The organism is Rhizobium sp. P28RR-XV (genome assembly GCF_012641385.1).
GTDB lineage: Bacteria > Pseudomonadota > Alphaproteobacteria > Rhizobiales > Rhizobiaceae > Rhizobium.
In genome coordinates this window covers 54679-111005 of the sequence record NZ_JABAIG010000017.1, presented here as the reverse complement: position 1 = coordinate 111005, position 56327 = coordinate 54679, and the positions used below count along the sequence as shown (strand labels likewise).

General features: G+C 59.6%; 56 protein-coding genes and 1 tRNA gene (1 of these 57 running past the window's edge). 23 read left to right on the top strand and 34 right to left on the bottom strand.

Going from position 1 to position 56327, the window contains the following annotated elements; genetic code table 11:
- Positions 1–40, bottom strand: the start of a protein-coding gene (locus tag HGP12_RS29095; RefSeq protein ID WP_168842692.1) for a DUF3572 domain-containing protein. Its footprint begins 269 nt before the window's first position; only the first 40 of its 309 coding nucleotides appear in the window; it begins with the start codon at positions 38–40; its stop codon lies off the left edge, out of view.
- A gap of 131 nt (positions 41–171) precedes the next feature.
- Between HGP12_RS29095 and HGP12_RS29090 the strand changes: the two genes are divergently transcribed.
- Together HGP12_RS29090 and HGP12_RS29085 are read left to right on the top strand one after the other, a co-directional pair.
- Positions 172–543, top strand: coding sequence for a response regulator (locus HGP12_RS29090; protein WP_028754034.1), 372 nt, complete (start codon positions 172–174; stop codon positions 541–543).
- A 16-nt stretch (positions 544–559) separates the two neighbouring features.
- Positions 560–1933 carry a PleD family two-component system response regulator gene (locus HGP12_RS29085; protein WP_168842693.1) on the top strand — a complete coding sequence of 458 codons (1374 nt, stop codon included), beginning with the start codon at positions 560–562 and terminating at the stop codon, positions 1931–1933.
- An 813-nt stretch (positions 1934–2746) separates the two neighbouring features.
- Here HGP12_RS29085 and rpmG read toward each other — a convergent pair.
- The 9 genes from rpmG to HGP12_RS29040 all read right to left on the bottom strand — a co-directional run bounded on the left by rpmG (position 2747) and on the right by HGP12_RS29040 (position 14245).
- Positions 2747–2914: a 50S ribosomal protein L33 gene (gene rpmG, locus HGP12_RS29080; protein ID WP_003547442.1), complete on the bottom strand. Its 168-nt coding sequence runs from the start codon at positions 2912–2914 to the stop codon at positions 2747–2749.
- Positions 2915–3010: 96 nt separating this feature from the next.
- Positions 3011–4195 carry an MFS transporter gene (locus tag HGP12_RS29075; RefSeq protein WP_168842694.1) on the bottom strand — a complete coding sequence of 395 codons (1185 nt, stop codon included), beginning with the start codon at positions 4193–4195 and terminating at the stop codon, positions 3011–3013.
- Between the two features lie 306 nt (positions 4196–4501).
- Positions 4502–4957: a DUF983 domain-containing protein gene (locus HGP12_RS29070; protein WP_168842695.1), complete on the bottom strand. Its 456-nt coding sequence runs from the start codon at positions 4955–4957 to the stop codon at positions 4502–4504.
- A 32-nt stretch (positions 4958–4989) separates the two neighbouring features.
- Complete coding sequence (gene rnr / locus HGP12_RS29065) at positions 4990–7365, bottom strand: ribonuclease R (protein WP_168842696.1); 2376 nt, start codon at positions 7363–7365, stop codon at positions 4990–4992.
- Positions 7362–10028: a type I DNA topoisomerase gene (gene topA, locus HGP12_RS29060; protein WP_168842833.1), complete on the bottom strand. Its 2667-nt coding sequence runs from the start codon at positions 10026–10028 to the stop codon at positions 7362–7364. Before topA ends, rnr begins: the two co-directional genes overlap by 4 nt.
- 175 nt (positions 10029–10203) lie before the next feature.
- The gene (gene dprA, locus HGP12_RS29055) at positions 10204–11352 is read right to left on the bottom strand and encodes a DNA-processing protein DprA (protein WP_168842697.1); all 1149 of its coding nucleotides are present in this window, start codon (positions 11350–11352) and stop codon (positions 10204–10206) included.
- On the bottom strand, positions 11352–11969 hold the full coding sequence (gene plsY / locus HGP12_RS29050; protein ID WP_205926697.1) for a glycerol-3-phosphate 1-O-acyltransferase PlsY: 618 nt from the start codon (positions 11967–11969) through the stop codon (positions 11352–11354). The genes dprA and plsY overlap by 1 nt, the downstream gene beginning before the upstream one ends.
- Before the next feature lie 33 nt (positions 11970–12002).
- Positions 12003–13292 (bottom strand): dihydroorotase, encoded by a 1290-nt coding sequence (locus tag HGP12_RS29045; RefSeq protein WP_168842699.1) that lies wholly within the window; start codon positions 13290–13292, stop codon positions 12003–12005.
- Positions 13289–14245 (bottom strand): aspartate carbamoyltransferase catalytic subunit, encoded by a 957-nt coding sequence (locus HGP12_RS29040; RefSeq protein WP_168842700.1) that lies wholly within the window; start codon positions 14243–14245, stop codon positions 13289–13291. The genes HGP12_RS29045 and HGP12_RS29040 overlap by 4 nt, the downstream gene beginning before the upstream one ends.
- A gap of 184 nt (positions 14246–14429) precedes the next feature.
- Here HGP12_RS29040 and HGP12_RS29035 point away from each other — a divergent pair, with 184 nt between their 5' ends.
- Positions 14430–16088 carry an acyl-CoA dehydrogenase family protein gene (locus tag HGP12_RS29035; protein WP_168842701.1) on the top strand — a complete coding sequence of 553 codons (1659 nt, stop codon included), beginning with the start codon at positions 14430–14432 and terminating at the stop codon, positions 16086–16088.
- A 160-nt stretch (positions 16089–16248) separates the two neighbouring features.
- Positions 16249–16905: a TetR/AcrR family transcriptional regulator gene (locus tag HGP12_RS29030; RefSeq protein ID WP_168842702.1), complete on the top strand. Its 657-nt coding sequence runs from the start codon at positions 16249–16251 to the stop codon at positions 16903–16905.
- A gap of 9 nt (positions 16906–16914) precedes the next feature.
- On the opposite strand, the gene HGP12_RS29025 is transcribed toward HGP12_RS29030, so the two are convergent.
- Positions 16915–17139, bottom strand: coding sequence for a hypothetical protein (locus HGP12_RS29025; RefSeq protein WP_168879984.1), 225 nt, complete (start codon positions 17137–17139; stop codon positions 16915–16917).
- A 66-nt stretch (positions 17140–17205) separates the two neighbouring features.
- Here HGP12_RS29025 and HGP12_RS29020 point away from each other — a divergent pair, with 66 nt between their 5' ends.
- Positions 17206–17538: a DUF6105 family protein gene (locus tag HGP12_RS29020; protein WP_168842703.1), complete on the top strand. Its 333-nt coding sequence runs from the start codon at positions 17206–17208 to the stop codon at positions 17536–17538.
- Here HGP12_RS29020 and ruvX read toward each other — a convergent pair.
- On the bottom strand, positions 17475–17969 hold the full coding sequence (ruvX, locus tag HGP12_RS29015; RefSeq protein ID WP_168842704.1) for a Holliday junction resolvase RuvX: 495 nt from the start codon (positions 17967–17969) through the stop codon (positions 17475–17477). The genes HGP12_RS29020 and ruvX overlap by 64 nt on opposite strands.
- Before the next feature lie 203 nt (positions 17970–18172).
- On the opposite strand from ruvX, the gene HGP12_RS29010 reads away from it, so the two are divergent.
- From HGP12_RS29010 to HGP12_RS28995, 4 genes are all read left to right on the top strand, one after another.
- Positions 18173–18883: a metal-dependent hydrolase gene (locus HGP12_RS29010; protein WP_168842705.1), complete on the top strand. Its 711-nt coding sequence runs from the start codon at positions 18173–18175 to the stop codon at positions 18881–18883.
- Positions 18884–18950: 67 nt separating this feature from the next.
- A complete protein-coding gene (gene gatC, locus HGP12_RS29005) occupies positions 18951–19238 on the top strand; it encodes an Asp-tRNA(Asn)/Glu-tRNA(Gln) amidotransferase subunit GatC (protein WP_168842706.1) in 288 nt (95 codons plus the stop codon).
- 60 nt (positions 19239–19298) lie between these two features.
- Positions 19299–20780, top strand: coding sequence for an Asp-tRNA(Asn)/Glu-tRNA(Gln) amidotransferase subunit GatA (gene gatA / locus HGP12_RS29000; RefSeq protein WP_168842707.1), 1482 nt, complete (start codon positions 19299–19301; stop codon positions 20778–20780).
- Positions 20781–20991: 211 nt separating this feature from the next.
- Entirely contained in the window at positions 20992–22989 is a 1998-nt protein-coding gene (locus HGP12_RS28995) for a DUF4139 domain-containing protein (RefSeq protein ID WP_168842708.1), read from the top strand.
- A 73-nt stretch (positions 22990–23062) separates the two neighbouring features.
- On the opposite strand, the gene HGP12_RS28990 is transcribed toward HGP12_RS28995, so the two are convergent.
- The gene (locus tag HGP12_RS28990) at positions 23063–23320 is read right to left on the bottom strand and encodes a YjhX family toxin (protein WP_168842709.1); all 258 of its coding nucleotides are present in this window, start codon (positions 23318–23320) and stop codon (positions 23063–23065) included.
- Positions 23321–23617: 297 nt separating this feature from the next.
- Between HGP12_RS28990 and HGP12_RS28985 the strand changes: the two genes are divergently transcribed.
- The 6 genes from HGP12_RS28985 (at position 23618) to HGP12_RS28960 (ending at position 27777) form a co-directional block, all read left to right on the top strand.
- The gene (locus HGP12_RS28985) at positions 23618–24127 is read left to right on the top strand and encodes a GNAT family N-acetyltransferase (protein WP_168842710.1); all 510 of its coding nucleotides are present in this window, start codon (positions 23618–23620) and stop codon (positions 24125–24127) included.
- An 88-nt stretch (positions 24128–24215) separates the two neighbouring features.
- On the top strand, positions 24216–25721 hold the full coding sequence (gene gatB / locus HGP12_RS28980; RefSeq protein WP_168842711.1) for an Asp-tRNA(Asn)/Glu-tRNA(Gln) amidotransferase subunit GatB: 1506 nt from the start codon (positions 24216–24218) through the stop codon (positions 25719–25721).
- A gap of 3 nt (positions 25722–25724) precedes the next feature.
- The gene (locus HGP12_RS28975) at positions 25725–26228 is read left to right on the top strand and encodes a GNAT family N-acetyltransferase (protein WP_168842712.1); all 504 of its coding nucleotides are present in this window, start codon (positions 25725–25727) and stop codon (positions 26226–26228) included.
- Between the two features lie 20 nt (positions 26229–26248).
- A complete protein-coding gene (locus HGP12_RS28970) occupies positions 26249–26716 on the top strand; it encodes a GNAT family N-acetyltransferase (RefSeq protein WP_168842713.1) in 468 nt (155 codons plus the stop codon).
- A gap of 106 nt (positions 26717–26822) precedes the next feature.
- The gene (locus HGP12_RS28965) at positions 26823–27221 is read left to right on the top strand and encodes an NADH:ubiquinone oxidoreductase subunit NDUFA12 (RefSeq protein WP_168842714.1); all 399 of its coding nucleotides are present in this window, start codon (positions 26823–26825) and stop codon (positions 27219–27221) included.
- Positions 27222–27336: 115 nt separating this feature from the next.
- Entirely contained in the window at positions 27337–27777 is a 441-nt protein-coding gene (locus tag HGP12_RS28960; protein ID WP_168842715.1) for a DUF2155 domain-containing protein, read from the top strand.
- 66 nt (positions 27778–27843) lie between these two features.
- Here HGP12_RS28960 and HGP12_RS28955 read toward each other — a convergent pair whose 3' ends face one another.
- From HGP12_RS28955 to HGP12_RS28925, 7 genes are all read right to left on the bottom strand, one after another.
- Entirely contained in the window at positions 27844–28479 is a 636-nt protein-coding gene (locus HGP12_RS28955; RefSeq protein WP_168842716.1) for a DUF1062 domain-containing protein, read from the bottom strand.
- A 334-nt stretch (positions 28480–28813) separates the two neighbouring features.
- Entirely contained in the window at positions 28814–29773 is a 960-nt protein-coding gene (locus HGP12_RS28950) for a DUF2167 domain-containing protein (protein ID WP_246703576.1), read from the bottom strand.
- Positions 29774–29956: 183 nt separating this feature from the next.
- The gene (gene aat / locus HGP12_RS28945; protein ID WP_168842717.1) at positions 29957–30580 is read right to left on the bottom strand and encodes a leucyl/phenylalanyl-tRNA--protein transferase; all 624 of its coding nucleotides are present in this window, start codon (positions 30578–30580) and stop codon (positions 29957–29959) included.
- 3 nt (positions 30581–30583) lie between these two features.
- Positions 30584–31936 (bottom strand): acetyl-CoA carboxylase biotin carboxylase subunit, encoded by a 1353-nt coding sequence (gene accC / locus HGP12_RS28940; RefSeq protein ID WP_205926694.1) that lies wholly within the window; start codon positions 31934–31936, stop codon positions 30584–30586.
- Positions 31937–31941: 5 nt separating this feature from the next.
- Positions 31942–32415, bottom strand: a complete 474-nt coding sequence (gene accB / locus HGP12_RS28935) for an acetyl-CoA carboxylase biotin carboxyl carrier protein (RefSeq protein ID WP_168842718.1) — start codon at positions 32413–32415, stop codon at positions 31942–31944.
- 24 nt (positions 32416–32439) lie between these two features.
- Positions 32440–32877, bottom strand: a complete 438-nt coding sequence (gene aroQ, locus HGP12_RS28930) for a type II 3-dehydroquinate dehydratase (protein WP_168842719.1) — start codon at positions 32875–32877, stop codon at positions 32440–32442.
- 205 nt (positions 32878–33082) lie between these two features.
- Entirely contained in the window at positions 33083–33850 is a 768-nt protein-coding gene (locus tag HGP12_RS28925; protein ID WP_168842720.1) for a DsbA family protein, read from the bottom strand.
- 212 nt (positions 33851–34062) lie between these two features.
- Between HGP12_RS28925 and HGP12_RS28920 the strand changes: the two genes are divergently transcribed.
- The gene (locus HGP12_RS28920; RefSeq protein WP_168842721.1) at positions 34063–35220 is read left to right on the top strand and encodes a pyridoxal phosphate-dependent aminotransferase; all 1158 of its coding nucleotides are present in this window, start codon (positions 34063–34065) and stop codon (positions 35218–35220) included.
- Between the two features lie 161 nt (positions 35221–35381).
- On the opposite strand, the gene HGP12_RS28915 is transcribed toward HGP12_RS28920, so the two are convergent.
- Positions 35382–38279 (bottom strand): ribonuclease E/G, encoded by a 2898-nt coding sequence (locus HGP12_RS28915; protein ID WP_168842722.1) that lies wholly within the window; start codon positions 38277–38279, stop codon positions 35382–35384.
- A gap of 640 nt (positions 38280–38919) precedes the next feature.
- Between HGP12_RS28915 and HGP12_RS28910 the strand changes: the two genes are divergently transcribed.
- From HGP12_RS28910 to prfB, 3 genes are all read left to right on the top strand, one after another.
- Entirely contained in the window at positions 38920–40170 is a 1251-nt protein-coding gene (locus HGP12_RS28910; protein ID WP_409526864.1) for an N-acetylmuramoyl-L-alanine amidase, read from the top strand.
- Positions 40171–40428: 258 nt separating this feature from the next.
- Positions 40429–42891, top strand: a complete 2463-nt coding sequence (locus HGP12_RS28905) for a penicillin-binding protein 1A (protein ID WP_168842724.1) — start codon at positions 40429–40431, stop codon at positions 42889–42891.
- 127 nt (positions 42892–43018) lie between these two features.
- A protein-coding gene (prfB, locus tag HGP12_RS28900) for a peptide chain release factor 2 (protein WP_168842725.1) occupies positions 43019–44150 on the top strand; the annotation gives its coding sequence in 2 pieces (ribosomal slippage) (positions 43019–43087 and positions 43089–44150; 1131 coding nt in all).
- Positions 44151–44228: 78 nt separating this feature from the next.
- On the opposite strand, the gene HGP12_RS28895 is transcribed toward prfB, so the two are convergent.
- Entirely contained in the window at positions 44229–45002 is a 774-nt protein-coding gene (locus tag HGP12_RS28895) for an NAD kinase (RefSeq protein ID WP_168842726.1), read from the bottom strand.
- Between the two features lie 170 nt (positions 45003–45172).
- Between HGP12_RS28895 and HGP12_RS28890 the strand changes: the two genes are divergently transcribed.
- Positions 45173–45248 (top strand) — tRNA-Thr (locus HGP12_RS28890).
- 215 nt (positions 45249–45463) lie between these two features.
- Here the strand turns inward: HGP12_RS28890 and HGP12_RS28885 are convergent.
- Positions 45464–45997 carry a hypothetical protein gene (locus tag HGP12_RS28885; protein ID WP_168879998.1) on the bottom strand — a complete coding sequence of 178 codons (534 nt, stop codon included), beginning with the start codon at positions 45995–45997 and terminating at the stop codon, positions 45464–45466.
- Between the two features lie 411 nt (positions 45998–46408).
- On the opposite strand from HGP12_RS28885, the gene HGP12_RS28880 reads away from it, so the two are divergent.
- The gene (locus HGP12_RS28880; protein ID WP_168879997.1) at positions 46409–46714 is read left to right on the top strand and encodes a hypothetical protein; all 306 of its coding nucleotides are present in this window, start codon (positions 46409–46411) and stop codon (positions 46712–46714) included.
- A complete protein-coding gene (locus tag HGP12_RS28875; RefSeq protein WP_168879996.1) occupies positions 46701–46967 on the top strand; it encodes a hypothetical protein in 267 nt (88 codons plus the stop codon). The genes HGP12_RS28880 and HGP12_RS28875 overlap by 14 nt, the downstream gene beginning before the upstream one ends.
- Here the strand turns inward: HGP12_RS28875 and HGP12_RS28870 are convergent.
- From HGP12_RS28870 to HGP12_RS28825, 10 genes are all read right to left on the bottom strand, one after another.
- Positions 46964–47302 carry a hypothetical protein gene (locus tag HGP12_RS28870; protein ID WP_168879995.1) on the bottom strand — a complete coding sequence of 113 codons (339 nt, stop codon included), beginning with the start codon at positions 47300–47302 and terminating at the stop codon, positions 46964–46966. The two genes, HGP12_RS28875 and HGP12_RS28870, sit on opposite strands and share 4 nt — an antisense overlap.
- On the bottom strand, positions 47295–47813 hold the full coding sequence (locus tag HGP12_RS28865) for a hypothetical protein (protein ID WP_168879994.1): 519 nt from the start codon (positions 47811–47813) through the stop codon (positions 47295–47297). The genes HGP12_RS28870 and HGP12_RS28865 overlap by 8 nt, the downstream gene beginning before the upstream one ends.
- Positions 47813–50293 carry a tail fiber domain-containing protein gene (locus HGP12_RS34715; RefSeq protein WP_168879993.1) on the bottom strand — a complete coding sequence of 827 codons (2481 nt, stop codon included), beginning with the start codon at positions 50291–50293 and terminating at the stop codon, positions 47813–47815. The genes HGP12_RS28865 and HGP12_RS34715 overlap by 1 nt, the downstream gene beginning before the upstream one ends.
- A 133-nt stretch (positions 50294–50426) precedes the next feature.
- Positions 50427–51023, bottom strand: a complete 597-nt coding sequence (locus tag HGP12_RS28855) for a hypothetical protein (protein ID WP_168879992.1) — start codon at positions 51021–51023, stop codon at positions 50427–50429.
- A 61-nt stretch (positions 51024–51084) separates the two neighbouring features.
- On the bottom strand, positions 51085–51555 hold the full coding sequence (locus HGP12_RS28850) for a hypothetical protein (RefSeq protein WP_168879991.1): 471 nt from the start codon (positions 51553–51555) through the stop codon (positions 51085–51087).
- Entirely contained in the window at positions 51552–52175 is a 624-nt protein-coding gene (locus HGP12_RS28845) for a hypothetical protein (RefSeq protein ID WP_168879990.1), read from the bottom strand. Before HGP12_RS28845 ends, HGP12_RS28850 begins: the two co-directional genes overlap by 4 nt.
- A gap of 457 nt (positions 52176–52632) precedes the next feature.
- Positions 52633–52908, bottom strand: a complete 276-nt coding sequence (locus HGP12_RS28840) for a DUF6074 family protein (RefSeq protein ID WP_168879989.1) — start codon at positions 52906–52908, stop codon at positions 52633–52635.
- Positions 52905–53081: a hypothetical protein gene (locus HGP12_RS28835; protein WP_168879988.1), complete on the bottom strand. Its 177-nt coding sequence runs from the start codon at positions 53079–53081 to the stop codon at positions 52905–52907. The genes HGP12_RS28840 and HGP12_RS28835 overlap by 4 nt, the downstream gene beginning before the upstream one ends.
- Positions 53078–53845 carry a hypothetical protein gene (locus HGP12_RS28830; RefSeq protein WP_168879987.1) on the bottom strand — a complete coding sequence of 256 codons (768 nt, stop codon included), beginning with the start codon at positions 53843–53845 and terminating at the stop codon, positions 53078–53080. The genes HGP12_RS28835 and HGP12_RS28830 overlap by 4 nt, the downstream gene beginning before the upstream one ends.
- A gap of 181 nt (positions 53846–54026) precedes the next feature.
- Positions 54027–54233 (bottom strand): helix-turn-helix transcriptional regulator, encoded by a 207-nt coding sequence (locus tag HGP12_RS28825; RefSeq protein WP_246703575.1) that lies wholly within the window; start codon positions 54231–54233, stop codon positions 54027–54029.
- A 50-nt stretch (positions 54234–54283) separates the two neighbouring features.
- Here HGP12_RS28825 and HGP12_RS28820 point away from each other — a divergent pair, with 50 nt between their 5' ends.
- Positions 54284–54787 (top strand): hypothetical protein, encoded by a 504-nt coding sequence (locus HGP12_RS28820; protein ID WP_168879986.1) that lies wholly within the window; start codon positions 54284–54286, stop codon positions 54785–54787.
- Here HGP12_RS28820 and HGP12_RS28815 read toward each other — a convergent pair.
- Positions 54765–56066 (bottom strand): tyrosine-type recombinase/integrase, encoded by a 1302-nt coding sequence (locus HGP12_RS28815; RefSeq protein WP_168879985.1) that lies wholly within the window; start codon positions 56064–56066, stop codon positions 54765–54767. The two genes, HGP12_RS28820 and HGP12_RS28815, sit on opposite strands and share 23 nt — an antisense overlap.
- Positions 56067–56327 lie beyond the last annotated feature (261 nt).

Sequence of the window (56327 nt, the reverse complement as noted above, 5' to 3'; positions counted from 1 at the left end):
CGGCCGCATTCTTCTTTGGGTTCTTGAAGTTACTTTGCATTTCGAAGGGTAAGTTACCTATTTTTCAACCAAATGCCGGTAGTTTGCGATTCAAGTATTTCTGGAATCGGTTCCTCGCGACCCTATATTTCGAGAGAATGGATGCAATACCGGATGCAGGGACAGCTTTCCATGCCTAAACAGGTAATGATTGTAGAAGACAATGAGCTCAATATGAAGCTCTTTCGCGATCTGATCGAGGCTTCCGGCTATACGACGATCCAGACCCGTAACGGTATGGAAGCGCTCGATCTCGCTCGCAAGCATCGTCCGGACCTGATTCTCATGGATATCCAGCTTCCGGAGGTTTCCGGCCTGGAAGTCACCAAATGGCTGAAGGAAGACGATGATCTCCACGTCATCCCCGTAATTGCGGTTACGGCCTTCGCCATGAAGGGCGACGAGGAGCGCATTCGCCAGGGCGGATGCGAGGCCTATGTCTCGAAGCCGATTTCGGTGCCGAAATTCATTGAGACCATTAAGACCTATCTGGGCGATGCCTGATGATGGGGAAGAGCTGATGACCGCGCGCATCCTGGTAGTCGACGATATCCCCGCCAACGTAAAGCTTTTGGAAGCGCGGCTGCTTGCCGAATATTTCGAAGTGCTGACGGCGGAAGACGGTTTGAAGGCGCTCGCGGTTTGTGCGAACGCTCAGGTCGATCTCATCCTTCTCGACATCATGATGCCCGGCATGGACGGATTTGAAGTATGCGAGCGCCTGAAGTCGGATCCGCGTACGGCGCATATTCCCGTCGTCATGGTCACCGCGCTCGACCAGCCGGCCGACCGTGTGCGCGGCTTGAAGGCCGGTGCCGACGACTTCCTGACGAAGCCGGTCAACGACCTGCAGCTTATTTCCCGCGTCAAGAGCCTTCTTCGCTTGAAGACGCTGAGTGACGAATTGAATATGCGCAGCGAGACCGCGCGCAATTTCGGCATCGACGATCTGCTTCGGGCCGGCGATGGTCGCGCCGACGAAGCCGGACAGGTGCTTCTGGTCGATGGCCGCGCCAATTCGCAGGAGCGTATCATCCGTACGCTCAAGCCGATCGCCCAGGTCGTCGCAATGTCCGATCCGCAGGCCGCCTTGTTCGAAGCGGCCGAGCGGCCTTTCGAACTCGTCATCGTGAATTCGAATTTCGAAGACTACGATCCGCTGCGGCTTTGCTCGCAGCTTCGCTCGCTGGAGCGCACGCGCTTCCTGCCGGTGCTGCTGGTGACGGAGCAGGGGGCCGACGAGATGATCGTCCGTGCGCTCGACCTCGGCGTCAACGACTATATTGTCCGTCCGATCGATCCGAACGAGCTCGTCGCCCGCTGTCTCACCCAGATACGGCGCAAGCGCTATAATGACCGGTTACGCGCCAGCGTGCAGCAGACCATCGAGCTTGCCGTCACCGACGCGCTCACCGGCCTGCACAACAGGCGATACCTGGACAATCACCTCAAGGTGCTTTTCGATCGTTCCCTGGCGCGGGGACGGCCGCTTTCCGTCCTGATCACCGACATAGATCGTTTCAAGACCGTCAACGACACCTACGGTCACGATGCCGGCGACGAGGTGTTGAAGGAATTCGCGGCGCGCATCCGCTCAACGGTGCGCGGCGCCGATCTGGCCTGCCGCTACGGCGGCGAGGAATTTGTTGTCGTCATGCCGGATACAACAGCCGATATTGCGGCTGCGATCGCCGAACGTCTGCGCGCAGCGGTAGAAAATATGCCGGTGAAGCTGCGGGACGGCGGTGTCGCGCTTAACATTACCGCATCCTTCGGCATTTCGTCTCGTTTGGACACAATCGAGGCGCCGGAGCAATTGATGAAACAGGCTGATCTTGCGCTTTATGAAGCAAAAAGAGCAGGCCGCAACAGGGTCGTCGCCTCGGCCGCTTGACGGTAGCGGATCATTAAAGCGGGCACCACCTCCCAATATTGAGGGTGTTTTTCAAGTTTTGAACAATGGTCAAAAAAAATTGTTCTGTGCTCCTCCATGATGTACCGCTTCTGCATTGCTGAAAGAAAAGGCTCGTACTTTTATCTCGTCTCGAGATGAATACATGCGTATTTGGAGAAAGATTGGAATTTCGTCACAATTTTATTATATATATGAGAATTGTTTGAAATTTTGCTGCTATATAAAAGTCGAGAGGTGCGACTTTAACTGAAAATAATTTATATATTCAGATATTCATTGAATATATGTATTCGGTTTTTTCCTTCTCCGCAGGAATTAGATCTTTATTCTTTAGTCCTTCTTGACCTCGATTTGTTAAAACTATCGGACATTCTTTTTCTCAAAGTCATGAATTTTAACCATCCGAGCAGGCAGGTATTTTTTATCATTAAGAATTTGTTGATTTCCTTTCGATTTCGCGCGAATTTAGTCTCGTACACAGACAGCCCGCAAGGGTTTCCAAGATACCCCATGATGCTCAGGTCCGCCGCATCTCCTGGGTCGTGGGGTCGGTCGGCTGGCAGGCAGAAAGATAACGGTTCCTCGTGCCGTTTTGCAGGCTAGCCGGCCCCCAATTCAAAAACGCCGCTCTTCGTTCGTCGAAGGCGGCGTTTTTTCTTTTCCGTGAGGGCGGTCAGCTCTCAGCCCTGATGATGCGGAAAAATTGGACTTTGTCCCGGAAATCCTCAGCAAAAACAAAAAAAGGCGCGAACCCGTAGGTTGCGCCTTTTTGTAACCTGAGGTTTAGGAAGCTTACTTGATCTTCGTTTCCTTGAACTCGACGTGCTTCTTCGCAACCGGGTCGTACTTCGTCTTCGTCATCTTGTCCGTCATCGTACGGCTGTTCTTCGTCGTGACGTAAAAGAAACCAGTGTCGGCCGTCGACAGCAGCTTGATCTTGATGGTGGTAGCCTTGGCCATAGTCGTCCTGCCTTTAATAAAAATGAACGCCGTGGACGGCCAGTGCGGAGGTCCACGGCGAATTCTGGCGCGAAACTACAAATCGCGCCCGAAAAGTCAACCCCTGTTGCCCATGAAAAGCAGCCGTATCCCCGAAAGCAGGACATAAAGGCCGAAGAAAAAGGCCACGGCCCAGGCAAAGCCGCTGGGATTGGCGAAATCCATTGCCGTGCCGATCGTCGGCGGCCCGAGAACCATGCCGATGGCATAGCAGAAGACGAAGGCGGCATTGGCTGCCACAAGGTCCGCGCCGGTCAGCCGCGTGCCGAGATGGCTGAGTCCGACCGTATACATGCCCGAAACGCAGCCGCCCCAGAAGAGCAGGATGGTGGCCAGAATAATCCAGTTTGACGACAGCGACGGCAGCAGAAGCGCGCCGACAAAGCCGATCGTAGCCATGATCGACAACAGCGGCCGCTTGTCGCGCATGCGGTCGGCAAGCAGCCCGAGCGGAATTTGGAAGACGAAATTGCCCACGCCCATGACGGTCAGCAGCAATGCGGCCTGCGATTCGTTGAAGCCGAGGCGCGTCGCATAGCTGGTGAACAGCGAACCGCCGCCGACGGTTACCGCGCCGAACACGAAGACAGCCGCCGTCGCCGTCGGCACCAGGAAGATGTAACGGACGAAATGCAGTTCGGGCTTCTCGTCGACGATCGGGCTCTCATTGCGCGCAATGAAGATCGGAATGGCGGCGGCCAGGATGATGCAGGCGCCGACAACGAAGGGCATCAAGCCCTCGCTGCCGACCACGGAGAAGAGCAGGGGGCCGGCCGCAAAGCCGAGGGAGAACACCGTGGAGTAAAGGCCGAGCACGAAGCCGCGCTTGGAAGGCGGTGAGGCCGCGTTGATCCAGAATTCCGACAGGATGAAAAGGGTCGTTGTCGCTCCGTGGAACACGATGCGCAACGGAAACCACAACAGCAGGTTTTCTGCGTAATAGAAGCCGAGCGAGCTCAGCGCCGAGAGAAAGACCGCCCAGATCATCGTCTGCACGACGCCGAAGCGATGCGCGAGCTTGGTCGTGATGACCGCGGCCAGCATCGAGGCTACACCCATCATCGCCGTGTTGAGCCCGATCAGGCTCGAAGGAATGCCGCGCTTTTCGAGGATGATGCTGAGAAGCGGCAGGCCCAGCCCGATGGCGATGCCGACGGCGGACACGGAGGCAATGGCTGCAACGAGCGAAGGCCAGTGAATTTCTTCGACATGGCCGGCCTTGTCGTTCGTCGGTTCAAGCATAAACTAATTCCTGGAGCATGAGGCAGGCGAATCGATCCGGATGCGCAACATAGAAAGCCACGGCTCGGCCAAATTCAGGTGACGGGTCGGCTTTCATGAGATCGGTCAAACCCTCCGGAATAGTCCCCTTGACGCGCGGCATGTTCAGACAAGAAATGTTGCTGATGTCAAGCCGTTGCTGATGAACCATCTCGCGCAAATCGCGAATATGCGGCGAATCGATAGTGATTCCCGATAGAAGAGTGCAACGTTGCGAGACAACCTCGGCCCTTTGTCCGGGCCGGCTGCATAGGCGGGCGGGCATTGTCACGACCGGCCGTTCCCCTCATCCCATTCTTCCGGACTGTCGTCATGTCCGCCGAATCCATGCATCCGGAGCGCCCATTGCAGGCCGATGACACCGCCTTTGATCGGTTGAATGACGGCAAGCGCCGTGATGACGGTAATGGGTGCCCATATGGCGAGATGTGCCCAGAGCGGCAATTTGAAAGTCATGTCTGTCAGCATGTAGCCGCCAACGATGACGTGGCCGAGAACCAGGATCACCAGATAGGGCGGCAGATCGTCGGCGCGCTGATGAAAGATTTCCTCGCCGCATGCGGCACAATGATCCACCGGTTTCAGGAAGGCGCGGAAGAGCCTGCCGGTGCCGCAGCGCGGGCAGCGGTTCTGCATGCCGCGGGAAATCGATCGTCCAAGCGGACGCTCGCTTTCATCGGAGCCACCGAAGCGGGTGGGAGAGTCGGATGGGCTGCCCGTCATGAATGCGTTTCCTTCCTGCCGGTAGCCGCCTTTTACCTGCGTCCGCGCGGCGGTCTTGTGCCCGGCGCCTTGCGGGCCTGGCTCTTGTTGCGGCGGGCCGCCTTGTGGAAGGAACGCACCGCGGTCGGCATCGGCCTGCCTTCGCTCAGCATTTCGAAGCGCAGAGCTCCGGCAAGCGGCACGGCTTCGGCGAGCCTCACGCTGACGTCATCGCCGAGACGATAGCCGAGCCCCGTTCTCTCGCCTGTCAGTGCCTGATGCGCCTCATCGTAGATGAAATAATCGGAGCCCAGCGTGGATATAGGGATGAAACCGTCGGCGCCATAGTCCGGTAGGGTGACAAAAAGTCCCGACTTGGTGACACCGCCGACGCGCGCCTCGAATTCCGTACCGACCTTGCCAGCCAGATGATGGGCGATGAGCCGGTCCACGGTCTCGCGCTCGGCAGCCATGGCGCGGCGTTCGAAGGTCGAGATTTCGGCGGCGATATCGTCAAGCGATGCCTCTTCGTCCGGCGTAATTGCGCCTTCGCCGAGGCCGAGCGAGCCGACGAGCGCGCGATGCACGATCAGATCGGCGTAACGGCGGATCGGCGAGGTGAAGTGGGCGTATTTCATCAGGTTCAGGCCGAAGTGCCCGATGTTGTCGGGGCTGTAGATCGCCTGGCTCTGCGAGCGCAGCACCATCTCGTTGACCATCGTCTGATGCGGGGTGCCATCGGCTTTGGCGAGGATGCCGTTGAAACTGTTGGCCCGAACATTGCCGCCCTTGGGCAGTGATATGCCGAGGGTGGCCAGAAATTCGCGCAGGACCTCCTGCTTGGCGAGCGTCGGCCCGTCATGGATACGATAGACGAGCGCCTGCTTCCGTTTCTCCAGCGTCTCGGCGGCGGCGACGTTTGCCTGGATCATCATCTCTTCGATGAGCTTGTGCGCATCGAGGCGAGGCGGCACGACGACCCGGTCGACCGTACCATCGGGTGTCAGCAGGATCTTGCGTTCGGGCATGTCGAGCTCGAGCGGCTGGCGACGGTCACGGCCCTTTTTCAGGATGTCGTAGGCATGCCAGAGCGGTTTGAGGATCGGCTCCAGCATCGGTCCGGTCTTGTCGTCGGGCTTGCCGTCGATCGCCGCCTGGGCCTGCTGGTAGGAAAGCTTGGCCGCGCTCTTCATCATGACGCGATGAAAGGTGTGGCCGGCCTTCCGGCCCTCCCTGGAGAAGATCATTCGCACGGCGAGGGCAGGACGGTCGACGCCTTCCTTCAACGAGCAGAGATCGTTGGAGATGCGCTCAGGCAACATCGGCACGACACGATCGGGGAAATAGACCGAATTGCCGCGCTTCAGCGCTTCGCGGTCGAGCGGCGAGTTCGGCCGCACGTACCAGGAGACGTCCGCGATGGCGACGGTGACGATCACGCCATCCGGATTGTCCGGCGATGGGTCCATTTCGGCATAGACGGCGTCGTCATGATCCTTGGCGTCGGCCGGATCGATTGTTATCAGCGGCAGGCTGCGCCAATCCTCGCGATGCGACATGGTCGCGGGCTTGGCGGCATCGGCCTCCGCTATCGCGGCGGCGGGAAAGACATGCGGGATTCCATGCGCATGGATGGCGATCATGGAGATCGCCTTTTCCGAAGCGACCGAGCCGATGACCGACAGCACCTTGGCGCGCGGCAGGCCGAAGCGGCCGAGGCGGGCAATTTCCACCTCGACGAGATCGCCGTCCTTGGCGTCGCCGGTATAGCCCGGATCGACGACCATCTCCTCGCCGCGACGCTCGATCGGCATCAGCCGGCCGCCGCCGCCCGGTGTTTCGCGGAAGACGCCCATGGAGGCACCCTTCCGCTTGTCGAGGACCTTGATGATGCGAGCCGTATAGGCTGGGCCGCCGCGATCCACGGCCGGAAAGATCTTCGCGAGAATGCGGTCGCCCATGCCGGCGACCGGCGCCTTGCCCTTGCCATTGCGGCCGGCGGGCGAGGAGGACTGCTTGATCATCACGGCAGGTGCGACGCCGTTTTCGTCAGCCCATTCTGCGGGCCGGCCGATCAGTTCGCCATCCTTATCGCGCGTGGTGATGTCGAGAACGGCGATCGGCGGCAGTGCGCCAGGGCGGATGAGCGACTTGCGGCTCTTCTGCACCATGCCTTCTTCTTCGAGTTCGCGCAGCAGTTCCTTCAGCGCGACGCGGCTCTCGCCCTTCAGGCCGAAGGCTTTGGCCAGTTCGCGTTTGGAGGCCTGCTGCGGATGTTCGGCGATGAAGCGCAGGATGATCTCGCGCGGCGGCAGAATGCCGTGGACGATTGCCATCATCGGCTCGTCATCGCCTGCCTTGCCGGCGCGGCCGGGTTTGCCGGAACGTCGTTCCGACGATGGGTTCCTGCCGCGCGGTTCTCTGCTCACTCTGCACTCTTCTTTTTCGCTGCCGTCTTGGCCGCGGGCTTCTTTGCAGCAGCCTTCGGCTTGGCGGTGGTTTTCGTCGCTTTTGCGCCGGCTGCCGCAGCCTTTGCCCTGGCAGGCGCCTTCTTGGTGGTACCGCCGCTCTTGCCGGCCTTGGCTGCGATCAGAGCCAGGGCTTCCTCGACGGTGATCGCCTGCGGATCCGTGCCTTTCGGCAGCGTCGCATTGACCTTGCCCCAATTGACGTAGGGACCATACTTGCCATCGCGAACGGTGATTGCGCCGCCGCCATCCGGATGCGCGCCGAGATCCTTCAACGCCGCGGGCGTACCGCGCGCTCCGCCGCCGGCCTTGCTCTGCTTTTCTGCAAGAACGGTGACCGCGCGGTTCAGGCCGACGGTGAAGACATCCTCGACGCTTTCGAGATTGGCGTAGCTGCCGTCATGCAGAAGGAACGGACCATAGCGGCCGATGCCGGACGAGATCATCTTGCCGCTTTCCGGATGCTTGCCGATGTCACGCGGCAGCGAGATCAGTGCCATCGCCTTCTCGTAATCGATATCCTCCGGCTTCCAGCCTTTCGGCAACGAAGCACGTTTGGCATCTTTGCCATCACCGCGCTGAATATAGGGTCCGAAACGGCCGGAACGCAGCGTCAGCTCCTCGCCGGTGACCGGATCCGCGCCGAGTGCCTTCGGCTCGTTCAATCCGTTGGATTCGGCCTCCGCGCCGCCTTCCGACGAAAGCTGGCGCGTATAGTTGCATTCCGGATAGTTCGAGCAGCCGACGAAGGCGCCGTATTTGCCGAGCTTCAGCGAGAGATTGCCCGTGCCGCATACCTGGCAGATGCGCGGGTCGCTGCCGTCTTCACGCTTCGGGAAGACGAGCGGGGCGAGCGCCTCGTTCAAGGCGTCGAGAACGTTGGTGACGCGCAATTCCTTGGTGTCTTCGATCTGGGCAAAGAAATCGCGCCAGAAGTCGCGCAGCACGTCCTTCCAATTCAGCTCGCCGGCCGAAATGCGGTCGAGCTTCTCTTCCAGATCGGCCGTGAAATCATATTCCACATATTTGGTGAAGAAGCTTTCGAGGAAGGCCGTCACCAGCCGGCCCTTGGCCTGCGGCAGCAGCTTGCGCTTGTCGATGGTCACGTAATCGCGGTCGCGCAGCGTCGCGAGCGTCGCCGCATAGGTGGAGGGGCGGCCGATGCCGAGTTCTTCCATCTTCTTGATCAGCGACGCCTCAGAATAGCGCGGCGGCGGTTCGGTGAAATGCTGGGTCGAATTGATCTTCTGCTTGGCGAGGTTTTCGCGCGCATTGATCTCCGGCAGACGACCGCCTTCTTCGCTGTCGTCGCTCTGTTCACCGTCTTCCTTCTGGTCGGTATAGGCGGCGATGAAGCCGTCGAACCGGATAACGGAGCCGACGGCGCGCAGGCCTGCCTTCTTGCCGGCGTTGTCGGCCAGGATCTCGACCGTCGTGCGCTCGATTTCGGCCGATGCCATCTGGCTGGCAATGCCGCGTTTCCAGATCAGGTCGTAGAGCTTCAGCTGGTCGTCGTCGAGGAACTTGCGGATGCGGTCCGGCACGCGCTCGAAGTCGGTCGGGCGGATCGCTTCGTGTGCTTCCTGGGCATTCTTTGCCTTGGTGGAATAGAAGCGCGCCTTTTCCGGCAGGTAACGGTCGCCGAACTGATTGGCGATGGCGCTACGCGCGGCATCGATCGCTTCCGGGGCCATCTGAACGCCGTCGGTACGCATATAGGTGATGAGACCGACGGTCTCGCCGCCGATGTCGACGCCTTCATAAAGCTTTTGCGCCACCTGCATAGTGCGCGAAGCCGAGAAGCCGAGCTTGGAGGAAGCGGCCTGCTGCAGTGTCGAAGTGGTGAATGGCGGGCTCGGATTGCGCTTGACCGGCTTCGCCTCGACAGTGTCGACGACATAGGAGGCACCCTCCAGCAAAGCCTTCAGCCTGCCGGCGTCCTCGCCGTTGCCGATGGCGCGCGGCTGCAGGCGCTTGCCGTCCGCTGACACCAGCCGCGCTTCGAATTCGTCGCCGCGCGGAGTCTTCAGGATGGCCGACAGGTTCCAGTATTCTTCCGAGATGAAGCGCTCGATCTCGGACTCGCGATCACAGACGAGACGTAGCGCGACCGACTGCACGCGGCCAGCCGAGCGGGCGCCCGGAAGCTTGCGCCACAGGACCGGCGACAGGTTGAAGCCGACGAGATAGTCGAGGGCGCGGCGGGCGAGATAGGCATCCACCAGCGGCACATCGATGTCGCGCGGCTCGGCCATGGCGTCGAGCACGGCCTTCTTGGTGATGGCGTTGAAGACGACGCGCTTCACCGGCTTGCCGTTGATGACGCGCTTTTTGTTGAGCAGGTCTAGCACGTGCCAGGAAATGGCTTCACCCTCGCGATCCGGGTCGGTCGCGAGAAACAGGCCGTCGGAGGATTTCATCGCGTCGGCGATGTCCTTCATGCGCTTTTGCGACGCGGCATCGACTTCCCAGAGCATTTCGAAATCTTGATCCGGCAGTACCGAACCGTCTTTGGCGGGCAGGTCACGCACATGGCCGAAGGAAGCAAGAACCTTATATCCGGGTCCCAGATATTTGTTGATTGTCTTGGCCTTGGCAGGCGATTCCACCACTACAACGTTCATCATCAAGTCTCTGAATAAGAGGTCGCGCCGGTATAAGGCGCGGGAGATACCGGGTTTTTCCGGCTTCCCGGCCTTCCGACATGGACAGGGAATTCGTCGCGGTCAAGAGGCGAAGGCGATTTTTGCGCTTGGTGCGGCGATGCGATGCTTAGAATTGGTACGCGTGTCACACTTTTCAATCCAGCATGGAGATCGACACCAGTCCGCCGGGATGGCGATGCAGCCGGCCGGCCATGTCCAACTCGAGAAGGACGGAATGAATCGCCGCTATCGGCAGACCGGTGTGGCGGACGATGTCGTCGATCTCGACCGGTGTCGGCCCGAGCGCTTCGACGATATGGTCGCGCTCGGCATCATCGGGCGGGGCAGAAAGCGGCTTGCTCCTTTCGACGGGAGCCTCGGCCGGCCGGGGACGAAAGAGATCCGGCTCGGCGAGCGGCCGCAGCGCTTCGACAATATCGGCCGGCGTCGTCACGATCATCGCGCCGTCTTTCAGCAGACCGTTGGTGCCTTCGCAGCGCGGATCAAGCGGCGAGCCGGGAACGGCGAAGACAAGCCTGCCGAATTCCCCCGCAAGACGGGCGGTTATCAACGAGCCGGAGCGGGTTGCCGCTTCGATGACCACGACGCCGAGCGAGATGCCCGCGATGAGACGGTTGCGGCGCGGGAAATCGCGGGCGCGCGGCTCCCAGCCGAACGGCATTTCGCTGACGGCAAGCCCGTTGCCATCCCATATCTCGTTCAGCAGGCCGATATTCTCGGGCGGGTAGGGCTGGTCGAGCCCACCCGCTAAAGCGGTGATCGTACCCGTTTCGAGGCTGGCGCGATGGGCCGCCGTATCGATACCGCGCGCCAGACCGGAGACCACTGCATAACCTGCTTCGCCGCAGGTGCGCGCGATCATGGCCGTGAATTTGGCGCCGCTGATCGAGGCGTTTCGGGAGCCGACCACGCCGATTGCCGGATGTGTCGCTGTGGGCATGCTGCCTTTGACGGCAAGAAGCGGCGGCGCGCCGTCGATCTCCCGAAGGGCAGGGGGATAGTCCGGCTCGCCGATGCCGACGAAGCGCGCGCCGAAGCGATGTGCCGCCTCCAACTCCCGCAATGCGTCCCGTTCGGCGGCGATGCGGATGGCGCGCGTCGAGCCGCCGCGCTGCGAAAGCTCCGGCAGCATGGCAAGTGCTGCTTCGGCGGAACCGTAATGATGGATGAGATCGCGAAAGGTGGATGGCCCGACATTGTCGGAGCGGATGAGCCTGAGCCAGGCGATCCTTTGTTTTTCGGTCAGCGCAACTCCGGTCCGTCTTGCGCTGCCTGTGTCCATTACCCCTTCGCTCCGATCTTGCTTTCCGTTCCGGCGGTCAGCCGGGCAATGTTGGCCCTGTGCTTGTACCAGGAGATGATGGTCATCAGCGCCATGGCCGCGGCGATCTTGTCGGCGCCCAATATCCACAATACAACCGGTATGACAAGGGTTGCAACCAGCGCGGAAAGCGAGGAATAGCGGGTGGTGAAGGCAATGACCAGCCAGACGATGGCGAAAATCAGCGCCATCAGCGGCGCGAGGCCCAGCAGGATGCCGAGATAGGTCGCAACGCCCTTGCCGCCCTTGAAGCCGATCCAGACCGGAAAGATGTGGCCGATGAAGGCAGCGAAACCAGCAAGCACGCCGGCGTCGCCGCCGAAGAAATGCCCGACGACCAGGACGGCGGCCGTGCCCTTGAAGGCGTCGAGCAGCAGCGTGGCCGCAGCCAGCCCCTTATTGCCGGTGCGCAGCACGTTGGTCGCGCCGATATTGCCAGAGCCGATGCTGCGCACGTCGCCGAGGCCGGCCATGCGCGTCAGCAGCAGGCCGAAGGGGATCGAGCCGAGCAGGTAGCCGATGACGAGGCCGGCCAGCGCGGTCTGCGGGGTGAGCTGCCAAGTCCAGAAATCCGCCATCACGTCTTATTCTCCGTAAACCCTTGGCCCGTCCTAGAGACTATGAACCAGCTTGCCGGCGACATAAGTTGCAACCGCCCGGCCGCTCATTCTCGCATCTTCGAAGGGTGTATTCTTCGAGCGCGACAGAAGCATGTCTTTGGCGACAAGCCAAGGCTCGTCGAGATCGACAAGGGCGATATCGGCCTTGGCACCGGGCTTCAGCGTGCCGGCGGGGAGACCGAAGATTTGCGCCGGCCGCGTCGAGAGCGCATCGACGAGCCGCATCAGGCTCACTTGGCCGCTGTGATGGAGCCGGAGCGCAGCGGGAAGCAGCGTTTCGAGCCCGACGGCACCGTCTTCCGCCTCGCCGAACGGCAGGCGTTTCGTATCGACGTCCTGCGGATCATGCGAGGAAACGATAATGTCGATCGTGCCGTCGGCCAGCGCCTCGATCATGCCCGTGCGGTCGTCCTCGGAGCGCAGCGGCGGGTAGAGCTTGAAGAACGTGCGGTATTCGCCGATGTCGTTTTCGTTGAGCGCGAGATTGTTGATCGAGATGCCGCAGGTGACCTTGGCGCCGCGCGAGCGGGCGAGGCGGATCGCCTCTGCCGATTCCGGTACGGAGATCATCGCCGCATGATAGTGACTGCGCGTCAGCGTCGCGATGCGAAGGTCGCGCTCCAGCGGGATCAGCTCGGCTTCCTTCGGAATGCCTGATAGCCCGAGCCAGCTTGCAAACAGGCCTTCGTGCATGACGCCGTTCGCGCCGAGATATTTGTCGCGCGTCTCGCAGGAAATCACCGCGCCGAATTCGCGCGCATAGGTCATGATGCGACGCAGGACCTGGCTATCGTGGACACCGGAATGCGCGTCTGTGAAAACAACGGCCCCGGCTTCCCGCAGCAGGCCGATTTCCGTCATCTCCTCGCCGGCAAGACCCTTGGTGAGGGCTGCAGCCGGATAGACATTGACGACCGCCGTGTCGCGCGCCGTCTTCCTGACGAATTCGACCAAGGCGATATCATCGATAACCGGATCGGTGTCCGGCATCATGATGAAGGAAGTCACGCCGCCAGCCGCAGCCGCACGGCTTGCGGAGGCGATCGTTTCGCGATGCTCACCGCCAGGCTCGCCGACATGCACGCGCGCATCGACCAAGCCGGGAATAGCGACAAGTCCATTGCAATCGCGAACGGTCGCGCCTTTGGGAATGCCATGGTTCTTCGCATCCTTGCCCGACGCGACGATCACGCCGTCTTCGACGACAATCGTGCCGACCTCGTCGAGATCGCGGGAGGGGTCGATGATGCGGACGTTCTGGAGGACGATCGAATTGCTCATGCGTCCGCTCCCTCGCTGCGAGGTCCCTGGTTCTGCGAAACGAGCAGCGTCTCCATCACGGCCATGCGCACGGCGACGCCCATTTCCACCTGTTCGGCGATGACGCTTTGCGGACCGTCGGCCACTTCGGAAGCGATTTCGACCCCACGGTTCATCGGCCCGGGATGCATGACGAGCGCATCTTCCTTGGCAACCTTGAGGGTTTCGGCGTCGAGACCGTAGAAATGATAGTATTCGCGTACCGAAGGCACGAAAGCGCCGGACATGCGCTCGCGCTGCAGACGCAGCATCATGACAACGTCGGCATCCTTCAGCCCTTCCTTCATCGAATGGAAGACCTCGACGCCCATGTCAGCAATGCCGGCGGGCAGCAGCGTGGCGGGCGCGACGACCCGGACGCGGGCGCCCATGGCGTTCAGAAGCAGGATGTTGGAGCGCGCGACGCGCGAGTGCAGCACGTCGCCGCAGATCGCGACGATGATGCGCGAGAGCTTGCCCTTGGCGCGGCGGATCGTCAGCGCGTCGAGTAGGGCCTGGGTCGGATGCTCGTGCTGGCCGTCGCCGGCATTGACCACGGAGCAGGACACTTTCTGCGCCAGCAGCGCGGCGGCACCCGCGCTAGAATGGCGGATGACGAGCACATCGGGCCGCATGGCATTCAGCGTCATCGCCGTATCGATCAGCGTCTCGCCCTTTTTGACGGAGGAATTGCCGACCGACATGTTCATCACATCGGCGCCGAGCCGTTTGCCGGCCAGTTCGAAGGAGGATTGCGTGCGCGTCGACGCTTCGAAGAAGAGATTGATCTGCGTCAGCCCGCGAAGCGTAGACGTCTTTTTCTCGCGCTGGCGGCTGATCTTGACCGCCTCGTCGGCCTTGTCGAGAAGATAGGTGATATCCTGCTCGGTGAGACCCTTGATGCCGATGAGGTGGCGGTGGGGAAAGAAGACCATGAACCTGCCCTCTGGATTTCGTCAGGCGGTCTATAAAGAGGGAGCGCCCATGGGGCAAGCGGCGGTGTGCGCCGCGCCCGCTTGTTCCCCATGCAATTTCGCCCGAATCCCGCTACAGGACCTATGCCGGTGGGAGACGTAACTTCCGGTTTCCCTTGCAACCTTCTTGCTCTACAAGCGATTCATGACCCAACCGACCCGGACTGACGACCCCTTTGCCGACCTGAACCAGCCGAGCCTCTGGACCGGCATCAATGCCTATCGTTCCGATCCGCTGATCGTCGATCTCACGTCCGGCCTGCCGCGTTCGACGCGTGAAGAGCTGGAGCAGCACGGCCGGTTCGTCACGTCTCACGAGGCACAGGAACTGGCACGCATGGCGAACCAGGGCGCGCCGCAGCTGCGCACCCATGGTCCGCGCGGCGAGCGTCTGGATGTCGTCGAATTCCACCCGGCCTGGCATGCGCTGATGCGCCGCTCCATGGCGATGGGCCTGCATTCCTCCATCTGGGATGCGCAGGCCGATCCCGAGGCCAAGGGCCAGTCGCACAAGGTGCGTGCCGCCCGCTTCTATCTGACGGCTCAGCTCGAATGCGGTCATCTGTGCCCGCTGACGATGACCAGCGCCTCGGTGGCTGCCATGATGGCCTCGCCGGCGGTGCAGAAGGATTGGGCGCCGAAGATTCTCTCGCGCAAATACGATTCGTCCAACAAGCCCGCCATGCAGAAGAGCGCCGTCACCATCGGCATGGGCATGACGGAAAAGCAGGGCGGCACGGATGTGCGCGCCAACCGGACGAGCGCCGACAAGGTGAGCGAAGGCATCTACCGGCTTTCAGGCCATAAATGGTTCATGTCGGCGCCCATGAGCGATGCCTTCATCATGCTGGCCCAGACCAAGGACGGCATGGGCTGCTTCCTCGTGCCGCGGCTTTTGGAGGATGGCTCGGCCAACGGCCTGCACTTCCAGAGGTTGAAGGACAAGCTCGGCAACCGGTCGAATGCTTCCTCCGAAGTCGAATTTACCGATACGTTCGGCTTCCTGCTCGGAGGGCCGGATGCCGGCATTCGCACGATCCTCGACATGGTGACCCTGACGCGGCTCGATTGCGCGCTGGCCTCTGCCGGCATCATGCGCGCGTCGCTGGCCGAAGCCGTGCATCATGCGCGCGGACGCAGCGTTTTCGGCAAGATGCTGGTCAATCAGCCGATCATGACGCGCGTGCTCGCCGATATGGCGCTCGATGTCGCCGCCGCGACCGCGCTTGCCTTCCGCTTGGCCGAGGCCTTCGACAAGGCGAGCGGCAGCAGCGAAGAGGCGGCCTATGCCCGCGTCATGACTCCGGTCGCCAAATACTGGTGCTGCAAGATCGCCCCGGCGCTGATCTACGAGGCGATGGAGTGCATCGGCGGCAGCGGCTATATCGAGGAACGCCCGATCGCCCGCCATTACCGCGAAGCCCCCGTCAATGCGATTTGGGAAGGCTCCGGCAATGTCATGGCGCTTGATGTCCTGCGCGTATTGAACCGGGGCAGGGACCTGTTCGAGACCGTCTTTGCCGGCCTTGCCCGCGATCTCGGGCCAGCAGGCAAGAAGACCATCGAAGTCCTGCGCGCCGCCATGGCGCTTTGCGAGCAGGATGAGGGCGCTGCCCGCCTGCTGGTCGAGCAGATGGCGCTGGCAGCCGGTGCCGCCGAGCTTTATCGCCTCGGAGCCGGCAAGATCGCCGATGCCTTCATCGAAACCCGTCTCGCGGGCGGCTGGCGGGCGACCTACGGCATGCTCGATTCGCGTTTCGACGCCAGCTACATTGTCGACCTGCTTTATCCGCCGGCCACTTAGAATTCCCACTAGGTCTGGCGTCCGGGACCACGATATGTGGCTTGGTCAGTTTCTCTAATCTGTGGATTCGTGCGGTTTGACTGACCGCGGCCTGAAGGCTTTGTTGTTCAAGACGATCCGGCTTGTTATTCACCGCTCGGTGACAATTGGAGTCGAATCGATGGCCGTCGCAAACACTGCCGTTAAAATCCCCCTGGAAACGCCTGTCGTGGAAAAGCGCGTGCGCAATCGCGCCGCAACCGAGCAGGCGATCCTCGATGCCGCCAAGCGGCTTCTGGCGGAGGAGGGGTTCCAGAATTTCGGCATTAATGCGGTTGCCCGCGGCGCCGGCTGCGACAAGCAGCTGATCTACCGCTATTACGGCGGCCTCGATGGCCTCGTGGAAGCCATAGGCACCGATCTCGGCAGCTGGGTGAAGGATCGCATTCCCGATGATACCGGCGGCATGTTTCTTCTCACCTACGGCGACCTGATGGAGCGGCTCTCGCTCCTGTTTCTCGATGCGTTGCGCGCCGATCCGCTGATGCGCCGCATCGTCGCCTGGGAAGTCTCCGAAAGCAGCGAGCAGGTCCGCCGCCTGTCGGAGGCGCGCTCCAAGGCGCTCGCCGGCTGGATCGAGCGCATGCGCGGCTCGCTGGTGCCGCCCAAGGGCGTCGATGCCCAGGCCGTCAACGCCATGATCTTTGCCGCCATCCAGCACATCGTGCTGGCTTCAGCCGTCAGCGATCAATGCGCCGGTCTTGCCTTGAAAAACGGCAAGGATTGGGAGAAGGCGGCAACGGCTTTGAAGCGGATCGTGCGCGGCGTCTACGGCTGATGCAGGGGCTCAAGCGGGGGATATCCACAAGCCCGCTCCGTCGTTAACCTTAACAAATGGTTTACATTGCGCCACTGCGGTTAACTCGTCACTGTGAAAGGACGAATAGTTAACCATCAAGCGTGCAGCCATGGGGTTGAGATCCGCAAAATTAGTGTTTCTCGTCGCGGCGATGATGTTCTTCGCCGTGCTCGCACTAGATATAACGCTGCCCGCGATGGTGTTGAGCGCCATGGCGCTGTCGAACTGGCTCGTCCTTTCGGCTGGAACGACGCAATTTCAGCGTCGAAGGGGTACCGCATGAAGTGGTTGTTGATTTGCTGGGCAGGGCCGGTCTCGTTTCTAGGGGCATGGTATTATCTGTCGTACTACGACATGAGCTTTGGCATCTTCATGCTGACGCGGCAGATGCATGACCTGGTGTTCGATATCTACGGCAAGATCCTCGGCATCCCGCCGGAAACCATTCCGCCGCTGGTGGCGCGCGCCATCGCCTTCGACAGCGTGCTGGTCTTCGCGATCTTCGGCTTTCGCCGCCGCGCCGCGATCATGGAATGGTGGCGCGGCCGTCAGGCATCGAGATCGGGCAAGGTCACTCTTCCGAGCGCCGATAGCCTGTCCAAGGCTCCCTGAAGAATGAAGCTCGCCGCTGCCGAGTCGATACGCTCGGCGCGCTTGGCTCGCGAGACGTCCATTTCCAGAAGTGCCCGCTCGGCCGCCACGGTCGAAAGCCGCTCGTCCCAGAAAACGAAGGGCAGGGCGGTCTTTTCCGCCATGCCGCGCACGAAGGCGCGCGTCGCCTGTACACGCGGCCCCGAAGAGCCGTCCATGTTGACCGGTAGCCCTATGACGAAGGCCGCGACCTTTTCCTTGTCGGCGAAGGCGAGCAGCATCTCGGCATCCTGGGTGAACTTCACGCGTTTGATGACGGGGCGAGGCGTTGCAAAGCGCCGCCCGAGATCCGACATCGCAAGCCCGATCGTCTTCGTGCCCAGGTCGAGGCCGGCAATCGGCTGGCCGGGCAGGAGCGTCGCGGCTAGGTCTTCGATGGTCAGCGTCGTCATCAGGTCTCGCTCTCGTCAAAACAAATTGAAGCCAAAGCCGCTTTTCTTTGCTGCGGTTTGGGATATCTCCTAGAGCATTTCCAGCAAAAGCGCACAGCGGTTTTGCCTCCGGAGATGCGGAAGAACAAATGACAGGGCATTTCGATCGGAAATGCTCTGGACACCAGCCTTCCATTTCAAATCAAGTAATAAGGAGAAATCCAATGAAGATCACCTGGCTCGGCCATTCCGCTTTTCGCATCGAGACGGCCACGACAAAAATATTGATCGATCCTTTCCTGACCTACAATTCCTCCTTCGCCGCCGCCGGCCTCAACATCAAGGACGTTGCCGAAGGCGTGACCCATATCCTACTGACGCATGGACATGCAGACCACGTCGGCGACACGGTTCAGATCGCCAAGGATACCGGCGCCGTCGTTCTCGCCAATGCTGACCTCGCTTCCTGGCTCGGCACCAAGGGCGTCGAGAAGCTGGAAATGGGCAATACCGGCGGCACAGTCGGCCTCGGCGGTTTCTCGGCCACCTTCACCAATGCACTGCATTCCTCCGCCCAGATCACCGAGGACGGCGTTTCCCACGCGCTCGGCAATCCGAACGGCCTGATGCTGCATTTCGACGACGAGCCGACGCTGTTCCACATGGGCGATACGGATATCTTCTCGGATATGGCTCTCATCAACGAGCTGCATCAGCCCGATATCGGCATCCTGCCGATCGGCGACCGCTTCACCATGGGCGGTGCTGTTGCCGCGCTCGCCTGCCAGCGCTTCTTCAACTTCAAGACCGCCATTCCCTGCCACTACGGCACTTTCCCGATCATCGACCAGACCCCGGAAAAGTTCATCGCCGGCATGGAAGGTTCGAAGACCGCGGTTGCCGCGCCGAAGGTGGGCGAGAGCGTTTCCGCCTGACGATACCCGTTGCGTATGGCGGGCATGGCCTTTATAGCGATAGGAAAAATCCTATCCGGAGAATGCCATGTCCGTCGATCTCGCCACCGTCAAACGCGTCGCCCATCTTGCCCGCATCGCCGTCAATGAAGACGAAGCGCAGCGGATGATGGGCGAGCTGAACGGCATTCTGGGCTTCGTCGAGCAGCTCTCCGAAGTGAATGTCGACGGCGTCGAAGCCATGACCTCGGTGACGCCGATGGCAATGAAGAAGCGCACCGACGCGGTGACCGACGGCAACAAGGCCGCCGACATCGTCGCCAATGCACCGAATACCGATCAGAATTTCTTCCTGGTGCCCAAAGTCGTCGAATAGCGGCTCCCTTCAAGCCTTTTTCCGACCCGTTGCCCAATTCCAGATCTGAAGCGAAACAAAATGAGCGAACTGACCAGCCTGACCATTGCCGAAGCCCGCGACAAGCTGCGCGCCAAGCAGATTACAGCAACCGAATTGACCGAGGCCTATCTTTCGGCGATCGAGGCGGCCAATGCTCAGTTGAATGCCTATGTGAAGGTGACGCCGCAAAAGGCGCTTGCAATGGCCAAGGTGTCGGACACGCGCCTCGCGGAAGGCAAAGCCGGTGCGCTGGAAGGCATTCCGCTCGGCATCAAGGACCTGTTCGGCACGGAAGGCATCCACACCCAGGCCTGCAGCCACATTCTCGACGGCTTCAAGCCGCACTATGAATCGACAGTCACGCAGAACCTCTGGAACGACGGCGCCGTCATGTTGGGCAAGCTCAACATGGACGAGTTCGCCATGGGCTCCTCCAACGAGAGCTCCTATTACGGTCCGGTGATCAACCCCTGGCGTGCCGAGGGCTCGAACCAGCAGCTCGTTCCGGGCGGCTCATCCGGCGGTTCGGCTGCTGCCGTTGCCGCGCATCTCTGCGCCGGCGCAACCGCTACCGACACCGGTGGCTCCATCCGCCAGCCGGCCGCCTTCACTGGCACCGTCGGCATCAAGCCGACCTACGGCCGCTGCTCGCGCTGGGGTATCGTCGCCTTCGCCTCGTCGCTCGACCAGGCCGGCCCGATCGCCCGCGACGTGCGCGATGCCGCCATCCTCCTGAAGTCGATGGCAAGTGTCGATGCCAAGGACACGACCTCCGTCAACCTGCCGGTGCCGGATTACGAAGCCTCGCTCGGCCAGTCGCTGAAGGGCATGAAGATCGGCATCCCCAACGAATATCGCGTCGACGGCATGCCGGCAGAGATCGAGACGCTCTGGCAGCAGGGCATCGCCTGGCTGAAAGACGCCGGCGCCGAGATCGTCAACATCTCCCTGCCGCACACGAAATATGCGCTGCCGGCCTATTACATCGTGGCACCCGCCGAGGCGTCCTCGAACCTCGCCCGCTACGATGGCGTCCGCTACGGCCTGCGCATCGACGGCAAGGATATCGTCGACATGTATGAAAAGACGCGCGCTGCCGGCTTCGGCCAGGAAGTGAAGCGCCGCATCATGATCGGCACCTATGTGCTGTCGGCCGGCTACTACGACGCTTATTACCTTCGCGCCCAGAAGGTCCGCACGCTGATCAAGCGCGACTTCGAGCTTGCCTTCAACGCTGGCGTCGACGCCATCCTGACGCCCGCGACACCGTCCTCGGCCTTCGGCATCGCCGACGAGGACCTCGCTTCCGATCCGGTGAAGATGTACCTCAACGACATCTTCACGGTGACGGTCAACATGGCCGGCTTGCCCGGCATCGCCGTCCCCGCCGGCCTCGACCCGAAGGGCCTGCCGCTCGGCCTGCAGCTCATCGGCAAGCCGTTCGAAGAGGAGACCCTCTTCAAGACCGCCCACGTCATCGAACAGGCCGCCGGCAAGTTCACGCCGGCGAAGTGGTGGTAAGCAGCATCCTCTAAGATCTATGACTGCGCCGATCATGATATGGTCGGCGCGGTTTAATTTGCCGCTTAACTGAGCGGCGACGCGCTGGACGCAAGACTTAAAAATCCCAATATTCCGCCCAGTTGCCATCACATTTTGGACCGAAATACGATCATAAATTGCAGCGAGCCGCTTGGTCTCGTCCTCTGCAACCGAATCGGAAGGTCTCTTCATGCTCAAGCAAGTCTCGGCGATCCTGCTCCTCAGCGCGTCATGTCCAGCGATTGCGCTGGCGGCCGACAATGGGGCCATTCGATCCATTACCCTGTCCTCGGGTGGCCTGGCCGAGGTTTCCCGAGCAGCCGATGTCAATAGCGACGGCGTGATCCGGATCGAGGTTCCCCTTGATCAGGTCGACGATATCCTGAAGAGCCTTGTGGTCAACGGGTCCGCGGGCGCGGTGGCCGGCATGTCGCTGGCGGGGCCGCGGCCGTTGCAGGAAACGTTCAAGGGCCTGCCGTTCAGTCTGGAAGCGCTCTCATCCGTACCGTCGCTTCTGACATCGATGCAGGGCGCCAAAGTATCGGTAACCAGCGGTGGCAAGACCGTCGATGGAAACATCCTGGGAATCGAGACGAGGAAGGCCGACGAGAAAGCGACGGTTCATCTGCTGACTGTTATCGACAAGGATGGCGCCGTGGAGACGCTGGCGCTTGGCGAGGATGCGTCCGTCCGGCTTGACGATCCCGACATGAGAGCAAAGCTCGCCAAGGCGGCGGCAGCCATTGCCCGCGGCAAGAACGACCGCACGCGTGCCATCGACATCAAGGTGAACGGTGTAAAGAACAGCGGCGATGTCGGCCTGACCTATGTCGTCCCGTCTCCGATCTGGAAAACGGCCTATAAGGTCGTCATCGAGGGAAATGACAAGGCGCACTTGCAGGCATGGACAGTGCTGGAAAACGCCAGCGGCGAGGATTGGAAGGGCATCAAGCTGACGCTGACTTCGGCCGAGCCGGTGACGCTGAAACAGGGTCTGCACCAGCTTTATTGGAGAGAGCGGCAGGAGGTGCCGGTCAACACGGCGTCGAACAATGTCACTGATCCCGACAGCGGCGACCTGTCCAACAGGCGGCGTCTGCCGGAGGATGCCGAGCAGCGAGCCGCGCCCGCGCCTGCCAAGGCAATGATGGGCGGCGTCCGCAGAAAAGAATACGCGGCCGACGAGCTGGAAAGGCCTTTAGAGCCAATGCAAATTGCCGCGGCCAATCCCACCACCGCGACCGAAAGCGATATCTCTGCCACCTTCGAGCTTCCGGGGACTTACGATCTGGCCAATGGCGACACCTTGTCGGTGCCGATCATGGATGCGGAGGTGGAAGCCGACATGGTGGACATGTATCGGGCGGGCAGCACCCTTCGCAATCCCATCGCCGCCGTGATGCTCAAGAACACCACGGGGGTCAGCATGCCGGCGGGAATTCTGACGCTATATGATAGCAAGACCGGCTATATCGGCGATTCCCTGCTATCTGCCCTGCCCAAGGAGGACACCCGCCTTGCCAGTTTCGCAACCGATCGAAAGGTGTCGATCAGCGAGCAGCAGACGCCGACGGAGGAGATCGCCTCCCTGAAGGTTTCCGATGGCATGATGAATGCCGTCGTAAAATATCGTCAGGCAACGACATATACGGTTTCAGGCGCGCTTGACGGCGAAAGGACTGTCATCGTCGAGCACCCGATCAGGGATGGTTGGTCATTTTCGTCGGGCGAAAGCTTCGGCAAAACGGCAACGCACCAGCGGCTCAAGGCGGTTGTGCCGGCTGGCACGGAAAAGACATTGACCGCTGTCGATGAGCAGCTGCAGAGCAACAGCTATGCTCTGGTCGATGCAGAGCCGGACATGCTGCTTGGATGGTCGGCGTCGACACACGACAAGGCACTGACGGACAAGCTCGCAAACCTCGCGGAGGCGCGTAAGAAACAGGTCGCCTCCCAGAATGATCTCGCGAGCTTCGACAGCGAGATCGAGAAAATCACCAATGAACAACAGCGGATAAGACAGAATATCGGCGCCGTGCCTGAGAATAGCGATTTGAAGAAGCGCTATTTGAAGGATCTCGCGCATAGCGAAGATCAAATCGCTGCCGTCGGTGAAAAGCGCGCTGCGGTGCAAGAGGAAAGTGATCGGCTGGGCGATCAGGTGGCGGAACTCATCAGGACGTTCTAATCGCCGCGCACGTCTTCATCTCAACAGCATCAAATGGTGAGAGCCGCTCCGTGGGGCGGCTCTCGTGTTTAGCTTACCGATTGTTCAATTGCGCCCTCACCAGCCGCAATCCCTTTTCGCTGATGCGATAGGGATGGCCGTCGGTGGATTTGATGGCCTTTAGGCGCCTCAGTCGGCGGAAGAGCTCGAGGCCGAAATCAGGGTAGACCCAGCCGTCACGCGTAAAGCAATAAGCGGTCTCGATCTTCTTGTTGTCGCTGCGTTCGATTTCGATGCGGCCGCCCTGGGCGAGCAGGTGCAGGATGCGCTGTTCGGCGCGGGAAATGTCCATTGTTGTCAGAATCCGTATAGCGCCAAAGGGCGCACAAAAACGATCCGAGCCTTCCCTTGGGGAAGTCGGGGCTTCGTTTTTCAGGCCCGGCACGCAAGAAGACTTGCGAGCGGGGCCTTTACCGGGACTGACAAAAGTTAGACATGAAAACTCCGTTGATACACCTTTCTAAAGCAGGTTGCGCCCCGAGGTCAAGTTCAACTCAGCAGGCGTGTGCCGCCGTCGGCCATGCTGGCGAATCTCGCCGCTGGCAAAAGCTTTTGACTGATGCTTTACTGGTCCAAATGGCGGGGCCTGATGATCCATATTCGCAATGCCCGTGAAGGCGAAACCGAGGTGTTGGCAAGCATCGGCCTGCGCTCCTGGCAGCAGGCCATGGGCGCGATCGGCGGCACGGGCGAGCTGCTGGAAAGCGCAAGCGAGGCCTTCTCGAATTTCACCCGCAATCTCTGGCTGACGATCACCGTTATCGAGCTGAATGGGGAGGCGGTCGGCTGGGCCGCGCGCGAGGCGCTTGACGAGGCGATCTCCGATTTCTGGATCGATCCGGATTTCATTCGGCGAGGTCTCGGCTCCGCGCTCCTTGCGCGGATCGAAGAGGACGTGCGTGGGCAGGGGCTGGAAAAGGTTTCCCTGCAGAGCCACGCGGGGAATACGGATGCCATCGCCTTTTTCAGGGCGCGCGGCTATGCAATCCACTGGCTGTCGATCGTCTATTCCCCGAAGCTCGACAGCGACGTTCCCACGATCGGGCTTTCGAAATCGCTGGTCGAGGAAAGCCACGGCGCCTACGGACCGGGCATATAGCGCATCGCCATACGCCGAAAGCCTTGCGCCGCCTCGTCAATTGCTCTACCTCACCAAAGCAGAAAACAGCATTATACAAGAGCTTCCCATGACCATTGTCGACGTCCGTACGCCAGATCCGAAACGCTTCATTCCCGGTGCCACCGGCGATTGGGAAGTCGTTATCGGGATGGAAGTCCACGCCCAGGTGCTGAGCAAATCCAAGCTCTTCTCCGGTGCATCGACGGAGTTCGGCAAGCCGCAGAATTCCAATGTCTCACTGGTCGATGCCGCCATGCCCGGCATGCTGCCCGTGATCAACGAAGAATGCGTCAAGCAGGCTGTGCGCACCGGCCTTGGCCTGAAGGCGCAGATCAACAATCGTTCGATCTTCGACCGCAAGAACTATTTCTATCCCGACCTGCCGCAGGGCTATCAGATCTCGCAGTTCAAGGATCCGATCGTCGGTGAAGGCAAGATCGTCATTTCGCTTGGCCCGGATCGTCAGGGCCAGTTCGAGGATATCGAGATCGGCATCGAGCGCCTGCATCTGGAACAGGATGCCGGCAAGTCGATGCACGACCAGCACGCGACCATGTCTTATGTCGATCTCAACCGTTCCGGCGTTGCGCTGATGGAAATTGTCTCCAAGCCGGATATCCGCTCGTCCGACGAGGCGAAAGCCTATATGACGAAGCTGCGCTCGATCGTGCGCTACCTCGGCACCTGCGACGGCAACATGGACGAAGGCTCGATGCGCGCCGACGTCAACGTTTCGGTGCGCCGTCCGGGCGGTGAATTCGGCACGCGCTGCGAGATTAAGAACGTCAACTCCATCCGCTTCATCGGCCAGGCGATCGAATATGAAGCGCGCCGGCAGATCGGCATCCTTGAGGATGGCGGCACCATCGATCAGGAAACCCGCCTGTTCGATCCGAACAAGGGCGAGACGCGGTCGCTGCGCACGAAGGAAGATGCGCACGACTATCGCTATTTCCCCGATCCGGATCTGCTGCCGCTCGAATTCGACGATGCCTTCGTTGCCGAGCTTGCCGAGCATCTGCCTGAGCTGCCGGACGATAAGAAGGAACGTTTCGTCCGCGAACTCGGCCTCTCGATCTACGACGCTTCCGTGCTCGTCTCGGAAAAGGCCATCGCCGATTATTTCGAAGCGGTTGCCGCCGGCCGCGATGGCAAAATGGCTGCCAACTGGGTGATCAACGACCTCCTGGGCGCTCTGAACAGAATCGGCAAAGACATTGAAGAGACTCCGGTTTCGCCCGCCCAGCTCGGCGCGATCATCGACCTCATCAAGGCCGAAACCATTTCCGGCAAGATCGCCAAGGATCTGTTTGAAATCGTGCTCACCGAGGGCGGCGACCCCGCCGAGATCGTTGAAGCCCGTGGCATGAAGCAGGTCACCGATACCGGCGCCATCGAAAAGGCTGTCGACGAGATCATAGCCGCCAACCCGGATCAGGTTGCCAAGGTCAAGGCCAAGCCGACGCTCGCCGGCTGGTTCGTCGGCCAGGTGATGAAGTCGACGGGCGGCAAGGCGAACCCACAGGCGGTGCAGGCGCTGGTCAAGGCCAAGCTCGGCATCGAAGAGGAATAATCGGTGTTCTTCGTTCGCACCGCCAGCGAGCAGGACCTGGAAAAGGTCCGCGCTCTGCTCGGCGAGACTTGGCATGCGACCTATGACCGGATCTACGGGCCGGAAAAGGTCAGCGAGCTGCACGCCTCCTGGCATTCACCGGCTGCGCTGAAGGCGCGGCTGGCGAACAAGAACTCGGAATTCCTGGTGGCCGACGACGGCAAGACAATCGGCGGCATGGGCTATGCCGCCATGTCCAAAGAAATGACCAAGACCGTCATGCTCCACATGCTCTATGTCAGCCCCAGCCATCAGCGAGAGGGCATCGGCCGCGATATCTTCGCCGAACTGGAGACCTGTTTCCCGGATGCGGAGATCATGCGCCTGGAGGTCGAACCGCAAAACGAGCCCGCGATCGCCTTCTACAAGGCCCACGGCTTTGTCGAGGTCGGCCGCACGGAAAATTGCGGCAACGGCCAGTCGGCCATTCCGGCGCTGATATTCGAGAAGCCGCTGACGGGTCATTGAGAGAATAGACGAGATCGTTCATGGAAGACGCCCGCCTGGTGATCCGCGAAGCGGAAGAATCCGACCTTCCTTCCCTGATCGGCCTTTTCGCCGCCGACACCATGGGCGGCCACGGCGATACGACCGACCCTTCCGCTTATGACGATTATCTCCGCGCCTTTCGTGCTATCGCGATATCGCCGGATCAGACGCTGTATGTCGCCGAACTCGCCGGCGAGGTGGCCGGGACGTTTCAGACAATGATCACGACGACGCTGACCGGGCGGGGGTCGTCCGCGATGATCATCGAGGCGGTCCAGACGCGTGCGGATCTACGCGGGCAGGGGATCGGGGCGGCGATGATCGATTTCTGCATCGGCGAGGCAAGAGCCCGCGGCATGCGGATGGTGCAACTGACCTCCAATGCGGTGCGCAAGGACGCGCATCGCTTCTATGAGAGATTGGGTTTCAAGCCGACACATCTGGGCTTCAAGATGACATTGAAATGAGGCCGTTTGCCTGCTGGAATCACTGGACAAGCCAGTCCGGTGGCGGCATAAGCAAACTATCGAATTCTGGTATCGCTCGCCGCTTAGCGGGTATCGAGGAAAAGACATGTGGAATTTCATCGTACAGACATTTACCTGGTGGAACGGTCAGACCATGGGCACGCGCTTCGCGACCTGGCGGTTTGGCAAGCGTGTCGGCGAGGATGAATTCGGCAACGTCTATTACGAAGGCGGCATGTCCTCCTACGGCCTCCCGAAGCGCTGGGTGATCTACAAGGGCTATGCCGAAGCTTCGGCCATTCCTCCGGGCTGGCACGGCTGGATGCATCATCGTACCGATGTTGCCCCTTCCAAGGAAAACTACGTCGCCAAGGACTGGCAGAAAGAACATCGCGCCAACCCGACCGGCTCGCCGCAGGCTTACCGTCCGCCGGGTTCTCTGGCCGTTGCCGGCGAGCGTCCGCGCGTGACCGGCGACTACGACGCCTGGACCCCGGGCAACTGAGCGGACCGGGTAACCGAGTGGCCGGCTCGTCCTTTGGCCACAATTAGGCTTTAGGCGCGACATATGCTGGCTCATGCTCGGCGTCTTGACCGAGACCAAGCGGAGATTGGCGGATATGACGTTTTTCACGCGGAGCGCTTCTTTGCGTGCAGTGACTGTAGCGGGCGCAGCTCTCTTCATCGGCATCATGACAGCCCCCACCGCCGAGGCGGCCCGCATCGCCAATCCCGTCGCCGTTTTCTCCGGCCTCGACAAAATCACCGGCCGCATCACCACCTTCGATGTCTATATCAATGAGACCGTACAGTTCGGCGCGCTGCAGGTGACGCCCCGGGCCTGCTATTCGCGAGACGAAACCGAGCAGCAGAAGGTAGACGGTTTCGTCGAGGTGGACGAAATAACCCTCGACCGTCGCATCCGCCGCATCTTCACCGGCTGGATGTTTGCCGACAGTCCCGGCCTCAACGCCGTTGAGCATCCGATCTATGACGTCTGGCTGAAAGAGTGCAAGCAGAAGTCGGACCTTCCGCCGCCGGACACCGCCGGCACGAAATAATCGCCTTCAAGACATACGCCGCAGAATTGTACAGCCCGCAGAAGCCTTGCTCCTGCGGGCATAATTTTAGCGTCGTTCCGTATTGGTCGCCGCTTCGCCCATCGCTTGACGATCGGCGACTTCGGACAGGTCGAGGCTGATCCTCATCCCGCCTTTGGGCCTGTGGCGAAGAAAATCGCTGCGACCCGGATCAGCTTTCAATTTACCTCCGTCTCGGAGAGCTTCGAGCCGCGAACGCGAAATTGCCAGCTCCGATGCAAGCAGCCGATCGAGGCGGAGGTTCACCGGGAATTCGGCTGCTGTCTCGATGCCCAGCCCAGTCCAGTCGCTTGCGGCACGTATCATCTCCTTCCGAATAATGACATCCGGCGGTTCTTCGATGCGCTTGGCCCTTCGCTTTAGCCCGTCGAGGTCGAATTCCTGTGCTCGCACCCAATCCGGATCGCTGCGCTGCAGCGCCTCGAGAGTGGAGGGAGTGAGATCGTGAACGGTCCGGCGCTCGAAGAGCGTTCGGTTCCAGGTCTTCTCGCAATCGATGCATTTGTAGACGAGCCAGGCATCGAGTCTCTTGCCATTGGCATTGAGCCTGACCTTGCCGCTCGATCTGAAGGGTCTAGGAGATCCGCAGCCGCTGCAGGCGATCCATGGCTGAGGCGAAATTCGAGGTGAAATGGTCCAACGGACCTGAAGAATATTGCACATACCGTCTTGGTCTTCCGTCTGGAAGTCCACCAAGCTGGCGGTGAGACAGCCCGTCAGGGCACGGTATGGCGATGTTGCGGGACGGCTGAAGAGCTGAGACAGCAGTGGCTGCGTAGGGCGCGTTTTGACAATGCCAAACCGGTCTCAGGCCATCACCCGATGGACATGAACATGCATCGGACGGCGTTATGCCGCCCCGATGCAGTGGGTGATTTGGATGAGACCGGTATTTACGATGGCAAAGTGGAACCTCTATGCACCAACGCTCTTCGCTAGGAGGGATAGCAAATAACGACCAGAGTTTGAAGTCCGAAAGCTTGAGGCAAGGATTGCTTCAGGTGTCCGTCTTTCCCTTGCGGCGAAACACACTTAGAATCTTGCGGCCCGCCGCGACCACGCCTCCCAGGACGACAATCAACCCCTTCTTCAGTGCGAGAAGGGCGATCCCGAAACTCTTGAAGAAGCCGAGGACGATTGCCAGAAAGCCGAGCTTTGCAGCGATCTTGACGCCAGCACCGGCGGCGATCATTCCCGCCATGCTGTAGGCGGCGATCTTGTCGCCGTTGACGAAGTCGGCATAGCGTTTGCCGCTGTCGTACTGCACCGTGTTGATGACGCTCGGAATGGCGGCGTTGATCTCCTGCAACTGATCGAGCCCGGCGACGAAATCGAGTTCGGTGACACCCTCGCGTCCGAGCACGCGCACCGAATAATTCAGCGTATGGTCTGCCTGCTGATCCTTGCCGAAGATCAGATCGCGAGCCCAATGCAGGGCATGGGTCGCCTTGTCGTAGTGCGGTGGCTCAGCCCAGCCGACAAGCTTGATCGGATCGTAGCCCTGCTGCTCGCGCTCCGGATTCGCCTCGTTGATCGCATCCTGGATTTGCTTCAGCACCTCGTTGTAATCCGTCGAGGCGGCATCGTCGTCGGAGACGTGGCCGCTATTGTCATAGTCCATGACTGCGCCCCATGAATGTGGGTCGGTCGGCGGATATTTTGCGGGAAAGATCATGCCGAGCGTGGTGCCGGCGGCACTCTCTGGATTACCCCAGAGCTTCACCAACACCGTTCTCGCATCGTCCGGAGTGAGATAGTAGAACTGATCCGAAACATTCAGCGTCGCATTTGCCGCCGAAAGCGTGATCGCTCCTTGCTTGAAATCGAGTTGTTTCAGCACTGCGCCTTCCGGCCCGGTCGGCGGTTCGGCACCGAACATATCGTGAAAGGATTTGGCGTCGGCCTGTGTTGCAGCTGCCAATGCGGCGATAAAAACGATTGCAAGGTGATTCTTCAATATACTACCCCCGGCTGTCGAGTTGACCTTAGGGCATTCTTGATTAGAATCAATGCGATTAGAGCGTGATGCCGAAAAGTGTAGGCGGTTTTCGAACGGCATCACGCTCTACTTCTTTGATCCTAGAGCGGATTCAGATTTTAGGTCGAACAGACCTAAAATCGTCCGGCTCTAGTGAAAATATCAGCCGTTCGAGAAGCTCAGATTGGGTGATTCCATCGCCTTTTCCAGCATCGTGGCATAGGCGTCCTTCGGGACGTCGATGGCGCCGAATGTCTTCAGGTGCTCGGTGGTGAACTGCGTGTCGAGCAGGGTGAAGCCGCGTTCGCGCAGGCGCTCCACCAGGTAGACGAGGCAGATCTTGGAAGCGTCCGTGCGGCGGGAAAACATGCTTTCCCCGAAGAAGGCGGAGCCCAGCGAAACGCCGTAAAGACCGCCGACCAGCTGATCGCCTTCCCAGGCCTCCACGGAATGGGCATGGCCGATCTGGTGCAGGGTGGAATAGAGCGAGCGGATCGTCTCGTTGATCCAGGTGCTCGGGCGGCCGCTGGTCTGTTCGGCGCACGCCGCGATAACACCCTCGAAATCCATGTCGAAGCTGATAGCGAAGGGATTTTGACGGATCTTCTTGGCGAGGCTCTTGGAGACGTGAAACGTATCCAGAGGGATGATGCCCCGCAATTCCGGCTCGACCCAGAAGATTTCCGGATCGTCAGCCGATTCCGCCATCGGGAATAGCCCGATGGAATAGGCGCGCAGCAAGATCTCCGGGGTAACACCGGGACGTTTGCCGCGCGCTCCGGGCATGGCTCAAGCCGAGGTCTTGGCCAGGTAGTCTTCCAGCCAATGGATATCGTAATCGCCATTGGCGATATCCTGGTTGGAAACCAGATCCTGGAACAGCGGCAGAGTGGTCTTGATGCCATCGACGACGAATTCGTCGAGTGCGCGGCGCAGACGCATCATGCATTCGACGCGGGTCCGACCGTGCACGATCAGCTTGCCGATCAGGCTGTCGTAATAAGGCGGGATCCGGTAGCCCTGATAAGCGCCGGAATCGATACGGACGCCAAGGCCGCCGGGCGCATGGAAATGCGTGATCGTGCCGGGCGAGGGGACGAAAGTGCGTGCGTCTTCGGCATTGATGCGGCATTCGATGGCATGGCCATGGAAATGCACTTCATCCTGCGTCACCGAGAGACCGCCGCCGGAGGCGACGCGGATCTGCTCGTGCACGAGGTCGATGCCGGTGATGGCTTCCGTCACCGGATGCTCCACCTGCAGGCGGGTGTTCATTTCGATGAAATAAAACTCGCCGTTCTCGTAGAGAAACTCGATGGTGCCGGCGCCGCGATACTTCAGCTTCTTCATCGCGTCGGCGCAGATCTTGCCGATCTTCATGCGCTGTTCGACGTTGAGTGCCGGAGAATTGGCTTCCTCCCAGACCTTCTGGTGGCGGCGCTGCAGCGAGCAGTCACGCTCGCCGAGATGCACGGCATTGCCTTCGCCATCGCCGAATACCTGGATTTCGATGTGGCGCGGCTTGCCGAGATACTTTTCCATATAGACGGATTCATTGCCGAAGGCGGCTGCGGCCTCCGTGCGTGCCGTCGACCAGGCCTCGATCAGGTCGTCTTCCGTGCGGGCAACCTTCATGCCGCGGCCGCCGCCGCCGGCGGTTGCCTTGATGAGAACCGGATAGCCGATCTCGCGCGCCGTCGTCAGCGCTTCCGCCTCGGTCTTCACTTCGCCATCGGAACCCGGAACGACGGGAATGCCGAGCTGCTGCGCCGTGGTCTTGGCGGTGATCTTGTCGCCCATCAGGCGGATATGTTCCGCCGTCGGACCGATGAAGGTGATGCCATGCGCCTCGAGAATATCGGCGAACTTGGCATTTTCCGAGAGAAACCCGTAGCCTGGATGCACGGCGTCCGCGCCGGTGATCTCGCAGGCGGCGACGATCTGATGGATATTGAGATAGCTTTCTCGCGACGGCGGCGGGCCGATGCAAACGCTCTCATCCGCAAGCCGTACATGCATCGCATCCGCATCGGCGGTGGAATGCACCGCAACGCTCGCGATGCCGAGTTCCTTGCAGGCGCGCAGCACACGCAGGGCGATCTCTCCGCGATTGGCTATGAGAATCTTCGAAATCATGGGCATGGCGCTTACTCGATGACGACCAGGGCTTCGCCGTACTCGACCGGCCGTCCATCCTGAACGAGGATTTCGGTTACCGTACCGGACTTTGGCGCGGGAATCTGGTTCATCGTCTTCATGGCTTCGATGATCAGCAGGGTCTGGCCTTCCTTGATGGTCGAGCCGACCTGAATGAAGGCAGCCGAGCCCGGCGCCGGCGCCAGGTAAGCAGTGCCGACCATCGGTGCGCTGACGACGTTATCGGGATTGCGGGTCTTGCCTGCGGGTGCTGCAGCGGCCGGGGCGGCGGCTGCAGCAGCCGGAGCGGCAAAAGCGGCCTGGCCGGCGATCGGCGCCTGAACATATTGCATCGTGCCGGCGCGCGACACGCGGATACGCAGATCTTCCTGCTCGACTTCGATCTCGGTCAGATCCGTGTCGTTGAGAATGTTGGCGAGATCGCGAATCAGCGCCTGGTCGATACCCGATTTCTTTTCAGCCATAGGATTTCTTGCCCTGTATTTTTGTTATTGGGTGATGGATTTAAGCGCATGAAGCGCCAGGATGTAGCCATAAGGTCCGAAACCGCAGATCATGCCCTTTGCAGCGGGCGCGATCATCGATTTGTGCCGGAATTCTTCGCGTGCGTGGATGTTGGAGATATGCACCTCCACCACGGGAATGGAAATGGCGCGGATCGCATCGTGTAGCGCGATCGAAGTGTGACCATAGGCGCCGGGATTGATCGCGATGCCAACGGCCTTGTCGTCGGCTTCGTGCATCCAGTCGACCAGCACGCCTTCGTGATTGCTCTGGCGGAAATCGACAACGAAGCCCAGGCTTTCGCCCGCGGACTTGCAGTCGGCTTCGATATCCTTCAGCGTCTTGCCGCCATAGATGCCCGGCTCGCGCTTGCCCAAGGCATTCAAATTGGGTCCGTTGAGGACAAAAATAGTTTGCGCCATCAGATGTTCCGTCAAAGTGCAGCGCAACCTATAGACTCCCGAGGCCCTGTAGGAAAGCCCCGGAGCGAAGGTTGCATGTCTCTAGGTGTGGAAACGCCGCGATTTTGGCATTTTTGCGCCGCGCGGGGACGCGGCACCGTTTCGAAGCCGTCAAAATGCGGGTGGGCTATCTGCTTTCCCGTTGTAAGACCGGCGCTTACACCGATCAGCAGCTGGTTTTGCCGCAGCTGCGGACATTGGCGATCTTCTGCTTGATGGCGTCGAGGCCGATCGCGCCGGAAATCATCTCGTTGCCGATCACATAGGCGGGCGTGCCTGTGACGTTGAGATCCGAAGCAAGCTGGTAGGTCGCCTTGATCATGTCGGTGTTCGGTGCCTTTGCCATTTCGGCACGGATGGCGGATTCGCTGACGCCGAGCGAAGTGGCGACCTCGATGGCGGTATCTTCGGAGGCGCGGCCGTCGCTGCCCAGCAGCTTGCGGTGGAACTGCTCGTATTTTTCAGGCGCAAGCTCGCGAAAAGCGCTGGAGACGCGGGAAGCGGCAACCGAATCCTGACCGAGGATCGGGAATTCCTTCAACACGAAGCGCACGTCCTTGTCCTGCTTCAGCAGCGTGTCCATGTCGCCGAGCGCATGCCGGCAGTAGGTGCAATTATAGTCGAAGAATTCCACGACGGTGATGCTGCCCTTCGGATTGCCGATGGCCACATCGTCCTTGGAATTGAAGATCGCGTCCTTGTTCTGGGTGATCACCTGGGACGACTGCGCAACGCGGGCGTCGTCCTGCTTCTTTTCGAGCGCTGCCTGCGCATCCAGCAGCACCTCCGGATGCTCGACGAGATATTCCTTGATGAAATCCCCGATTTCCTTCTTCTGCTGGTCATCCAGCGCGGCGGCCGGCTGGATTGTGGCGAAGGACGCTGTCAGGGCAATCGCCGAAACCGTCAGCAGGCTTTTGAGAGAAAAGGTCATTGGGTCCTCGTTTGGATCTGAGCGGAGACGTCATTCTCGGATGCGCCATAGCATCGTCGGGTTAACATCCGCAAACATGCATCGACAATTTACGGTGCGTCCTTATTTCCAGAAACAGGAATTTTCACGACAAAGCCGCAATCGCAGGATTGTGAACGAGCCGATATTGCGGCAAATGTCGCATGCCGATCCGATCCAAGAGAGAATTGACCTTGTTTTCCCTATCCAAGCGCAGCGATGTCGAACCCTTCCACGCCATGGATGTGCTGGCGGAGGCGACGCGACGCCGCCAGGCCGGGCACCCGGTCATTTCCATGGCGGTCGGGCAACCCTCGCATCCCGCGCCGCAGGCGGCATTGGAGGCAGCGCGCGCGGCCCTTGGCCATGGCCGCATCGGCTATACGGATGCGCTGGGAACACTTGCCGTGCGGCGGGCACTTTCCGCTCACTATCAGGCACGCCATGGCTTGAGCATCGATCCCAAGCGGATTGCCGTCACCACCGGCTCGTCGGCCGGCTTCAATCTCGCCTTCCTGACCTTATTCGATGCCGGCGACAGCCTGGCTATCGCCCGGCCAGGCTATCCGGCCTATCGCAATATCCTCGCAGCGCTCGGCCTCGATGTCATCGAAGTGCCGGTCACCGAGGAAACGCGGTTCACATTGACGCCTGAGAGCTTGGAGGCCGCACAGGCAGCCAGTGGCAAACGGCTGAAGGGCGTGCTGTTGGCGAGCCCCGCTAATCCCACCGGCACGGTGACGGGCAGGGCGGCGCTGAAGGCGCTTGCCGACTATTGCGCCGACCGTTCCATCGCCTTCATCTCTGACGAGATCTATCACGGGCTGACCTTCGTCGGCGAGGAGACGAGTGCGCTGGAGCTGACCGACGAGGCGATCGTCATCAATTCCTTCTCGAAATATTATTGCATGACCGGCTGGCGTATCGGCTGGATGGTCTTGCCGGAGCGGCTGGTGCGGCCCATCGAGCGCGTGGCTCAGAGCCTTTATATCTCCGCGCCTGAACTGTCGCAGATCGCCGCCGAGGCCGCCCTCGGCGCGGGCGCCGAACTCGATATCTATCGCGAAAGCTATGGCCGCAACCGTGATTTCCTGATGCGCCGACTGCCTGAGATCGGCTTTCGCATCGCCTCGCCGATGGATGGTGCCTTCTACGCCTACGTCGACGTCAGCCGCTTCACCAATGACAGCATGGCCTTTGCCCGTAAGATGCTGGCGGAAATCAACGTCGCCGCCACGCCCGGCCTCGATTTCGATCCCGTGGAAGGACATCGCGCAATGCGGTTCTCCTATGCCGGCTCGAATGCCGAAATCGAGGAAGCCACAGAACGTATGGCCGCCTGGCTGAAATAATTTAGGAAATCAATGAATTGCAGGAGCTTGCGGATGTACTTTCGCATATCGCGGAGCCGCGCGCATGCCTGGCTGGAGTATGTTAATCGGCTTGCGGAAATAGAAAATCCGGCTGTGTCGCCACGGCCGGATTTTCGTCGGTTCATTCTAAATCGGTCTTCTTAAAAGAATCCCCGGCGCTGCCACCAGCCAGCCTTCTTCGGCTTGGTCGGCTCACCTTCGCCGTCACCGCCTTCATTGGGGCGGTTGGAGGTTACCACCGGCGCCGACGAGGAAACATTGGATTCGCGGTTGGCGCGTGCCGGTTTGGCCGCATCCTCGATTGTTTCGGGTGCCGCAACATTGTCGAGAGCTTCGGCAATCTCGGCAGCCACTTCGGGTTCGCCCTCGGTCGCGAATGCTTCCTCGACAACAGGCGCCTCGACCGGCGATGCATCGGCAGCCTTTGCCTTCCGGCGGCCGCGGCCCTTGGCAGGCTTCACATCTTCGGTGACGATGGCGGCCGTTTCCACAGCTGCCATGGCCGGCTGGCCCTCGACAGCGGCTTCGCCTTCGGCAACGGCAATCTCCGCTACAGTTGCCTCTTCTTCGCGATCAGCGTCGTCGCCCGCATCGGCCTCGAAGGCCTCACCGGCTTCGGATTCGCTGCCTTCGTCCTGTTCGCCACCCTGGTTTTCGCGGTTGCGACGGCCGCCGCGCTTGCCGCGCCGGCGGCGCTTGCGCTTCTGCTGTGCGTCGTCTTCATCGCCGGCGGATGCGGCGCTCTCGTCGCCGGCATCGCCCTCATCCTCGTCGCCCTCTTCACCGTCTGCGTCCTCGGCAGCATCGGCCGCGGAGATATCATCGGAAGCCGGTGCTGCCTGGCCGTCATTGCCACGGCCACGACGGCGGCGGCGGCGCTTGCGTTTGCGGCCGCTTTCACTGCTTTCGGAGCGGGCAGGCTGCTGCTCGGTGCTCGCAGCCTTTTCTTCGAGTTCTTCTTCTTCGTCCTCATCTGCCTCGATGACGATATCGTCGTCATCATCGTCAGGGATAGCCGCGAAGTTGAACAGGCTTTCGATCTTCACCGGATTGGCGACAGGCTCGCCGCGGTCGATCGCGAAATGCTGCGTGCCGACCGCGTTGTCGGCGTCGATGACGATCGCGACACCGAAGCGGGCTTCATAGTCGATGATCGTCTGGCGCTTGTGATTGAGCAGGTAGAGCGCGATATCAGGCGTCGTGCGCACGGTGATGTCGTGCGTCGTGTTCTTGAGCAGGTATTCCTCGATGCCGCGCAGGACATGCAGCGCGACGGAGGATTGCGAGCGCACGTGGCCGGTACCGCCGCAATGCGAGCAGATCTGCGTCGTGCTTTCCAGAACCGAGGCGCGGATGCGCTGGCGCGACATTTCCAGAAGGCCGAAATGCGAGATGCGGCCGACCTGAATGCGGGCGCGATCGTTCTTCAGGCATTCCTTCAGCTTCTTCTCGACGGCGCGGTTGTTGCGCTTTTCTTCCATGTCGATGAAGTCGATGACGATCAGGCCGGCAAGATCGCGCAGGCGGAGCTGGCGGGCCACTTCATCGGCAGCCTCGAGGTTCGTCTGAAGCGCGGTGTCCTCGATCGAATGTTCGCGGGTCGAACGGCCGGAGTTGACGTCGATCGAAACCAGCGCTTCCGTCTGATTCATGATCAGGTAGCCGCCGGATTTCAGCGTCACCTGCGGCTGCAGCATGCGGTCGAGCTGCGCCTCGATGCCCGAGCGCGAGAAGATCGGATGGATGTCGCGATAAGGTTGAACTACCTTGGCATGGCTCGGCATCAGCATCTTCATGAAGTCTTTCGCTTCACGATAGCCTTCTTCGCCGGAGACGATGACTTCGCTGATATCCTTGTTGTAGAGGTCGCGGATGGAGCGCTTGATCAGGCTGCCTTCTTCATAGACCAGGCAGGGAGCGGTCGATGCGAGCGTCAGCGTGCGGACGTTTTCCCACAGGCGCATCAGATATTCGAAGTCGCGCTTGACCTCGACCTTGGTGCGGTTGGCACCGGCGGTGCGCAGGATGACGCCCATGCCCTGCGGCACTTCGAGCAGCTTGGCGATTTCCTTCAGGCGTTTGCGGTCCTGCGGATTGGTGATCTTACGGGAGATGCCGCCGCCGCGCGCCGTATTCGGCATCAGAACCGAGTAGCGGCCTGCGAGCGAGAGATAGGTGGTAAGGGCCGCGCCCTTGTTGCCGCGCTCTTCCTTGGCAACCTGCACCAGCAGGATCTGCCGGCGCTTGATGACTTCCTGGATGCGATACTGCTTGCGCGGCCTGCGCTGGGTACGGTCGGGAACTTCTTCCATCGCATCTTCGGCGCCGACGGATTCGATCACTTCCTCTTCATGGTCGTGATCGTCATCGTCGTCGTCATCATGGCGACGCTTGGAGGAGCGGACGTCTTCGGAGATCGAATCGGTTTCGACCATGGCGGCCATTTCGCCCGACGGACCGTCCTCGTCCTCGCTCGGCGCATCGATGGCTGCCGTCGCTTCCGGGGCGGCTGCCTCTTCGGCGGCCGCCTCCGCTACCACCTTCTTGCGGCTGCGGCGCGGCTTCGCCTTCTTGGCTGGAGCTGTTTCCTCGGCGGGTGCCGCTGCCTCAGGGGAAGAGGCCTCTTCCGCGATCGCGGCCGGCACTTCGGCTTCTTCGCTTCCCTTGGGAAGGATGCCGATATCGGGCTGTTCCTGCTGCGAAAGGTCGAGCGCGGTTTCCACGTGCTCGACGTCATCGTCACGGCGATGCTCTTCGGCCTCGGCCTTCAGAAGCGCCTGACGATCGGCGAGGGGGATCTGATAGTAGTCGGGATGGATTTCGGCAAAGGCCAGGAAACCGTGCCGGTTGCCGCCGTAATCCACGAAAGCGGCCTGGAGCGAAGGTTCGACCCTCGTCACTTTTGCGAGATAGATGTTGCCGCGGATTTGCTTCTTGTGCTGAGACTCGAAGTCAAATTCTTCTATGCGGTTCCCGCGAACGACAACGACGCGCGTCTCTTCCTCGTGAGACGCGTCGATAAGCATTTTGTCTGCCATGAAAGCTGTGCTCCTCGGCGCCGGCAACCGGATGGGGGCCTGCCTGTCACTGGGACAAGCCGGACACGGTCCGCCGTTGCTGCACCGGATAATGAAAGTCGCAAGTGGTTCGGAGATGACAGCATCCAGACGGCAGCCGGGGCATCAGTTCCCTGGGGTCTGTTGACTTTCTTGAAAAGCTGCTGCGGTAGCATCCGTAACCAAGCGAGATCGACTATGCCTTAGACCCAAATGGGTCCGATGAATGTGCTCTCTAAAGAGCGTTTGGTGGCTCTCCACCGATGAATTTCCCGTCTGAAACCGGAAATTCAGATATCCACTGTTCGGAGCGGAAGTACTGCAGACGGCGGATGACTGCCGCTTATGGCGCCTGGTACTCGAGGCGGCTGCCTTTGCGGCGACTCTATCCCGTCGACACTTCTACCCTAATATGCGTTGTATGTTTTATCTGTCGCAATAGCAAGGGAAAAGCCAAGTATGCCATAATATTGATGGATTCCTCGGATGATGAGGACACGGGAGCGGCTGTCAACGATTCGTCTCCCGGCGCATCACCGGATGCGGCCCTCACGTCAAACCTGGTTCCCGCTATTGGGACTTCAAAAACAACGCCGAAACCAACATGGGGCGCGTTGGACACTTGGTAAAGGGATTGCGGCATGTGGCGGAGATTGGCGTGAGGGCTTTGCGATTTGCGGCAGCGGCCCTTGCCCTTGTGGTTCTCGTGATGTTTTCGGCATTTGCGCCTGCGGCGGCGGCGGATGGTCCGTTGCTAGCCTATGGCGCGCGCATAGCCGGCGACGATGCCCGCACGCGCATCGTCATCGACATGGACCGAGAGCCGGTCTTCACGGTCCATTATCTCGACAATCCCGCCCGCGTGGTGGTCGATCTGCCGGCGACGGCATTCGGCTTTCCGGCCGCCGATCTCAAACCGACCGGTCTCTTCAAGGATATCCGCTACGGTACGATGGATGCAGACAGCGCCCGCATCGTGCTGACGGCAAAAAAGCCGGTGAAGCTGGTCATGGCCAAGGTGCAGGCCGATGAAGCAGGCAAGGGGCAGCGGCTCGTGCTCGATGCCGAGATGGTGCCGGCCGAACAATTTGCCGAACTGGTGAAGGAGCAGAGCTGGACGAGCGATGATACCACCAGGGATGTCGGTCCCGTCGAGCCGACGCAAAAGGCCGATCCGAATATCTTCCTCGTCGCCGTTGACGCCGGTCACGGCGGCATTGATGCGGGTGCGACCGGCACCGACGGCGTCACGCAGGAAAAGGACATCACGCTCGCCTTCGCGAAGATGTTTGCCGACAAGCTGAACGCCCAGCCCGGCATCAAGGCCTTCCTCACCCGTGACAAGGATCAATATTTATCGCTGTCGGAGCGCGTGACCATCGCGCGTCAGAATCGCGCCTCGCTGTTCATCTCGCTGCACGCCGATACGCTGAAGCAGAAGGATATTCGCGGCTCGACCGTCTATACGATCTCGGACAAGGCTTCGGACCGGCTTGCCGGCGAGGTCGCCGACCGTGAAAACAATTCCGATCGGATCGCCGGGACCGACGCTCAGGCGCAGCCGGCCGCCGTCAACGACATTTTGATGGACCTGACCCGCCGCGAGACGCAGGCCTTCTCCATTTCGCTGGCGCAGGATGTGCTGTCCTCGTTCAACGGCCAGATATCCATGATCAACAACCCGCACCGCCACGCCGGTTTCCAGGTCCTGACAGCGCCGGATGTGCCCTCGATCCTGCTGGAACTCGGCTTTCTCTCCAATAAGGAAGACGAGAAGCTGTTGCTCGATCAAGATTGGCGGCAAAAGGTCGCCGACAGGCTGACCGAGGCGGTGAAGAAGTATCGCGTGTCGATCATCGCGAACGGCGGCTAACGACGCCAAATGCTATGATCGGTCGTGGCTTCCATGTCACAGCTTTAAATATTAGAATTAAATGAAACTGGGAATACCGAGGCAAGCCCTATTTTGCTCACATTCCCGCCTTTACAGCGAACTATCATCCGCTCGCGAGTGAAGCACGGCTTTGTTTCATTGCCGTCTTGCATTAACACCGGGAGCATGCAAAACGCCCGTGGTTATGCGATGACCTCACGCACATGCCGCATGAAGAACAAGCACCGGTAGTATCATATGATCAGACTGATTGGATATTTCTTTGGGCTGGGCTGCCTCCTGTTTCTGGGTTTGGCGGCTGCGGCGGCCATCTATCTGAGCGTGGTCTCCAAGGAACTTCCCGACTATGAGGTGCTTGCGAAATATGCGCCGCCGGTGACGACGCGCATTCATGCCGGCAACGGCGCCTTGATGAAGGAATATTCGCGGGAGAACCGGCTTTTCGTGCCGATCCAGGCCATTCCAGATCGCGTCAAGGCAGCGTTCCTTTCCGCCGAAGACAAGAATTTCTACAACCATCCCGGCGTCGACGTCGGTGGCCTGGCACGCGCCATCGTGGTGAACCTGCAGAATATCGGTTCCGGCCGCCGCTTCGTCGGCGCATCGACCATCACGCAGCAGGTCGCCAAGAACTTCCTGCTTTCCGCCGATCAGACCTTCGACCGCAAGATCAAGGAAGCCATTCTCTCCTTCCGCATCGAACAGGCCTACAGCAAGGACAAGATCCTCGAACTCTACCTGAACGAGATCTATTTCGGCCTGAATTCCTACGGTATCGCCGGCGCCGCGCTCACCTATTTCGACAAATCGGTCAATGAGCTGACGATTGCCGAATCGGCCTATCTGGCTTCGCTTCCCAAGGGGCCGTCCAACTACAATCCGTTCCGCCGTGCCGAGGCAGCGCTGACGCGCCGCAATTGGGTGATCGACCGCATGGTGGAGAACGGCTATGTCATCCAGAGCGACGGCGAAGAGGCAAAGAAGCAGCCGCTCGGCGTCGTGCCGCCGAAGAGCGGTCCGTCACTCTTCGCCTCGGATTATTTCGCCGAAGAAGTCCGCCGCCAGCTGATCGACCAATACGGTGAAAAGACCCTTTATGAAGGTGGTCTTTCCGTCCGCACGTCGCTTGACCCGCAGATGCAGCTCGAAGCGCGCAAGGCCCTGCAGGACGGCCTGGTCGATTATGATGAGCGTCGCGGTTATCGTGGCCCGCTCAAGCAGATCGCGACTTCGCAGGATTGGGGTGCCGAGCTTGCCAAGGTTCCCGCGCTGAGCGACGTGCCGGAATGGCAGGTCGCCGTCGTCCTCTCCGCCTCCGATCAGGGTGTCGACATTGGATTGCAGCCGAGCGTCGATGCGTCAGGCAAGGTTTCGGCCGAGCGCAAGCGTGGTACGATCGCCGCTGTCGATATGCGCTGGGCCTACCGGTCGGCAGGCGGCAAGTCGGTGAAATCGCCGAGTGGTGTGCTGAGCGCTGGCGACGTGGTTTACGTGCAGAAGACCGGCAACGCCGATTCGAGCAGCTATCGCCTACGCCAGCCGCCGAAGGTGCAGGGCGGTCTGGTCGTCATGGATCCGCATACCGGCCGCGTGCTCGCCATGGTCGGCGGCTTCTCCTATGCACAGTCCGAATTCAACCGCGCGACCCAGGCCAAGCGTCAGCCGGGTTCGTCGTTCAAGCCCTTCGTCTACGCCGCCGCGATGGATAACGGCTATACGCCGGCCTCCGTCATTCTCGACGATCCGCTGCAGATCACGCTCAGCAACGGCGATGTGTGGAAGCCGACGAACTACGAAGGCGAGGGCGGCGGCGTGCACACGCTGCGCTTCGCCATCGAACACTCCCGCAACCTGATGACGGTCCGTCTCGCCTCGGACATGGGCATGCCGCTGGTGGCCGAATATGCCGAGCGCTTCGGCATCTACGACCATATGAACCCGGTTCTCGCCATGTCGCTGGGCGCAGGCGAAACGACAGTGCTGCGCATGGTTTCGGCCTATTCGGTCATGGCCAACGGCGGCAAGCAGATCAAGCCAACCTTGATCGACCGCATCCAGGACCGCTACGGCAAGACGATCTTCAGGCATGAGGAGCGCGTCTGCGACAACTGCAATGTGAATGCCTGGCAGAATCAGGACGAGCCGGTCATCGCCGATAATCGCGAGCAGGTGCTCGATCCGATGACGGCCTATCAGGTCACGTCGATGATGCAGGGCGTCATCATTCGCGGTACGGCCGCCGGCAAGATCAAGCTCAACACCGATGTCGCCGGCAAGACCGGCACCACCAACGATGAAAAGGATGCGTGGTTCGTCGGCTTCACGCCGAGCCTCGTCGCCGGCCTCTACGTCGGCTACGACACGCCGATCACGCTCGGCCGGGGCGGCACGGGTGGCGCGCTCGCCGCGCCGGTCTTCAACGAATTCATGCAGGCGGCGACGAAGGATCAACCACCGGAGAAGTTCCAGGTTCCGGCTGGCATGACAATGGTCGCAGTCAATCGTGCGACCGGCATGGCCGCGCAGCAGGGCGACCCGAATGCCATCATGGAAGCCTTCAAGCCCGGCACCGGCCCGGCAACGAGCCTCCAGGTCATTGGCGGCGGCGATGCTGCCGCGCAGGTGGCGCCGGAGGAAATTCTAAGGACTTCGCCGCAGGCGAACCAGGCGGTTACGTCCGGGGCGGGCGGTCTCTTCTGATCCCATCCTATTTGTCAGATCGCCATGCCGTGGGGGCTTTACAGCCGCGGCCTGTGTATTTATGTCACCAGCACTCTTTGAATTGGATGGCCGTTCGTCTCGAGCGGCGAAATGAAGAAGCAGGATCATGAGAGCCGAAATCGAGAAAATAGTCGATGAAACCAAGCAGGCCATCACCCTGCTGAGGAGGCATCTTTGACTGGGATCAGGCGGTAAGACGACTGGACTGGTTGAATAACAAGTCGGAGGATCCGACCCTCTGGAACGATGCTTCCGAAGCACAGAAACTGATGCGCGAGCGCCAGCAGCTCGACGACGGCATCAGCGGCGTGCGCGCCCTCGAACAGCAGCTTGCCGACAATATCGAGCTGATCGAGCTCGGCGAGGAAGAGGGCGATGCCGACGTCGTGCGTGACGCGGAAGAAACCCTGAAGGCCCTCAAGGCCGAAGCTGCCCGCCGGCAGGTGGAAGCCATGCTCTCGGGCGAGGCCGATTCCAACGATACCTATCTCGAAGTCCATTCCGGCGCCGGCGGCACCGAGAGCCAGGACTGGGCGAACATGCTGCTGCGCATGTATACCCGCTGGGCCGAGCGCCAGCGCTTCAAGGTGGAGCTGCTGGAAGTCCATGACGGTGAAGAAGCCGGCATCAAGTCCGCGACCCTGCTCGTCAAGGGACACAATGCCTATGGCTGGCTGAAGACCGAATCGGGCGTGCATCGCCTCGTTCGCATCTCGCCCTATGACAGCAATGCGCGTCGCCACACCTCGTTCTCATCGATCTGGGTCTACCCGGTCGTCGACGACTCGATCCAGATCGAGATCAACGAAAGCGATTGCCGTATCGACACCTATCGCTCGTCGGGCGCCGGCGGCCAGCACGTCAACACCACTGATTCGGCCGTGCGCATCACGCATATCCCGACCGGGATCGTCGTGCAGTGCCAGCAGGAACGCTCGCAGCACAAGAACCGCGCCAAGGCCTGGGATATGCTGCGCGCCCGCATGTACGAGGCGGAGTTGATGAAGCGGGAAGAAGCCGCCAACGCCGAAGCCGCTTCCAAGACGGATATCGGCTGGGGTCACCAGATCCGCTCCTATGTGCTGCAGCCCTACCAGCTGGTCAAGGATCTCCGCACCGGCGTTGCGAGCACGGCTCCCGGCGACGTGCTGGACGGTGATCTCAACGAATTCATGGAAGCCGCACTCGCGCATCGCATCAGCGGTGCTGCCGATGCGGTCGTCGACGACGTCGAGTAAGTTCGAACATATCAGCACCAATAAAAAAGCCCCGGAGACGGGGCTTTTTTATTGGCAGGTGCGCTGTTGAATCCAGCGTCAATCCGAAAACTGTTCCGCGAGAATCCGATCCGACCACGATCTGTCCGGATCGGAAAGAATGCGGGCCGTCGTATCTTCGCTTTGGCGGATCTGGATGCCGAGGACGGATTTGACCTCGGCATTGTCGGCGGCGGCGTTGACCGGCCGCTTGTCCGCTTCAAGCACGGTGATGTCGACCGTGACCTTGTTTGGCAGCAGCGCGCCGCGCCAGCGTCGGGGACGGAAGGCGCTGACCGGCGTCATGGCCAGCAGCGGCGCCTCCAGCGGCAGGATAGGGCCATGGGCGGAGAGATTATAGGCCGTGGAGCCCGCCGGCGTCGTTACCATCAGGCCATCGCAGATCAGCTCCGGCAGGCGGACCCGGCCGTCGATCTCGACCCTCAGCTTCGCCGTCTGATAGGATTGGCGAAACAGCGACACCTCGTTGATGGCGAGCGCGACACGGGAGCTGCCATCGGCATTGCGCGTGGTCATCTGCAGCGGATGGAATGCGTTTTCGACAGCCGCCTCGATGCGTTCGGCTAGGCAATCCGTTCGATAGTCATTCATCAGGAAGCCGATCGAACCGCGGTTCATACCATAGACGCACTTGCCGGAATTCATGGTGCTATGCAGCGTCTGCAGCATGAAGCCGTCGCCACCGAGTGCCACGACGACATCCGCACTCTCCTGCGGCGTCTGGCCGTAGAGGCGAATCAATTCTTGCTGCGCAGCCTGTGCCTCCGGCGCGGTGGAGGCGAGAAAGCAAACGGATTGAAGATTGCGTGACATGCAATGTCCTTTAAGTGGCCATACTAGGTAGTGTTATTCCTCTCCTGCGACAAGACGTTTCACTCGGACTGGTAAATCGCTGAAGCTGCGTATCGATCCCCAGCTTTAAGGTCGAACGAGTGATTTTCGCTTTACAGGATTTCAAAATCTGTTAGTTGGCATCCCCATATGCCCTTGTAGCTCAGTTGGTAGAGCACCTGATTTGTAATCAGGGGGTCGCGGGTTCGAACCCTGCCGGGGGCACCATAATCTTTTCAAGAACTTAATTCGTTATCTTAATTCATTGCTCTTAGAGTTGCGGGCGATGGGGTAACTCCTGGGGTAACGACGATCATGTTTTGATGCCGATTAAGCCGCTTTCAGGAAGCGCTTATCTCTTACAGAATCGCCGTCTAGGAGATCGAGCAAGGCAATTAGTTCGGTTCTCGATCTCGGCTCGGCGGAACCGATAGATCCCCGGATTACCCATTTGCCTTTGCTCGCGCCATCTTCTCCTTCCATCTAGCAAGAGATTCCGCTCTTGATAGGTTTGCTACTTCTTCCCCAACAAGCTTAGTGAACTCGTAGAGATCGTCTTCACAGCCCACATGGCATTTCAGACGGATCCAGGCACGGATTTCAATTTCGTCAGGATCATCTTTTTCAAGCACGGCCTCTTCGGCAGCGTCCACGACGGCCGCTTTGTAATTGCTCAGATAGTCCAGTAATACACTAACTTCATCACCAGCGGCATTGAGCTGATCATTCGAGTAAAACTTCGGCTGATTGATGATACCGCAGAGCGTTTCTGTGATGATCTCGACCGCATCGAAGAGTGCGTTAAGCTCTTTCATTTTCATCGCGCGCAGATTTGGTAGGTTGATGCGATGTGCATTATCGTCGCCAACAAGCTCATTCGCGCTAACCATGCGTGCAAAGTTAGCCGCGACCTTGACCTTGTCTTCCGCGACAGTGGTGTGGGAAGCATGTTCCGTGGTATTGCGAGCCTTAGCCATATCGAACTCTCCTATGTTCGTGGTGGTCAGGACCGGGCCAGAGCTCCAACTCTTGCCTAGTCCGCATATTTCGTATATGCTGTATATTGGTTATCGTCAATAAGGCATATGCGAAATATTCAAAATGGGTCGTCCTCCGGAATTTCCATTCAAGAAACTCGTCGGCTTTGATCAAGAGATGCTTGATGCGCTGGATGCGTACCGGGCGTCAGTGAAGCCGATCCCCAACCAATCAGAAGCGATCCGGTCTATTCTACGGGACTGGCTTGCGAGCAATGGATTCCTAAAGTCGTCGTAAAGGCTTGGCTTCCGGCGGCTGGATGATTTGAATCACTGCCCGTTATGGGACGCAGCGCTTGCATTTGTTAGATAGTCACGGCAATCTCCGCGCGCATGAGAGCGGGGGCAGTCATGACCTTCAAATTTATACCTAACCCGCAAGGGAATGGCATGACTGATGACGCATATATCGTCAGGGTGCTGGAGTTCCAAAAGCATCACGAGGAGATGGTCCAGCAAAAGCTTGCGTTCTCAGTGATAGGGCTTTTTGCCCTGTTTCTTTTGGTTGTCATTTTATCGAAATACAGGCAGATCGGTCGCGCTGCCTCAGAAGGATTTCTGAATTCGGCGGCCGCAATCATCCGAGCCAAGAGGAACGCGTCGCAAAAGCTCGATGCCGTGAAGGCGAAGATCAACGAGCGCGTTGACGATCCTTAAATTTGCGGGAGGTGACCTTCTGCTCCACCGGAAGGACGATCGGCGCGTCTGGGGCTATCTGAGGGCTGACGGTGAAGCCGTGACGACGTTCCTCAAGCTGACGTCGCCGGCGGAGGCGATCTGCCATGATGGCGGCCGATCTGACTTCATCTCGCGAGGCACCATATTTCCGGCGCACAGTCCCGATCTGGACGTCGGTGAGGAACCGAAACCGGCTGCGGGCCAATTCCTCAGCTATCGCTTGGATCATTAGCGCTTACCGGTGAGTGCCTGGATAATATCGAAATGCGACTGTCCGTATTGCTTCCGCCGCTGATCGTATTGGTGCTCCAGGCTCTTCGCCCATGAGGTGTTATGCAGCGCGTTCAGGATAAGCGTGTCGAGCGCCGGCCGCACGTAGCTGAGATTGATGTAAGGCGTGTTCTGCAAAATGATGTTCAGAAGATCGCCGGCCGTCGTCACCGGCTTTCCATTGAAAACTTGGTCACGGGCCTTGAGTGGCAGATTGATGATATCGGATAACGTGCCGATCGCCGGCCCGGAGAACGTCTCCAGCGCGCCGCAGTGGAAGGTCGGAAGCTTATTCATCGGCTGTCTCCAGATTTGCGCTTTGGATGAGGGCATCGAGATCGACAGGGCGCCAGTCCGGCCCTACGGGTGCCGTGGCTTCCGATTCGCAAAAAAAAGGCGACATGAGATCGAGCTGGGCGGTGAGGATCGCCTTTGCATCTTCCGGCACGTCGTCCATCCGCGGAGCCTCGCTAACCGTGTCGGTAATGCTGTGCATCGCCAGCAGGCTAGCCGACGGCACTGCGAAGACAACAGGCGGGTTCAATTGGCCCAGCAGGAAAACTGTCTCGCCGGCGGCGGTCGCGGTTTTGCCGAGGTAGAGTTTTATGACGCCGAGGCTACCGCTCGTCTCAAGCATCCCATTCAATTCCCGAAAAGGGCCACGCGCCTCTAGAACAACAGCAACGATTTGGCCTGGCCGAATTTCGGTTGCCGCATCGGCCTGCAGTGTCGCTCCCTCCGGTATTAGGTCGCCCATGCATCGGCCAACGGCGAAGATATCATAAGTGATTGCTGCTAGAGCTGCCATTATCTCATCTCCTGAATTTGATCGATCTGCGCCTGAAGTGATTTCAGCATTGCCACCATGTTGGCGATAACCTCTGCCGTGGAGGCCTGCATAGTCTGGTAGATCGGGTTTCCGTCATCGTCGACCGAGCCGGCTTCTCCGGTGACTGAGAGGGGTGATACAGCCTGGAATTCGTCGGCAACAAAGCCGGCCGTGGCAACACCGTTCATAGTGAACGTGCGGGGCTTCAGGGCATCGATGAAGGCGCTCGCCGCATCCGCATCGAGATCGGCGATATCTTCCTTGAGGCGGCGGTCGGACGTGGTGTTGTACGTGGTTGTCGTTGAGTTCACCCCGATCGAGCCTACGATGCTGGCGTTATAGCCGAACTTCGCCACCGACGTTCCGGTGGTCGTGCCGAGATGTAGACATTCGCTGGCAGCAACGAAGGCGCTGACCAGGCCCGCGGAATTCACGGTAACGCCGGCCGACTGCAGGAAAGCCGGATCGGCGGTATTGCCGCCTGTCCGGAACGCGGCGCCCGTCGTCACAGTGCCGATTCCCTTTGGCGTAAGCTTCAGATCGATATTGGTATCTGAACCCACTGCGCGGAGTTGTGGAGGAGAACTCGCCGCGGCCGGGATGGCATCGAGATTGTTGACCGAGATCCCGGCAACATTCGTTATCGAGAAGCCCTTGCCGGATGTAGTGCCAAACGTCTGACCACCGTCATTGAAGAACGTGTACGCGCAGTAGTTGGAGCGATCACCAAAATTCTGACCATAGTAGATCGGATAGCTGCTTGCATTCGTGACGGGGTTCACGCCCGCCGTGGTGAGATCGGCGGGGTTATCGATGAACGTATTGCCAGCGAACACCGTGCCCTGAACCGTCGACTGGTTATTCAGTGCCTTATACTGATGGTAGAAAACGTTTCCTGTGATCGTGTTACCGATCGGCGGCGAGAAGCCATCGTTGCCAGCATAAACGTTCACACAGATCGTCTGGTACGTACCGGCCGTATTGTCGGCGCAGTAGAAGTAGTTCCCGGTGACCTGATTGCCGTAGCCATTGAGGCGCACATACTGAGCGGACATCGACCCGGAGCCCAGGACATTCGAAGCCCAGAACATCAGGCAACCGGATATCGTGCCCATGGTCTCTTCATGGGTGGAACCCATGGCCGAGCCGAGATCGATGCCGACGTGGTAGAAATACAGATCGACATCCAGGCAGCATGTGTCGTTCGATGGCGAAATGACGGTGCTGTAGTCGATGCAGTTATAGCACTCGATATAATCGCCGCCGTAGACGCGATTGCTCTCGCTCTGCCCGGTGCCGTAGATTCCATACTTGCGGATGCAGGCCTGGCAGTTCTCGAAGACGACGTCCGTGCCGGCGTTCGAATAATAAGCGCAAGTTTCCGCCGGGAAGGGGGCGCCCGTCGCGAGTTCATTGTTGTCGCCCCAGGCAAGGCAATTCTTGAAGTGGATGCCGTCGCCGTTGGTGATTTTGAAGTCGTTCAGCCAGCCACCGACACCAGAGGCGAAATTCGTCCACCGACCATAGCCCATAGAGGAGATTGCCTCGACGGACCTCGTCACAACGCCATCGGTGACTGTAGTGGCAGTCGTGTTATTGTACGCAAAGCCAATCTTCGTGTTTACTTGATCGGTCAGGTTGACGAAATCCGCTATCTTCAGGGTGGCCCAGCGAAACGCCTGCGTCAGAGTGAAGCCATCGCAATTCGCATTGAGGAATCCGCTTCCAGATCCAACGCCTTCCATCTGGAAACTGTCGCTTGTGAAGGCCAGAAGTGAGGTTTTCTTATAGATCTTGCTGAGCTTCAACGTCGGCAGCACCATAAGGTTGGCGACGGCGGCGAAAACGAGAAGCGCCGTGGTGTCATTCGTGACCGCATCGCCGACGGCGCCAAACCATTCAGGGCGCAGAATGCCATTCGTCACTCGGACCCATGCGCCGGCAGTAGCGGCGATCGCATTGGCTTTGACAAACACGCCGCCGAGCGTATCGGTAGAGATCTGGGAAGAATAGTCCCCGGTTCTCCACACGAAGTTTCCCTCCATGGCGGATTGCTTGAGATAGGCACTTGTTGAAAGGGTCGTATCGAGAGCTTTAAGCGCCGTCAGGCTAGCAACGAAAGTAGCGGAAACAGCAGCTGCCGCAGCAGCAGAGGCGGCAGCAGCAGCCGCAGCAGCTTCAGCGGCCGCCTTTGCGGCCTCAGCGGCGGCCGAGTCCGTGAGGTGGATCAATTCGAATTGGATATCACTCGTACCGACCACAACGGGATCGGTCGTCACCAAGGCGTAAACCACATAGTCATCGAGGTCGCTGTTGACGACGAGTACCTGGGTCCCTGTCACCACGTCTCGCGTCTTGTTGAAATCCTTCGATCGACGCCATTGGCCGGTATCGGCGACATAGATTCCGTTTTCGTAGCCGACAGTTTGGTTCTTGACTAAGACGCGGTCGCCCGTCACGACAGCTATACCGTCGATCGTCTGCTCGCCATAGAGCGCGATATTCGCCGTGGTTGCCACACGACATGGCCCCTTTACCGCGACGCTTGAAGAGAGCCCGTCTGTGCGGTCGATCTGAATGGAGGTCATTGCGTCACTTTCCTGTGGCGATGAATTTGAGGATTCTGGATTGTGATCTTGTGGGAAGACGCTCGAACCAGCCGACAAAGATCCGCATGCCATCGTTTCCGATCCGAGCCTTCAGGTAGTTCATGCGCATCCAGATGATGTAGATGTTCTCCCGGGCCATGGAGCCCCATTCGGCAGCCAGGTTTCGGCCGACCTCGCCGCCGGCTGTGAACTTGGCAAAATCCTCATCCGATACGGGAGTGGAGAAAGTCGGCAGACCAATCACGATCTGTTCGTAAAGCCCGTAGCGAACGGGCTCCGGAAGATCATTGTCGAAACGGGCCATAAATGCCCGCTGATCGCGCTCGCTACCCAAATCGGCCATCATGCCGGCAACTGCACTCTGAACGCGCTGGATGTGCGTTTTGAATCCGCCCATGCGTTCCAGTCCATAGACGAATTTCTCGCCTTCTGATGTTGCAAGCATCTGAGAGCGGCTTTCTTCAACTGGCAGGGCCTCTATAGGCGCATCTGAAATGGAGCTGCCTACACCCACGCCGGCACGTAAATCATCCCCGGCCACTTGTAGGCTCTGATCTGAAATCACCAATTCGTTCGACATAGGTCATCTCCGTTGCAGAAAGGCCGCCTCCACCTGAGGCGAGTGGAGGCGGCCATGGCGATCAGGCTCGGCGAGGGTACATGTTTGTGAGCGCCCGCTCTGCCAAAGTGGCATTTGCGAAGGCTTGCGAGACGGCAACGCCGTCCCTGATACGCTCCACGCGGTATCCAACACCGGTCCAGACCACGCGGTAATTTTCATCGCTGAACAGCTTCTCGGTGCGCTGGCTGAGCGTCGTAAGTCTGGGTTTTGCTAGGGTGACGCCCATATGTCCGGCCTGCTCGACGTAGGCTTCCGCCATCCACGTCTCATCGAAGGACATCATGATCAGGCGATCGAGCTTGCGGACAGCAACAGAGGAGCTCTTCTGCACCTTCTCCCAGATTTCTGGTTCCTTCAGGTCGTCGGCGATCAATCCGGTCGGCAGGCGAACGAACAGTTCGCGGAAGATGAAACCGTCGTAATTCATCTTCACATTGGCCGGATTGATCCGGAGCAGCTTGCGCATTTCAGGGGAGGCGATATCGCTCATTGGGTGGTTTCCTTCGGATTGAGGATTCGGGCGATTTCGAAGCCGATCTTCTCGGCGTCTGAGTCGTGCCAGCTATCGATCAGCTTGGTACCGTCAGACAGGATCGGTCCGCGGGCATCTGGGATGGAGATCTTGCCAAGCGACTTGCCGCACACCGGCCCCAGGATGGCCGCCACGCGCAAACCGGCCCTGAGGCGCACCGCGTAGTCATCCAGCATCATCGGCGCATGATGACCCAATGCGAGGGCAATACGCGTCGTCTCCTTGCTGGTGGACAGCAGAACCTCGATGGCAGAAGCGAGCTTATAGGTGGCAAGCTCAGCCTCTATGATGGCCTTGGAGCGCCGATCGAGAGTTTCTTCCATCTGAGCCCGTAAAGCAGCCATACGGGCTTCCACAGCTGCCCTATGATCTTCACGGTGCCGGCGCTCTGCCTCCACCTCTGCAGCTTCGATAGCGTCTAGCTCTGCCTCCGCAAGGGTGATCATGCGATTGTCGAATGGTTTCCCGTCGAGCAACGCAACGCCGCGTTCGCGCCTCAGCCGTTCCAGCTTCACATGGGCTTCGTTCTTGCGAGTCGTCCAGTCTGGGATGTGGTCGGTGGCTATTTGAGCCTGCATGTAGCGTGCTTCCCGTTACCCGAAGGATACCCGCAGCAAATCACGTGCTCGGGAAAGCACCTTAACATACTGTTTTATAGCAATAAATATTATAGCTACCCGCTGATCATATATCAGGAGCTATCTTATTCTATCGGCCGGAAAGAAAATTCTTGATGATGTACGGTTTTGGCAGGTTGCGCCGTTCAACATTCTTCAACAGGTGGCGTCCTGGTCAGCATCGGTCAACAGGACTTACTATTGCCGACCGCTTTTTTGCGGCTTCGGAAAATTCATCGCGCGTTGAGACTTCGGAAAAGTCTTCATGCCGCTCCAAGCGGATCATTGCGGCCGGCTTCGCACGCGTAAGGGCTGCCGAAAACTCGATGTTGGCGCCCAAAGCGATTGTCATGAAGATCGGCCACGGACCCCCGGCCATCGGCAGAGGGCAGGTCGCTGCTTGGGAAAAGCACGTTGCTCATGCTGTACCTCGCGGATCATTGCCGCTGGCGATGCGCGCGAAGCATTGGCGGATCATCTCGTGCTGGACCGCCTGCCAGAAGGCGCCAAGTTGTTCGTCTCGCTCATGCGCAGGGATACCGATGCGATCGAGTTGCCGGACGATGGCTTCGGTCACCTGCAGGCGGTAATGATCAGCCTGGCGGTCGTCGGCTTCGTCAAGAATCTTTGCAGCGACGTCGCGGACATTGCCGACGTCGCGAGCAGCTGGAAAGGCAATCGTGGCAGCGGTCATGCGACGTTCCTCTTGAGCTGGATAGGATCGCCACCGCCTTTAGGGCGCGGAATATTGTAGATGGTTTCGATCGCCGCTTTCCGGATTAGAGCCGGCATGACATCGATCACATTCGATGGCTTGGCATCGGCCCACACGAACAACGAAAGCTGATCCGGATGGACTTTCCTCATACTACACCTCGAGCTTCGAACTTCCAGCTTTCGACATCGCAAGGATAAAGCATGCCTCGCATGTGGCGCTGCAATGCTTGTTCGATAAATTGGGCTGGAACGCCGACCCTTACCAAGAACGTCCGACCGTCCTCGAGGCTCTTCGGCGGATCGTAAGGAAACTCCTGATCGTCGTTTTCTTGCGCGTGCGTATACGTATCCTTTTTATCTTCAGAGCTAAGTGATCCTTTCCCTTGTCCTAGGTCTTTATCCTGTTCCTTTTCCTTATCCTTGCTTCGAAGGGGCTCCGAAGGGGCTTGGGTAGCCCCTAGCAAGGCTCTTTCAAATTCTTCAAGAATCGGCTGATCTTTAAGATGAAAAAGATCGCGGTAATGTCGGTAAAAGCTCAACGTAATCGGGCATATAGGCAAAGCTGCGAGCTGTTTCGCGACGCTTGAAACCTTGTTGTCCTTCGGGCTTAGGCGAGGTGCGACCTGCGTCGCCGCCATCTCGTGCACCCAGATGATTTCCGTCTCTTCATCGTAGGAGGCGATACCGGCTTCAATTACCCTTCGAAGCCCCTTCGAAGCCCCTTGGTAAGCCCCTTCCGATGAGCCCCAGATCTCGTGGGCGAGGTAGATCATCGGCAACGGATAAATGCCGATCATGGTCGAGTGCGGACCAGTCGTTAGATGGTAATGGACCGCTATGGCGTCGACATCACCTCGAAGTTTTTTCAGATCAGTTTGCCAGACCGATGGCGGTATGGTGGCGAAGTTCCTCAAGACATAGCCCTCCGGACAATCCGATACTTGTGCGACAACGCCGCGGCCTGGGTTGCCTCTAGGGCACCGAGATGGAACCGCTTGCGCAGCTCGGGGATGATCGGTTGCGGCGCTGGGTCTTGTTCGGAAAGCCACATGGCCGCCTTTACGACGGCCTCGCTATGCTGGTGATCGTGTCCTATCATGCCGACACCTTGGCGCGTTCGCGCTCCCAAGCCGTCAGATCTTCCTCCCTAAAGTACTTCCGTCGACCCACGACCATCGGCTTCGGAAAATTGAGCAGGGGATTTTGCTCCCAACGCCACATGGTCATTTCGCTGATTTGGTATCGTTCTTTGACCTGGGGACGGGTTAAGTAAGCCTGCATTAAAACCTCCATCAGTTCCATCAGTGATGGATATTGATAACATAGGAATATATCCGTTACAACAGAGACTGATGGAAGTTCCACATATTGCGGAACCGATGGAAGCCGTGCATAAGGCGCAAAAGGGGACTGCGATGGCGGACGAGCTGAAGACAATTAAATTCCAGATGATGCTGTCCGAAACAGAAGCCGGTCAGATAGACGACTGGGGTTTTGCCAGAAAGATAAGATCCAGAGCCGAGGCTATTCGTAGGTTGTGTCAGATCGGCATGAAGGCGAACGATGCCGTCGTGCCTTTGACTGAAGCTACGATCGAGGCGCTTGCGTCCGCTCGAGCCTTAAAAAACAACGCCGCGGCATCGCTTCAAGCGCTTCGGGAGACCAACCCTGATTTGTCAACGGAGTTAGAGAGGTCATTTGTCGAACTTCTTTCCACCGTCCTAAGCGTTGGCCAGGAAGTCGCCTTGTTTGTATCGAAGGTGGATAAATTGACAACGGCCGAGGATCTAATGGCGGTCTTGGAAGAGACGCAAAAGGCGATCAAGATCCAAGTCAAGCCTTCTTCAGCGGGATGATGTTCGTTCCTGATCTATCTTCCACGATGGTAGCGACAAGATTGGCCCATGCATTCAAAGCGCGCCGCTTCTCGTCGGCATACTCATATCGGTTGTAGACCTTCGCCACACCCTTGATGGTCCCGCTCTTGTGATTGAGCACGGCCTCGACTACGTGTACCGGGAAACCGAGCGACGCCATGCCTGAGGCCGCTGTGCGCCGCAGATCGTGAAAACGCCACGGCTGCAGTATGACGGCCTCCGCGTCTTCGCCGCGCTCCTTTGCCTCACTCTGGGCGATTGTGAGCATTTCGCGATCAAGCTGGAGCTTCGCCTTCGAGAAGCCTGAGATTGATGTCTCGCCGTTTGTCGTGAATAGGAACTTGCTGTTCTCGATCACCGGCATCTTCGAAATGATGGTCACGGCATCGTCGACGAGCGGCACCGTGTGGCCGTTCTTATTCTTTGCCCGCTCTTTCGGGATGATCCACTCGGACGGATTATCGTGAAGATGAAACTCCGAGCGATGGCCGGCAGAGACCTCTTCCCGTCGCTGCGCTGTCAGGATGAGCAGTTTCGTCATCGTGCCAAAGGGCCACCCAATCTTGTCCGCTGCCTTCCAGACGAGCCGCAATTCATTATTCGCTAGAACTCGATCCCGGCTCGTCTCGGCTGCCGGCGCCTTTACGTTCACTACGGGCGAAGTCTGCACGACGTCACGCTCTAAAGCCCAATTGAAGAACTTTCGAAGCAACGAAAGCACACGGTTCGCCATGACGGGTGCGCCGCGGTCGGCAATGTCATCGAGGAGGGAGATGACTTCACGCCTAGTAATGGTCTGGATCTGTCGCCCCTTCCATCGTGGCTTGATCTCGCTCTCGATGATGCGTTTGCTCTCCTTGGCCGAGCTATCCCGGTTCTTCGCTTCTACGTGCCGGGTAACGAAATCGTTGAGCACATTCTCAATGAGGTTCTGATCAGCCGTCCTGGCGTGCTTGGCAAACTTCTTCTCGCTGGCCGGGTCTCTGCCCTCGGAGACGGCCCTCAGCGCCGCGCCAGCGGCCTTGCGCGCCTCTGACAGCCCATAGGCAGGATAGGGGCCAATCGTGTGCTTCTTCGGCTTCCCATCGAAACGGTATCGCACCGCCCAGCTTATGGAAGGCGGCAGCTCTTTCCCGTCGCGAACCTTTTTAGGCTGCAGAATGAGGTAGAGACCAGGCATGCCGCCGTCCGGAATCTCCTTGCGGGATGCCTCTGGCTTGAGTGCTTCGATGGACTTAACAGTTAGGGCTTTCGCCATGATCTCGCCTCGGGTAACGCGCGGGTAACGAGTTGGCGCGATAATCTACGGTAGCTTCTGATATTATCAGTGCTTCACACGTCCGGCGCAAGCCTTATATCCAGGGGGATTTGTTGGTATGTTGTGATATGTGGCGATAGATGCCCCAGGGTAACGACCCTCTAATTTGTAATCAGGGGGTCGCGGGTTCGAACCCTGCCGGGGGCACCAGATTTTTCCAAGACTTGGTTGCCTTGTTGATCGCTGGTATGGAAAATCGGT

Coding starts and splice junctions, on each gene's coding strand:
- HGP12_RS28870 (WP_168879995.1), bottom strand. CDS start 47,302: ATGAATAAGCTTCCGACCTTCCACTGCGGCGCGCTGGAGACGTTCTCC.
- HGP12_RS29035 (WP_168842701.1), top strand. CDS start 14,430: ATGACCCAACCGACCCGGACTGACGACCCCTTTGCCGACCTGAACCAG.
- aat (WP_168842717.1), bottom strand. CDS start 30,580: ATGCCCGGAGCGCGCGGCAAACGTCCCGGTGTTACCCCGGAGATCTTG.
- HGP12_RS28995 (WP_168842708.1), top strand. CDS start 20,992: ATGCTCAAGCAAGTCTCGGCGATCCTGCTCCTCAGCGCGTCATGTCCA.
- HGP12_RS28880 (WP_168879997.1), top strand. CDS start 46,409: ATGACCTTCAAATTTATACCTAACCCGCAAGGGAATGGCATGACTGAT.
- HGP12_RS28965 (WP_168842714.1), top strand. CDS start 26,823: ATGTGGAATTTCATCGTACAGACATTTACCTGGTGGAACGGTCAGACC.
- ruvX (WP_168842704.1), bottom strand. CDS start 17,969: ATGACGACGCTGACCATCGAAGACCTAGCCGCGACGCTCCTGCCCGGC.
- HGP12_RS29090 (WP_028754034.1), top strand. CDS start 172: ATGCCTAAACAGGTAATGATTGTAGAAGACAATGAGCTCAATATGAAG.
- HGP12_RS28885 (WP_168879998.1), bottom strand. CDS start 45,997: ATGGCTAAGGCTCGCAATACCACGGAACATGCTTCCCACACCACTGTC.
- dprA (WP_168842697.1), bottom strand. CDS start 11,352: ATGGACACAGGCAGCGCAAGACGGACCGGAGTTGCGCTGACCGAAAAA.
- HGP12_RS28985 (WP_168842710.1), top strand. CDS start 23,618: ATGATCCATATTCGCAATGCCCGTGAAGGCGAAACCGAGGTGTTGGCA.
- HGP12_RS28960 (WP_168842715.1), top strand. CDS start 27,337: ATGACGTTTTTCACGCGGAGCGCTTCTTTGCGTGCAGTGACTGTAGCG.
- HGP12_RS28835 (WP_168879988.1), bottom strand. CDS start 53,081: ATGAGGAAAGTCCATCCGGATCAGCTTTCGTTGTTCGTGTGGGCCGAT.
- accC (WP_205926694.1), bottom strand. CDS start 31,936: ATGCCCATGATTTCGAAGATTCTCATAGCCAATCGCGGAGAGATCGCC.
- HGP12_RS29010 (WP_168842705.1), top strand. CDS start 18,173: ATGAAGATCACCTGGCTCGGCCATTCCGCTTTTCGCATCGAGACGGCC.
- plsY (WP_205926697.1), bottom strand. CDS start 11,969: ATGGCGGATTTCTGGACTTGGCAGCTCACCCCGCAGACCGCGCTGGCC.
- gatC (WP_168842706.1), top strand. CDS start 18,951: ATGTCCGTCGATCTCGCCACCGTCAAACGCGTCGCCCATCTTGCCCGC.
- HGP12_RS28855 (WP_168879992.1), bottom strand. CDS start 51,023: ATGTCGAACGAATTGGTGATTTCAGATCAGAGCCTACAAGTGGCCGGG.
- HGP12_RS28955 (WP_168842716.1), bottom strand. CDS start 28,479: ATGTGCAATATTCTTCAGGTCCGTTGGACCATTTCACCTCGAATTTCG.
- HGP12_RS29030 (WP_168842702.1), top strand. CDS start 16,249: ATGGCCGTCGCAAACACTGCCGTTAAAATCCCCCTGGAAACGCCTGTC.
- gatA (WP_168842707.1), top strand. CDS start 19,299: ATGAGCGAACTGACCAGCCTGACCATTGCCGAAGCCCGCGACAAGCTG.
- HGP12_RS28850 (WP_168879991.1), bottom strand. CDS start 51,555: ATGAGCGATATCGCCTCCCCTGAAATGCGCAAGCTGCTCCGGATCAAT.
- rpmG (WP_003547442.1), bottom strand. CDS start 2,914: ATGGCCAAGGCTACCACCATCAAGATCAAGCTGCTGTCGACGGCCGAC.
- HGP12_RS28825 (WP_246703575.1), bottom strand. CDS start 54,233: ATGGAACTGATGGAGGTTTTAATGCAGGCTTACTTAACCCGTCCCCAG.
- HGP12_RS28865 (WP_168879994.1), bottom strand. CDS start 47,813: ATGGCAGCTCTAGCAGCAATCACTTATGATATCTTCGCCGTTGGCCGA.
- gatB (WP_168842711.1), top strand. CDS start 24,216: ATGACCATTGTCGACGTCCGTACGCCAGATCCGAAACGCTTCATTCCC.
- HGP12_RS29085 (WP_168842693.1), top strand. CDS start 560: ATGACCGCGCGCATCCTGGTAGTCGACGATATCCCCGCCAACGTAAAG.
- accB (WP_168842718.1), bottom strand. CDS start 32,415: ATGGCTGAAAAGAAATCGGGTATCGACCAGGCGCTGATTCGCGATCTC.
- HGP12_RS29025 (WP_168879984.1), bottom strand. CDS start 17,139: ATGGCGCTCAACACCATCGCGGGCAGCGTTATATCTAGTGCGAGCACG.
- HGP12_RS28915 (WP_168842722.1), bottom strand. CDS start 38,279: ATGGCAGACAAAATGCTTATCGACGCGTCTCACGAGGAAGAGACGCGC.
- HGP12_RS29020 (WP_168842703.1), top strand. CDS start 17,206: ATGAAGTGGTTGTTGATTTGCTGGGCAGGGCCGGTCTCGTTTCTAGGG.
- HGP12_RS28905 (WP_168842724.1), top strand. CDS start 40,429: ATGATCAGACTGATTGGATATTTCTTTGGGCTGGGCTGCCTCCTGTTT.
- aroQ (WP_168842719.1), bottom strand. CDS start 32,877: ATGGCGCAAACTATTTTTGTCCTCAACGGACCCAATTTGAATGCCTTG.
- topA (WP_168842833.1), bottom strand. CDS start 10,028: ATGAACGTTGTAGTGGTGGAATCGCCTGCCAAGGCCAAGACAATCAAC.
- HGP12_RS28990 (WP_168842709.1), bottom strand. CDS start 23,320: ATGGACATTTCCCGCGCCGAACAGCGCATCCTGCACCTGCTCGCCCAG.
- HGP12_RS29040 (WP_168842700.1), bottom strand. CDS start 14,245: ATGGTCTTCTTTCCCCACCGCCACCTCATCGGCATCAAGGGTCTCACC.
- HGP12_RS28840 (WP_168879989.1), bottom strand. CDS start 52,908: ATGACCGCTGCCACGATTGCCTTTCCAGCTGCTCGCGACGTCGGCAAT.
- HGP12_RS28925 (WP_168842720.1), bottom strand. CDS start 33,850: ATGACCTTTTCTCTCAAAAGCCTGCTGACGGTTTCGGCGATTGCCCTG.
- HGP12_RS28895 (WP_168842726.1), bottom strand. CDS start 45,002: ATGTCACGCAATCTTCAATCCGTTTGCTTTCTCGCCTCCACCGCGCCG.
- HGP12_RS28820 (WP_168879986.1), top strand. CDS start 54,284: ATGGAAGTTCCACATATTGCGGAACCGATGGAAGCCGTGCATAAGGCG.
- HGP12_RS28845 (WP_168879990.1), bottom strand. CDS start 52,175: ATGCAGGCTCAAATAGCCACCGACCACATCCCAGACTGGACGACTCGC.
- HGP12_RS28970 (WP_168842713.1), top strand. CDS start 26,249: ATGGAAGACGCCCGCCTGGTGATCCGCGAAGCGGAAGAATCCGACCTT.
- HGP12_RS28815 (WP_168879985.1), bottom strand. CDS start 56,066: ATGGCGAAAGCCCTAACTGTTAAGTCCATCGAAGCACTCAAGCCAGAG.
- HGP12_RS29045 (WP_168842699.1), bottom strand. CDS start 13,292: ATGAGCAATTCGATCGTCCTCCAGAACGTCCGCATCATCGACCCCTCC.
- HGP12_RS29075 (WP_168842694.1), bottom strand. CDS start 4,195: ATGCTTGAACCGACGAACGACAAGGCCGGCCATGTCGAAGAAATTCAC.
- HGP12_RS29070 (WP_168842695.1), bottom strand. CDS start 4,957: ATGACGGGCAGCCCATCCGACTCTCCCACCCGCTTCGGTGGCTCCGAT.